Source organism: Tsukamurella asaccharolytica, from assembly GCF_007858435.1.
Taxonomy (GTDB): Bacteria; Actinomycetota; Actinomycetes; order Mycobacteriales; family Mycobacteriaceae; genus Tsukamurella; species Tsukamurella asaccharolytica.
Genome location: NZ_VIGW01000001.1, coordinates 339254 through 396222, shown reverse-complemented (window position 1 = coordinate 396222; position 56969 = coordinate 339254). Strand labels below are relative to the sequence as shown.

Sequence of the window (56969 nt, the reverse complement as noted above, 5' to 3'; positions counted from 1 at the left end):
CGCCGCCATCGACGCCGTGGAGGCCTCGGTGAAGGCCAAGCGGATCACGCTGCGCCGGCTCGACGATTCGGTGCTCCGCGTGGCCCGGGCGAAGCACGCCGTGCGCTGCTGATCCCGAGCGGGTTCGGCCGTAACTTACTTGTGAGTAACCTCGTGGGCTAGGATCTGACTCGAGAGTAAGGAGCACGCCGATGGCCGGTGGTACGAAGCGTTTGCCGCGCGCGGTGCGCGAGCAGCAGATGCTGGACGCCGCCATCAAGGTGTTCTCCCGCAAGGGCTTCTACGAGACGTCGATGGATGCTGTGGCCCGCGAAGCGCAGATCAGCAAGCCGATGCTGTACCTGTACTACGGCTCCAAGGATGAACTCTTCGCCGCCTGCGTCACGCGGGAGGCCGGACGGTTCATGCGCAGTATCGAATTCGACGCCAGCCCCGCGCTGCCTCCGCTGCAGCGCCTGCGCTCGGTGATCGCCGGCTTCCTCAAGTACGTCGACGAGAACCGCGACGCGTGGCGGGTCCTCTACCGCGAGGCCACCGGACAGGCGGCGTTCGCGGCGCTGACCGAAGTGAACCGGGAGCGCGTGGTCGAGATGACCGCGGTGCTGCTCCGCGAGGCCGCCAAGTACGCGCCGGCGGACACCGACTTCGAGCTCTACTCCGTCGCCCTCGTCGGCTCCGGCGAGGCGATCGCCGACCGCGTGGCCACCGGCAAGGTCGAGCTCGATCGCGCCGTCGAGATCATGACCTCGTTCCTCTGGGGCGGCATCCGCGGCGAGCGCCCGGACTGACTGCCCGACGGCCGTCTGCGGCTGTTCCCGCGCCCAGCGCGGACTGCGGGCACAGCGTGCGCTGCGAGCCCGGACTCGCCCTGCTGTGCGCACCTGCACAGTGCCTATCCGGATTTCGTCATTGCCCTCGGGTGTGATGTGGGCCATCGTGAGTAGCAGATGAGTTTCCCATCACAGCTCGTGGTTGGAGTGTCGGCATCGGTCGGTCACGGCTCTCCGATCGGCGGAACGGCGGGCGCGAGGGCGCAGCGCATCGCGCCGGGCAGCGCTCGCACACCAGATCGGAGGCACCAGAATGACCGCAGAATCTGTCGATGCACCTCTCGCCGAGGCGGACCGCACGTCTGCGACGGCCAATGTCTATGTGACGGGGGCGGATCAGGACTCGGACGTCTCCGCGGTCGCGCTCGGCATCGTCGCCATGCTGTCGAATCAGGCCGCCCGGGTGGGCGTCTTCCAACCGATCGCATCCGAGCGAGGCGGAAGCCTGATGGATCTTCTGCGCGAGTACTCGACCGTCAAGGTTCCCCCCGAACGGTCGATCGGGGTCACCAGCGCACGCGCCGCGCTCGACCCGAAGGCCGCGCTCGCCGAGATCGTGCAGCGGTACGGCGAGCTGGCGCAGGACTGCGACGCGATACTGATCCTCGGCACCGACGAAGGCGAATCCACACCGGTCGTCGATCTCCGGCTCCACGGTGCGGTCGCCGCGAACCTCGGCGCACCGGTCGTCCTGGTCGTCAGTGCCAACGCGCGCGCGGCGCAGGACGTCGGCGTGCTCGCCGAACGGTCCCTGAACGAGCTGCGCGCGGTCCACGCGCACCCGGTCGCGGTGATCGCCACGCGAGTCGTGCCGAACGATCTGACCGACGTCGGCTCCGCGCTGTCCGCCTCGCTGGACACCCTGAGCTGGGCGATCCCCGAAAGTCCCGCGATGCGGGCGCCGACGGTCAACGAACTGGTCGCGGCGGTGAACGGGACGGTGATCGCGGGCGATCCGGCCCTGCTCAGCCGGGAGGCGATGGGGGTCCTCGTCGGCGGCGGCGCCGTGGAACGCGCACTCGAAAACCTCTCCGAGGGTGCGGTGGTGATCGTTCCCGCCGATCGCACCGACTACCTGCTGGCGCTCACCGCCGCGCACGGCGCCGATCGATTCCCGACCCTGGCGGGATTGATCCTCAACGGCGGCGTCACACCGCATCCTGCCGTCGCCGACCTGCTCGAAGCCATGAACTCCACGCTGCCGGTCATTGCGACCGACCTACTGACATTCGACACCGCGCAGGCGGTCACGTACGCCCGCGGACGACTGGACCGCAACGCCGAACGGAAGATCGATCTCGCCCTGGCCGAGATGGACCGCCACGTGGACGGCGACGCCCTCCTCGAGCGACTCCGGTTGCCGATCCCCGACGTCGTGACGCCGCAGCGGTTCGAGCACGGACTGCTCCAACGCGCCAAACAGGAACGCAAGCACGTCGTACTCCCCGAGGGGAGTGACGACCGGATTCTCCGGGCGGCGGGGCGGCTGCTGCAGCGGGACATCGCCAGCCTGACGGTCCTCGGCAGCCCCGAGCAGATGACGCGGCGCGCGGCCGAGCTCGGGGTGGACCTGTCGGAGGCGCGGCTGATCGACCCGGAGCGCTCGGAACTGCGCGAGCTCTTCGGTCAGGAATTCGCCCGGCTGCGCGCGCACAAGGGCATGACCGAGGATCGCGCCTACGAGATGATGGGCGAGGTCACGTATTTCGGCACCATGATGGTGCACCTCGACTACGCCGACGCGATGGTCTCCGGCGCGGCACACACCACCGCAGCAACGATGAAGCCCGTCTTCGAGATCATCAAAACCGAACCCGGCATCAGCACGGCGTCGAGTGTCATCTTCATGTGCCTCGCCGATCAGGTCCTCGCGTTCAGCGATTGCGTCGTCGTCCGCAATCCGACCGCCGAGGAGTTGGCCGACATCGCCATTGCCTCGGCGGGCACCGCTGCCCAGTTCGGCCTCGATCCGCGCTTGGCGATGCTGTCCTACTCGACCGGGACCTCCGGGATCGGCGCCGACGTCGACAAGGTTCGCGCAGCGACGGAGCTGGTCCGCGAACGTCGTCCGGATATCGCGATCGAGGGTCCCATCCAGTACGACGCCGCTCTGTACCCGGAGGTCGCCGCGACGAAGATGCCGGACTCCCCTGTCGCCGGCCGGGCCACGGTACTGATCTTCCCGGACCTCAACACCGGCAACAACACGGTGAAAGCGGTGCAGCGCACCGCCGGTGGCCTGATGATCGGTCCGGCGTTCCAGGGGCTGCGCAAGCCGATCAACGACCTTTCGCGCGGCGCACGGGTCGAGGAGATCGTGAACACGGTCGCCATCACGGCGATCCAGGCGCAGTCGCGCAAGCCCGCTCAGGACGGAGTGCCCAGACCATGAACTCCCACCCCGGTAGCCGCGTACTCGTGATCAACTGCGGGTCCTCCTCGTTGAAATACCAGTTGCTCGAACCTGATTCGGGATCCGTCCTCGCTTCGGGGCTGGTCGAGCAGATCGGCGAGGCCAGCGGAAGGGCCCTTCACCGGCAGAACGGGGAGGCGTCCGAGTTCGTCGGCGAGATCGTCGATCATGCGCAGGGGATGCGTTTGATGACCGAGGGTTTCGCCGCGGCGAACTTCCCGCTGGACGAGGCCGGTATCGCGGCGTTCGCGCACCGGTTCGCACACGGCGGAACCACCTTCTCCCATCCGGCCATCGTCACGGACGAGGTCGAGGCCCAGCTGGAGGCACTGGAGCCTCTGGCGCCGCTGCACAATCACGTGATGCTCCGGGGGATCCGCATCGCCCGCGCCATGTTTCCGGACATCCCGCACGTGGCGGTGTTCGATACCGAGTACTGGAGCCACCTTCCGGCCGCGGTGAGCACGATTCCGATCGATGCGGACGTCGCCCGCGAGCACGGCATCAGGAAGTACGGATTCCACGGATTCTCCCATCAGTTCGTCTCCGCCGAGGCTGCGGCGTTCCTCGGGCGTCCGCCGGACGAGGTCAACCTGATCAACCTCCACCTCGGAAGCGGATCCTCGGTGGCAGCGATCCGGGGTGGGGAGCCGGCCGACGTCTCACTCGGCATGTCGACGAACTCCGGAGTGGTGATGGGCACGCGCACGGGTGAACTCGATCCGGGTGTGATCTTCGCGCTGCACCAGCTCGCCGGCCTCGATCTGGACGCGATCGAGGAACTGCTGTTCCGCCGCTCCGGACTCAAAGGCCTCTGCGGCGACAATGACTTTCGCGCGATCTCCGAACGGATGGCGGCCGGCGACGAGGCGGCCCGGTTGGCGTACGACGTCTTCGTCTTGTCCCTGCGCCGGTACCTCGGCGCCTACCTGGTCATGTTGCCCTCGATCGACGCCATCGTCTTCACCGGGGGGATCGGCGAGAACGCCTCCACCATCCGCGCCGATACCGTCGCTGGGCTCGAGCGCTTCGGAATCCGTCTCGACCCGGCGCGCAACGGCTCGTCGTCCCGCGAGTCCCGGCGCATCTCGAGCGCCGACTCCGATGTGGAGATCGTGGTCATCCCGACCAACGAGGAACTCGGCATGGCCCGCGCGGCATGGGAGTTCGTGTGACGCTCACGAGGAATACAGGTCGGATCGGCGCTCGCCGACGGGGAGCCGTGCACCACGGCGGAGAGGGATGATTGCGATGCAGGACCGATTTCTGGTCGAAGAGCAGTTCGCCAACGACTTCAGCGGACTCGATCCGCTGACGATCGGGGAGGTGGTCAAGCTCTTGGCCCAGCCCGGGGTGATACTCGACGCGCCGAAACTGGCCGGAGAGTGGTCCAAGGTCCTGCTCGGCCTGTCCGAGGTCGAAGTGCCGGAGCGAGATCCGCAGTACGGCGACGTCGCGTGGCGGGAGAACGCGGTGTTCCGCCGTCTCGCCCAGGCCCATCTGGCGTGGGCTCAGTGGCTGGACGGGGTCGGCGACGAGGCGGGGGGAACCTGGGAGTCGAAGGAGCGGGAACGGTACGTCAAGAACATCGTGACGAGCACCCTCTCGCCGGCGAACATCGCGGCGACGAATCCCGCCGCGATCCGCAAGGCCATCGACACCGGCGGCAAGTCGCTGCTGCGCGGCGGGCGCACCTTCCTCACCGACGTCCTCAAGAACGGTGGCCTGCCGCGGATGACGGACACGGCGCCGTACGAGGTGGGCGAGAACGTCGGCGTCTCCGCGGGGACCGTCGTGTACCGCGAGGACATGTTCGAGATCATCCACTACACACCGTCGACCGAGCTGGTTCACGAACGGCCTCTGCTGTTCGTACCACCCCAGTTGGGCCGGTTCTACATCCTGGACCTGGCCCCCGAACGCTCCCTCGTGGAGCACGCCGTATCGAGCGGCATGCAGTCGTTCATGCTCGTCTGGCGCAATCCGCGCAAGGACCCCCAGACAGGCGACGGCACGTGGGGGATCGACGACTACGTCGCGGCGGTCGTCCGCGCGTTCGACGTGGTCACCGCGATCGCCGGCACCGACGATCTGAATGTGTTGGGCTTCTGCGCGGGCGGCTTCACGAGCGCGCTGGCGCAAGCCCATCTGACGGCCAAGGGGCGCAACCCGGTCCACGCCGCCACCTATCTGGTGACGATGATCGACACCCGGCGGCCGAACCTCGTGACGCCGTTGTCGACTCCGGGCACCACGCGCCAGATCGAGAAACTCGCGAAGAAGAACGCAGTGATCGACGCGCAGCGGATTTCGTCGCACTTCGCGTGGCTCCGTCCCCAGGACCTGATCTTCGGCCACGTCATCAACAACTGGCTGATGGGCGAGGCGCCACGCGCCTACGACCTGCTCGCGTGGAACGACGATCAGGTGAACCTGACGGCGCGATTCATCCGGGACGCGACGCGGTTGATGGGAGACGGCTCCCTGGTCGAGCCGGGGGCGGTCACGATTCTGGACACCGAGATCGACCTGACGGCGCTCACCGCCGACAAGTTCGTGGTCGCCGCCCAGACCGACCACATCACCACCTGGCGCCCGTGTTACATGACGGCCCGCCTCCTCGGCGGCGAAACCGAGGTCGCGGTGACGAACAAGGGGCACGTCCAGACGGTGGTGAGCCAGATCGCGAAGTCCCGCCAGAAGTTCTGGCTGGCCCCGGCCGACACCGACGACCCCGACGAGTGGATGGCAGGGGCGCAGGAGATCGCCGGATCGTGGTGGCCCGTCTGGTCGGAGTGGCTGAGCAAACGAGCCGGCGACGAGATCGCGAGCCCGGAAGCACTCGGTAGCCGCCGCTACCCGCCGCGCGATCCCGCGCCGGGCCGGTACGTCCGCGAGTAGCGATCCCCCCAGCCCAGACCGACTCACCGGAAAGAGGAGTGCCGTGACCGACACCGATGACAAGACGATCCTCGTCGAACGAAATGGACGCGTCGGCATCGTCAGACTGAACCGCCCCAAGGCCCTCAACGCCCTGAACAAGCAGGTCATGGACGAGACCGTGCAGGCCATCACCGAGTTCGACGCCGACCCGGAGATCGGTGCCGTCATTCTGACCGGTTCCGAGAAGGCTTTCGCCGCGGGCGCCGACATCAAGCAGATGGCGACGAAGTCGTACATGGACGTCTACCTGACCGACTGGTTCGCCCCGTGGGATCGGCTCGCTCTGGTTCGGACACCGATCATCGGCGCGGTCGCCGGGTACGCCTTAGGGGGCGGCTGCGAATTGGCGATGCACTCGGACATTCTCATCGCTGCGGACAACGCGAAGTTCGGTCAACCCGAGATCAAACTCGGTGTCATTCCGGGAATGGGTGGCTCGCAGCGGTTGACCCGCGCCGTCGGCAAGGCCAAAGCGATGGATCTGTGCCTGACCGGTCGCATGATGGACGCCGAGGAGGCGGAGCGGTCGGGCCTCGTGGCGCGGGTCGTTCCCGCCGCCGAACTGCAGGCCACCGCACTCGAGATCGCCCAGACGGTCGCCGGTATGTCGCTCCCCATCGCGATGACGGCGAAGGAAGCGGTCAACCGGTCCTTCGAGACCACGTTGCGGGAGGGCGTTCTCTTCGAGCGCAGGGTCTTCCACGCGACCTTCGCCACGCGCGACCAGAAAGAGGGGATGAGCGCATTCGCCGAGAAGCGCCCTCCGAATTTCGTCAACGGCTAGATGCCGCGACGCCCGCACGCTGATCACCACCGAGGCACTCACCGCCGACCGTGGCGACGGCACGAACCCGCCGCGCCCGCGCGCGTCGGGGATCCTGCCGATCCTCCTCTCGCCGCCACGATCGTCCGACAGAAAGGCATAGCACATGCGTTCCATCCCACACTGGATCAACGGAGCGAAGGTCTCCGGCAGTGGCGATTCGATCGATGTACTCGACCCCGCGACCGATCGGCCCGTCGCCACGGTCGACGCCGCCGATCCGGCGACGGTCGATGCGGCACTCGCCGCCGCCGCAGCAGCGTTCGACGGCTGGGCACTGACTCCGCTGTCGAAGCGCGCCGCGGTGTTGTACCGGTTCCGCGACCTGATGATCGAACACCGGACCGAGCTCGCCGCGCTCATCACGGCCGAGCACGGTAAGACCCTCGACGACGCCGCCGGCGAGGTCGGCCGAGCGGTGGACTCCATCGAATTGGCCTGTGGGGGGCCCGCCCTGGTCCACGGTCGGACATCGCTGCAGACCGGGCCGAACATCGACACGAAGTCGGTGCTGCACCCGGTCGGTGTCTGCCTGGGGATCACGCCCTTCAACTTCCCAGCGATGATGGGGCTGATGATGGCGTCGGTCGCCCTTGCGGCCGGCAACTGTTTCATCTGGAAACCCAGCGAGCAGGACCCCGGCGTGTGCATCCGGATCGCCGAGTTGCTCACGGAAGCCGGCCTGCCCGACGGCGTGATGAACGTGGTGAACGGACGCCAGGAGACCGTCGAACAGCTCATCGACGACCCGCGTACGCAGGCCGTGTCGTTCGTCGGCTCGAGCCGGGTGGCGCAGCAGGTCTACGCGCGCGCAGCGGCTGCGGGCAAGCGGGTCCAGACCTTCGGCGGGGCGAAGAATCACATGGTCGTCATGCCCGATGCGGATACCGAGGTGGTGGCCGATCAACTGGCATCGTCCGCGTTCGGCGCGGCGGGTCAGCGCTGTATGGCGATCTCGGTCGCCGTGATCGTCGGCCCCACCGCGGAGCCGATCCTCGAGAAGGTGGCCGAACGGGCCAACAGGATCCGCGTCGGCGCCGGCATCACCGACGGCACCGAGGTCGGACCCGTGGTCAGCCGCGCTGCGCAGGAGCGAATCCGATCCTCGGTGAAGGCCGCGATCGCCGACGGCGCCAGGGCCGTGGTCGATCGCAGCACGGTGCAGGTTCCGGACTTCGAGGACGGGTACTTCGTCGGTCCGACGGTGCTGACCGACGTGGCCCTCACGTCCCCGGCCTACCAGGAGGAATTGTTCGGACCGGTGCTGGTGGTGCACCGCGTGGACACCCTCGACGAGGCGCTCGAGCTCATCAAGAACCATCAATACGGCAACGGCGCATCGATCTTCACCCAGGACGGGGCCGCCGTCGCGGCGTTCGAGCACCGCGTGTCCGCCGGCATGGTCGGCGTCAACGTCGCCATTCCGGTGCCCGTCGCGGCGTACGCGGTGCAGGGCTGGAAGAGCTCGGCGTTCGGTGACACCGGCCTGAACAACGCGTCCTGGTCGTTCTACACCCGGCCGAAGTACATCACGTCGCGGTGGGACAGCGTCAGCGGCACCGACTTCGGCTTCCGCCCCAATTGATCGGTGGGCGTTCGGCGCGATCGCCGGCAAACGTTACACGGCAAAGGAAGTCACCCGGAGACCCGAGGTTGAGGAGTCGGAGATGGTAGGACCACTGGAAGGGCTGCGAGTCGTCGAACTCGGGTCGATCGGCCCGGGACCGCACGCAGCGATGATTCTCGGCGACCTGGGCGCGGACGTCGTCCGAGTCGAACGTCCGGCGAGCACCGCGGTGGACGTCGCGGGTGGTAAGCCCGACGCGATGCTGCGGAATCGTCGCTCGGTCGCGGCGAACCTCAAGACCGACGAGGGTCGTGACCTCGTGCTGCGGCTGGTGAAGAAGGCCGACGTCCTGATCGAGGGATACCGGCCCGGAGTGACCGAACGGCTCGGCCTCGGCCCGGACGACTGCGCGGCCGTCAACCCCGCGCTGGTCTACGGTCGGATCACCGGCTGGGGGCAGACCGGGCCGCGGGCGCTGCAGGCCGGCCACGACATCAACTACATCTCGGTGGGCGGTCTCCTGCACGCCATCGGTCGCGCCGGTGAACGCCCCGTACCGCCGCTCAACCTCGCCGGGGACTTCGGCGGCGGTTCGATGTTCCTGCTGGTCGGAATCCTTGCCGCACTGTGGGAGCGGGGACGCTCGGGCACGGGGCAGGTCGTCGACGCAGCGATGATCGACGGCTCCAGCGTCCTGACCCAGATGACGTGGGCGATGCGAGCGGCCGGCACGTGGTCGGATGAGCGAGGAAGCAACATGCTCGACGGCGGCGCCCCGTACTACGACACCTACGAGTGCGCGGACGGCCGCTATGTGGCCGTAGGAGCCATCGAACCGCAGTTTTACGCTGCGCTGCTCGACGGCCTCGGACTCGACCCCGTCGAGCTGCCGGGGCAGAACGACCGCAGCCGGTGGCCCGAGCTGCGGGCCGTGTTGACGCAGGCCTTCGCATCCCGCGATCGCGATGCGTGGAGCGCCGTGTTCGCGGGCACCGATGCCTGTGTCTCACCGGTTCTCACGTTCGGCGAAGTGCAGTCCGAACCGCAGATCGCCGAACGCGGTGCCTTCTACGAGGAGGGCGGCTCGCTGTTCCCGTCCCCCGCGCCCCGCTTCTCTCGGACCGCGCCGGGCCGCCCGCGTCCACCGGGCCGGGCGGGCGCGGACACCGATGAGGTGCTCCGCGACTGGGGCTGACCGGGAGGGGTACCGTGCGGCGCCGGTGCGGCTCGCCCTGCGGGGATGCCCGGACAGCTGCGCCGACCGTGGTGTTGACAGTCGAGGGAAGACATATGACTCATGCTGACGGTGTTGCCGGTGATGACGGACCGTTCCACGTCGATCACGTAGACCTCATGTGCTATCGGGTGCGCTATGCGATCAAGCGCGGCGATCCGGACCGGACACCGATGGTGATGTGCAACGGTCTGGGTGCCCGGATGGAACTGTTGATGCCGCTGGCGGAACGCCTCGACGGAATCGAGACGATCCTGTTCGACGTCCCGGGGGCGGGTCTCTCGCCGTCGCCGCGCCATCCCTACACCATGGCGATGGCAGCGGGACTCACCGCGTGCATGCTCGCAGAGCTCGGCTACTCGAAGTACGACGTCTTCGGATTCTCGTGGGGCGGGATGCTCGCTCAGCAGTTGGCGTTTCAGGAGCCGAACCGGTGTCGTCGGCTGGTCCTGGCGGCGACGATGCCCGGCACCCCGATGGTGCCCGCCCGCCTGTCCACCCTCTTACGAGTGGCCACGCCGCGGCGACTGTACGACGCCGAGTACGCGCGCCGGATCCAGGGCGACCTGTATGGGGGCGGCGCCCGCGTCGCCAAGGACGACCCACTCGAGACCGTGCGCTCGGACGTCAGCCACATCGGCTACCTGTTTCAGCAGCTCGCGCTCCTGGGATGGAGCAGCCTGCCGCTGATGCCCCTGCTGCGGCAGCCGACGCTCATCCTCGCCGGAGACGACGATCCGATCGTGCCGCTGGTCAACGCCCGGATCATGGCCGCACTGATCCCCCGCGGCCGACTCCACGTGATGCACGACGGCCACTATTTCCTGCGGTCGAGCGCCGACGAGACCGTGTCGGTGATCACGGACTTCCTCGATGAGGGCGCCCGCCCGGCGCCGCACCGCAGGACCGGGCGGCGCGGATAGCTGGGGCACGGCGGGATCGGTTCACCAGCTGACGGGCATCAGCTCGGCATGGCGGTCGCGGACCGACTCCCGAATCGCCTGGAGCACAGCGGATGCGGCCGGCCGTCGTAGCTGGCGCGGTGCGAGCGCCGCCCAGATGTCGAGCGTCGGCGCGACGAGGTCCGGCAGTACCCGGACGAGACTGGATTCGACCTCGCCCACGAACGACGGCAGGAGTCCGATGCCCGCACCCACGACCGTGGCGATGCGCTGGTCCTCGACATTGGTCGATGCGAACGCGACCTTGTGCGTGCCCAGACTCTTGGCCAGGCGATCCAGGTCGCCTACGCGCAGCAGCGATTCGACGTAGAAAATGAGCGGGTAGTCCTGGAGCTCCTCGAAGGTTCGAGGCAGACCGAATTCGGAGGCGAAACCCTCGGAGGCGTATAGGCCCAGGCGGTAATCGGTCAGCTTCTCCGCTCCCGGCCGCGCGGCGACCGGCTCCCCTACTCCGATCTCGATGTCCGCGCCCACCCCGTGGGCGGCCAGTCGGGTTCGCGAGACGATCTCGACCGTCAACTCGGGGGAGAGCCGCTTGAGGTCCGCCATCAGCGGGGCGACGAAATGGGTGCCGAACGAGGGGGTCGTCGCGACGCGGACCAATCCGGCCAGATCGCGCTCGCGGGGCCGGGAGCCGGCGACGTCGCGGGCGTCGGACAGTGCGCGCTCGACCTGTTCGCACGACGTGAGGAGTCGGCTGCCCAGTTCGGTGAGTTCGCAGCCCTGCACTCGGCGGACCAGGACCGGCGCGTGCAGGTCCGCCTCCAGCGCGGAGACCCGCCGCGAGACGGTGGTGTGATTGAGACCGAGCGCGGAGGCTGCGCCGACCATCGAGCCACAGCGAGCGATCTCCAACAGAATGACCAGGTCGTCTGCGCGCATACTGCCTCCAGAACTTCAGTTCCGCGTCCGACGGATCAGGTTCGCGTCGACGAAGCCCCGATAGATTTCGGACATCGCTCGCCGCTGCGCCGCCGTGAGCTCGCTCGCCGCCTGTATCGCATCTTCCAGCGTGAGATCGGGAGGGTCGTCGTCCGGACGTTCGACGAAGCCGGCGCGTCGGATCAGCTCGTCGGTCGAGGTGTCCAGTGAGGTGGCGATCGCATCCAGAACGGTCTCGGAGGGGAATCGCAACCCGCGCTCGATCTGGGACAGATAGGGATTGGAGATCCCGGCGGCCTCGGACAACTGGCGCATCGACAATCGCGCAACTTCGCGTTGCTGACGAATCAGAGCGCCGAGGACACTCTGCGGCTGGTCGTTGCCCACCTCGCTGAGCGTACCCGCACCCGGCCCCCGCCACGGCAAGACGGCGTTGACATGTGGAGGTCTGCACGGCACCCCGCGCCGTGGGTCGCCTGTCGCGGTCAGGAGTCGCCCGCCGAGCGAGCTCTGATATCGGTCACGATCGCGGAGAAGTCGTCGCCGCCACCGAATTCGTCCCGGTACCGGCGGTAGATCTCCTCGGCGAGAAGTCCTACCGGGCCGTCGACATCGTTGGCACGCACAGCTTCGGCTGCGAGCGAGAGATCCTTCGCCATCAGCGCCGTGGCGAATCCCGGCCGGTAGTCGTGGTTCGCGGGGCTGGTCGGAACGGGTCCGGGAACCGGACAGTACGACGTGAGCGACCAGCAGGCCCCCGAGGAACTCGCGACGACGTCGAACATCGCCTGATGCGCCAGCCCGAGCTTCTCCGCCAGGACGAACGCCTCGCTGACGGCGAGCATACTGACGCCCAGGATCATGTTGTTGCAGATCTTCGCGGCCTGTCCCGATCCTGGCGGTCCGCAATGGAAGATCTTCGCGCCCATCTCCGACAGGAGCGGAGACACCGCAGCGTGGTCGGCGGGGTCTCCGCCGACCATGAACGACAGCGTGCCGGCCTCGGCACCGCCCACTCCGCCCGACACCGGCGCGTCCACGGACCGGTGGCCGGCGGCGACGGCCAGGTCGTGCGCGCGTGCGGCGTCGGCGACCGAGATCGTCGAGCAGTCGAGGAACATCGTGCCGGGTCGCGCGGCGTCCAGGAGTCCGCTCGCGTACGCATCGTGGACGTGCGCACCACTGGGCAGCATGGTGATCACGGTGGATGCATCGGCGGCGTCCGTCACGGCGTCGACGACCCGGATCCCCGCTTCCGCCGCGCGCACCCGCGCTGCGGGCACGAGGTCGAAGCCGAGGACGTGGCGGCCCGCCCGCACGAGATTCGCCGCCATGGGCAGTCCCATATGTCCCATACCGATGAAACCGATCGTTTCCTCTGGTCGCTGATCGCCTGCCACTACATTTCCTTCCGTCGGATTGATGGTCGCCATTGGTGTACGCCCGGGTGTGCGCACGGAATTAGAGGGAAATCAGCTCTTGCAAGTTAGCTGGAGGCGTGATAACGTTGCTAACGTACGAACCAATAACCGGACTGGAGCCGTTTTCATGACATCATCGCAGATCCCCAACATCCCCGTCGTCGAAAGCAAGGCCGTTGACGAAGCCGTCGCCCGTATTCGCGAACTGAACGAGAAGATCATCGACGCCGCCAAGGCCGCCGGTAACACTTCGCTCGACACGTACGAGGACGCGCTGCGCAACCTGGTCGAGTTCGAACAGAACGCCGCTAAGCGCAGCCAGCTCGATTGGGTCGCCGCCATCGCCGAGACGCACGCCAAGTTCGTTCAGTCGGTGAGCGAGTCCTACGTCGCCGCCGCTCGCGAGGTGCTCAAGTAGATCTCCGTTTGCCGCCATTGCGTGACTCGAACGTCGGGTCACGCAATGGTCGTGTGTGGGAGGGTGCTGTTCGACGCGACGGTGATGCGTTGCGGCTCAGGCGAATGCGGACATGCCCGTGACCGCACGGCCGACGATGAGCGACTGCACCGTATCGGTCCCCTCGAAGGTGTACAAGCCCTCCACATCGCAGTGGTGTCGGGCGACGTGATAGTCCAACAGAACGCCATTACCGCCGAGCATGTCGCGAGCCATGGCAGTCACTCGCCGCGCGCCGGCCGCGGTGTTCAGCTTTGCCAGCGCCGCCTGCTCCATCTTCACTTTGCCCTGGGCCTCGAGCTGCGCCAGGCGCACGCACACCGTTTGCATGCCGGTGATATCGGCGACCATATTGGCGAGTTTGTCCTGGATCAATTGAAACTTCGCCAGGGGCTTTCCGAATTGCTCGCGTTGCATGACGTAGGCCAAAGCGCATTCGTAGGCGGCGATGGCGTGCCCGAGCCCGTCCCATGCGATCGACTGACGACTCTTCGTCAATGCCCGGCTGGCGTCGGAGAACTGGTGTGCACCCGCGATCCGGTTCTCGACCGGAACCTTCACGTTCTCGAGAGTGATATCGGCGTTGATCATCGCGCGCATCGCGGTCTTGCGCACCATCGGCGTGGCCGTGTATCCGGGAACCTCTTCGTCGCGCTCGCGCTCGATGACGAAGCACCCGACGCCACCGTTGTCCTCGTCGCGCGCCCACACCAGCACGAGGTCGGCGAAGGTTCCCAGCCCGATCCACCGCTTGGCTCCGTTGAGCACCCAGTAGTCACCTTCGCGATGCGCTCGCGTATCCATTCGGACCACGTCCGAACCGTGTGCCGGCTCGGTCAGCGCGAAGGCGCTGAGCTTCTCGCAGCGCGCCATGGAGGGTAACCAGCGCTGCTTCTGCTCGTCCGAGCCCAGCAGGTCGATCAGGTGCATGTTCATTCCGCTGTGCACCGAGTTGATCAGGGCCATGCTTCCGTCACCGCGGGCGAGCTGCATGGAGATCAATCCCTCGGCCAGGGGTGTCAGGCCGGGGGAGCCGTACCCCTTCACGCTGCCCCCGACGAGGCCGAGCTCCGCCCAGCGCGCGACGAGATCGAACGGGAACTCCGCGTTCTCCCAGTAGTAGTTGATCTCCGGCAGGATGTTGTCGTCGACGAAGGTGCTGACCTTGTCGCGGACCGCACGCTCCTCGGCGGTGAGAATGTCGCTGACGTCGAAGAAGTCCGTGTGTCGGTACCGACCGATCTCGGCGGAGATCTCCGGGGTGGGCGGGACGACGGTCTCGTTCTGTCCGTCCTCGCGAGGCTGCGCGATAGTAGTCATCCGACTTCCTCTTTCCGTAGCGCGATTCGGAGAAACAGACCCTGTTCCACCCGTGTGCTCGTGTAGAAGAAACCTAACCTGCGCTCAGCAGATGTGACAGATCTAACGTTGCACATCGAATGTGCGTCACCGCACACCAAAATTCCTGAGTCATTTCGGCATCCCGCCGGATCGGTGCGCGGCACCTGGTAGACCCATGGGAATGACCACCGTGGAACTACCCGCGCACGCCGCCGTCCACGGAACTACGTCGTGAGCGTCGTCGTGAGCCGGCGGGGACCGGTCACCGTCGTCGAGATCGACCGGCCGAGCGTGCGCAATGCCGTCGACCGTGCCACCGCCGAGGCGCTCGCCGACGCCTTCCGGGCGTTCGACGCCGACCCGGAAGCCGCGGTCGCCGTGCTGCACGGCCGCGGTGGGACCTTCTGCGCAGGAGCCGATCTCAAAGCCGTCGCGGCCGGCGATCCGAACCGGGTGGAGCCCGACGGGGACGGGCCGATGGGCGTCTCGCGGCTGCGGCTGGGCAAGCCGGTCATCGCGGCCATCGAGGGGCACGCGGTGGCAGGCGGCCTCGAGCTCGCGATCTGGTCGGACCTGCGGGTCGCGGCCACCGACGCGGTCCTCGGCGTCTTCTGCCGCCGCTGGGGCGTGCCGCTCATCGACGGCGGCACCGTGCGCTTGCCCCGCCTCATCGGGGCGAGCCGCGCGATGGACCTGATCCTCACGGGACGGCCCGTCGACGCGGCGGAAGCATTGGCGATCGGCCTGGTCAACCGCACCGTCGAACCCGGAACCGCCCTGGAAGCCGCGGTGGCACTGGGTCGGCAGCTCGCCGGCTTCCCGCAGACCTGCCTGCGCAACGACCGGCTCTCGATGCTCGAGGCGGAGACCGCACCGGAGGCTGAGGCACTCGGGATCGAGTACCGGTACGGCCTGCAGTCGCTGCTCGACGGTGCCGTCGACGGCGCTACCCGCTTCTCCGACGGGGCCGGCCGGCACGGCGCCTTCCACGATGAATGACCGGTTCCCGAGAGCGACGAATCGTCGGGTAACGGACACGCAACAGTCACCTGCAATTCGGCGCAGCGGTCGCAGACGACACCTACTGTGCAGGTGAACGGCCCGCCTAGCGGAAAGTAGGAAACATCATGGGGCTCGCCGGCGTCCGCAACGAACTCGACGATCTCACCGCTCAGCTCACGCTCATCGCAGACTCCATCGGCCGCACCGGCGACGACCTCCAGATCGACGCGCGCAGCCTGCACGAGACCGGCTCGTGCGACGCGGTCAACTCCATCGCTCGCCGCCTCGACGACCAGGGCGCGCAGCTGCGTCGCCTGCAGGCGCGGATCGTCCGCGTCGTCGGCTCGCTCTCCTGATCAGCCCCGCCCGATCCGCATCTCCGCCAACCAGCCGCGAAAATCCGCGTACCGGGCGGTGAGTTCGCCCGCCGGCCAATCCGGCGGCCGGAGCTCGTCCGGCAGCAGCGGATCGCAGTACAGGTGGCGGACCACCGACACCATCGTCAGGAACCGTGCCCGTCCGTCGTCGCCGGCGTCGGCGAGCGCGTCCAGCAGCGCGTGCCCGCGCCGGGCCCATTCCGGCAGGTCCCACAGTGCGCGCGCGAGGTCGGAGGGGTCGTCGTCCGGCCGCGCAGTGAAGCGCGTGGTCACCTCCCGGATCGAGGCAGGGAGGGTTCTGTCGAGGTTCGCGGGCCGCATCCACACGCCCTCGCGCAGCTCCGCGAGCCGCAGACGGGTCATCTCGGCGCGCAGCTCGGCGCGGTCGCCCGCGCTGCGCCCACTCGTCGTGACGATCGCCGTCTCCCACGTCCCGTCCCAGCGCACCAACGCGGGAGAGTCCGTGCGCGCCTGGCGGCGGGCGAGGCGATCCGACAGCGCGTAGCGCCCGCCGTCGCGTACCAGGTCGCCAGCGGACACCATGCGCGACATCGCCGCCCGCGTCGTGGATTCGGAAATCCCGAACAGTCGCATCGCCGCCACGATCTCGCGCCCCTCCAGCTCCGGCGGGTGCGCGCCCAGGAGCAGACTCAGCACGGCCGAGCGTGCGGTGACCGTCGTGGTGAGGGGCGTGGACATCGGCTCGACGCTACACGGCGGCTGCGTGGTCGCCGGGGCGAGCGGCGGGGGACGGGCTCGCGGATCTGCGGGGGATTGGGGGCTGACGGTACTGCGTCGTCGTGACCCTCGGATTCTGTCCGGTTCGGACAGGGTGCCGCGCCGGGGCTCTGCGCCCAGGTCTCGCGTGCGGCGGCGCCCCGGCCGCCCGATGAGCCGGCGTCGTCCCCCGCGCGGCGCCGATTCCCCCACGAGACGCCAGGTCGACCGAATGCGCCAAGCGCGAGGACGGCGCGGTGTCCGAGTCGGACAGAATCGGAGAGTCGTGCGCTCGTCGGAACGATCGCTCGGGGCCGGTGCTAGGTCGAGTGGATGCACGCACATCGCATTGCAGATCTGGTGCGACTGTCGCAGATGTGCAACACTGTGGAGGGCGGCCCGAGCGGCCGCGCACCGTCGAACGAAGGAGCGGGCGTGCCGACCCACGAAGTGACCAACCAGGTGCCGCCGCTGCTCGGCTTCAACACCGCCGAGACCCCGATGATCGACGATGCGTTGCGGCGCGCTCGCGTCGACGCGGCGCAACTGGACGCGATCCACGCGCTCGGCGCCCTCGGCGGCACGGCCGAGGCGCTGGAGTGGGGCGATCTCGCCGAGGCGCACCCGCCGGTCCTCAAGACCCACGACCGGTACGGCAACCGCATCGACGAGGTGGTCTACGACCCCGCCTACCACCGCCTGATGACGGTCGCCGTCGAACACGGCCTGCACGCCGCGCCGTGGGCGGAGACCGACCCGAACGCACACCTGGTGCGCGCCGCGAAGTTCAGCGTGTGGGGCCACGTCGACGCCGGCCACGGCTGCCCGATCTCCATGACCTACGCCGTGGTGCCCGCCTTGCGGGCCAACGCCGAGCTCGCCGCCCAGTACGAGCCGCTGCTCACGGCGAAGGAGTACGACTTCGGGCTGCGGGCTCCTCTGGGCAAGCGTGGCCTCATCGCCGGCATGTCGATGACCGAGAAGCAGGGCGGCTCGGACGTGCGTGCCAACACGACCCGCGCGATCCCGCAATCCGATGGGACGTACCGGATCACGGGCCACAAGTGGTTCACCTCCGCCCCGATGTCGGACCTGTTCCTCACGCTGGCGCAGACCGAGTCGGGCGTCTCGTGCTTCTTCATTCCGCGAGTGCTGCCCGACGGGACGCGCAACGTCTTCGCCCTGCAGCGCCTCAAGGACAAGCTGGGCAATCACTCCAACGCCAGCAGCGAGCTCGAGTACGACGACACCGTCGGGTGGCTCGTGGGCGAGGAGGGGCGCGGCGTCCGCACCATCGTCGAGATGGTGAACATGACCCGCCTGGACTGCGTGCTCGGCACCGCCACCGGCATGCGCGCCGGTCTCGCGCAGGCCGCGCACCACGCCGCGCACCGCGCGGCCTTCGGTGCGGACCTCATCGACCAGCCGCTCATGCGCAACGTGCTCGCCGACCTCGCCGTCGAGGCGGAGGGCGCCACCACCGCCGGACTCTGGCTCGCGGGCCTCACCGACCGCTCCGCCGGCGGCGACGAGCACGCGTCGCTGCTGCGCAGGATCGCCCTGGCCGTCACGAAGTACCACGTGTGCAAGCGCGGCCCGATCCACGCCGCCGAGGCGCTGGAGTGCCTGGGCGGTAACGGCTACGTCGAGGACTCTCGGCTGCCGCGCCTGTACCGCGAGGCGCCGCTGCTCTCCGTGTGGGAGGGGTCCGGCAACGTGGCCGCCCTCGACGTGCTGCGCGCGATGGCCCGCGAGCCGCTGGCCGTCGCCGCCTTCTTCGCTGAGCTCGACGCGGCCACCGGCGCGGACCCGGTCTACGACGAGGCCGTCGCCAAGCTCAAGGGTTCCTTCGGCGCGATCGATCCCACCGACCGGACGGCGATGCAGTTCGGCGCCCGTCGCCTCGTCGGCGACATGGCGGCCGCGCTGCAGGGCTCACTGCTCGTACGGTTCGGCCATCCCGCAGTCGCGGACGCCTACACCCGCACCCGCCTCGCGGGCGACCGCGGCGACGTCTTCGGCACCCTCCCGCAGGGCGTCGACACCGCCGCGATCCTCGACCGAGCGACGCCGAAGCTCGGCTGATCGGGCGAACGGGAGTCAGTTACCAGGAGGCTCCGGCGCCGGTGGCTCGACCGGGCCGCCGCCCTGGCCGCCCGCGCCGGGAATGGTGAACTGGCCGAAGCCGGGGATGGTGATGGTGGTGCCGCCCGGCCCCGTCTGCACGCCCGGAGTCGACGGGGTCGACGGTGCCGGCGCGATCCCGTTCGACAGGTTCAGCGTGATGGTCGAACCCGGCTGGCTGAAGCCCGACGGCGAGGTGGAGATGACGGTGCCGTTGGCCGCCGAGTTGTTGACCCACGCCACGGTGGTCTTGAAGCCGGCGGCCTCGACGCGCGCCCTGGCTGCCGCCTGAGTGAGTCCGACGACGTTCGGGATCTTGCCCGGACCGAAGCCGTCCCGGTACTTCGGGTCGACGGGCGGTATCGCGATCGGCCCGTAGATCGTGGACACCGGCTTGATGGCGTTGTACCAGGCCAGAGCGGGCTCGTTACCGCCGTAGACGTTGCCCTCGCCGCACGGCCGGAGCGGGCTGGTGCAGATCGGGCCGGGGGAGTTGCCGTCGTTGTAGACGTAGCTGGCACCGGCGTACTGGTTCGTGTAGGCGAGGAATGCCGAGGAGCGGAAGGTCTCCGTGGTGCCTGTTTTGCCGGACAAGGGCAGGGTCCATCCCGAGCGCGAGGCGGCCGCGGCGGAGGTGCCCGCGCCGCGGTCGTCCGCGCTCAGCGCGTTCGCGAGCGTGTTCGCCAAGCCCCTGTCGATGACCTGCTCGCACTTCTCCGACTTGTAGGGCACCGGCGTGGTCTCGGGCTTACCGTCGGCCCCGATGGTCTGGATGCCGTCGCTGTTGCGTTTGGGCTGGGTGATCGACTGCACCGGGTTCGCCGGGCACCAGACGCCGCCGGATGCCAGCGTCGCGGCCACGTTCGTCAGCTCCAGCGCGCTCACTGCGGTCGGGCCGAGGGTGAACGAGGCGAGGTTCTGCTTCTTGAACATGTCCGCGAGGCTGTCGGCGCCGAAGCCCGAGCTCCCCGGCAGGGTGTACGAGCGCAGGCCCAGCTTGACCGCCATGTCGACGACGGGTGCCACGCCCACCTGCTCGATGAGCTTGATGAACGGCGTGTTCGGCGACGTCGCGAGCGCCTGGGTCAGCGACATCGACGAGGGGTACGGGCCGGCGTTCTTCACGCAGTAGGAGTCCGACGGGCAACCGGCGTAGCCGCCGTGGCCCATTCCCTTGACCTGCACCGTCGACGGGACCGTCACGTTGGTGTCAAGGCCCATGCCCTTCTCCATCGCCGCGGCGACGGTGAAGATCTTGAAGGTCGAGCCCGCGCCGTCGCCGACCTGGGCGAAGGGCTCGGGCTGCACCGTCTGCCGTTTCGCGACGTCCAGGCCGTAGACGCGCGAGGAATTCATCGCCACGATGTCGTGCGAGTTCTCGCCCGGCTTGATCACGTTCATGACCTGCGCGACGTTCGACAACGTGGGGCTGGCGGTGGCGTTCAGGGAGGCCTGCACGGAATCTTGCACCCGCGGGTCCAGAGTGGTGCGGATGGTGTAGCCGCCGCGCATCACCGTCTCCTTCGGAATGCCCGCTTCGGCGAGGTACTGCAGCACGTAGTCGCAGAAGTAGCCGCGGTTCGCGACCGCGGAGATGCAGCCGCCGGGGAGCGTGTTGGGGCGCGGCAGCACGCCGAGTGGCGTCCGCTTGGCGGCCTCGTACTCGGCCGCCTTGTCCGGGAAGTTCGTGACGAGGGTGTCGAGCACCGTGTTGCGGCGATCGAGCACACCCCGCGGATTGGTGTAGGGATTGAGCGACGAGCTCGACTGCACCATCCCGGCGAGCATCGCCGACTCCTGGATGTTCAGCTGGGCGGCGCGCTTGCCGAAGTAGGTCTGCGCGGCAACCTCGATGCCGTAGGCGCCGTTGCCGAAGGGGACCAGATTGAGGTAGCGCGCCAGGATCTGCTCCTTGGCGATCACCTTGGCGCGCGCGTCGTCGACCCCGTGCTCCTCCTTCGCCCGCTCGGTCAATGTGCGCTCGAGCGTGAGCGCCATCCGCACCTCGCGGAGCTTGCGCGCCGGGGTGGTGGCGACGGCTGCGCGACGGTCGGCGTCGGACTTCGCGAGAACAAGCAGCTGGTAGTTCTTGATGTACTGCTGATCCAGCGTGGACGCGCCCTGCTGCACCTCGCCGGCGGACTGGTTCTTGAGGAAGGCACGCACGGTGCCCTGGTAGTCGACGCCGTCGTGCTCCATGAACCGCTTGTCCTCGATGGAGATGATCGAACGCACCATGTCGGGCGAGATCTGATCGAAGGGGACCTGCACGCGGCGCTGGTCGTAGAGGTAGGCCATCGGCGCGCCGGTCGAGTCGGAGACCGTGGTGACCTCCGGAACCTGGCCCTCCAGCAGTTCGGAGCTGATGTTGTCGACGGTGTCCGCGGCGCGATTGGAGATCAGCCCCAGGCCGCCGACGTACGGGAACAGGACGCCGGCGACCAGCAGTCCGGCCAGCAGGACGCAGCCGACCAGCTTCGCGATCACTCCGGGTTTCGACACGGTCACCAGGATACGTGCCGCCCCGTCCTCGGCGTCGATCCCGACGCGCCGACCAGATGATCGGTACGGGTGTACTGGATTTCTTGGACCACTGTTCGATTTACCCCGGCCCTCGACTTGTGTCCGTCGTGTGATTCAGATAACACTATTGCAGACGATGTGGCGAGCATCCCGAACGACCCCCTGACACCGGAAGGGACGGGGCGTCACCAGGGCCGGGCCGCACCATGCGAAAGGGAGTCAGATGACAAGTGCACACGTTTCGGTCGACGACGAGGATCGCCTGGTGTGGGTGTCGAAGGCCAGGTGTCGTGACGTCGATCCTGACGAGTTGTTCGTCCGCGGCGCGGCCCAGCGCAAAGTCGCCACCATCTGCCGGCACTGCCCCGTCCAGCTCGAGTGCGGCGCCGATGCGCTCGACAGCCGCGTCGAGTTCGGTGTCTGGGGCGGTATGACCGAGCGCCAGCGCCGTGCGCTTCTGCGTCAGCACCCCGAGGTCACCAGCTGGCGTTCCTTCTTCGAGGCCCAGCGCGACCGCAAGCGCGTCGTCGCGGGCTGATCCCCTCGGCCCGGTCGGGCGCGCGGCTAGGAGCCGACGATCTGCTCGGCCACGGCCTGCAGCGCCTCGAGGTTCGCCACCTCGAACGGAAGTGAGGGCACCCCGACCACCGGCACCGTCGGGCACCGGCCGACGAACGTGCCGAGCACCTCTACCTCGCGCGCCGCGATCTCCGCACGCCACGCGTGCACGCGCAGCACCCCCTCCGCGGTGCCGGCGGCGCCGCTGGAGCCGAGGCGGCTCGCGGCCTCCCGGGCCCGATCCACGCCGATCGTGGCGAGCCCGGGGTGCGTACGGTTGACGATGAGTCCGGCCAGCGGCATCGACTCGCCGGCGAGCCGCTCCACGAAGTACGTCGCCTCGCGGAGCGTGTCCTCCTCGGGCGAGGCGACCACCACGAAGCGGGTGCTGGGCCGCGCCAGCAGCGCGTAGGTGCCCTCGGCCCGCTCCTGGAAGCCGCCGATCAAGGTGTCCATCTGCGCGACGAAACCAGAAGCATCGGAAAGCATCTGGCTGCCCACGATGGTGGAGACCAGCTTCAGGGCCAGGCCCATGCCGCCGGAGACCATGCGGCCGAGGCCTCGGGTCGGGCCGGCGATGAGGCGCATCAGTCGCGAGTCCAGCATGGAGCCGAACCGCTTCGGCGCGTCGAGGAAGTCCAGGGCGTTGCGCGACGGCGGCGTGTCCACCACCACGAGATCCCAGCGGCCGTCGGCGGTGAGTTGGCCGAGCTTCTCCATCGCCATGTACTCCTGCGTGCCGGAGAACGACGATGCCACCGTCTGATAGAAGGGGTTCGCCAGGATCTCCTGCGCCCGAGCGGGATCCGCGTTGGAGGTGACCATCTCGTCGAAGGTCCGCTTCATGTCGAGCATCATCGCGTGCAGGGTCCCGTCGCCGGGGATCGAGACCTCCTGCGGCTCGTTGGTCAGGTCCGCGACGCCGAGCGCCTGCGCCAGCCGGCGCGCGGGATCGATCGTCAGCACCACGACGCGCCGCCCGTGCTCCGCCGCCCACAGCGCCATCGCCGCGGCGGTCGTGGTCTTGCCGACGCCGCCGCTGCCGCAGCAGACGACCACGCGCGTGCCCGGGTCCACCAGCTGCGGTCCGAGCTTCAGGTCGATCATCGGACTCCCGCCTCGATCAGGACGCCGGACAGCTCGTACACGCCGCGCAGGTCGACACCGCCCGTGAGCAGCGGCAGTTCCAGCCGGCCCGCGGCGTCGATCGCACGTAGGTCCGCGCGCGCGCCGTCCTGAGCGCGGACCGTCCGTGCGAACTGGATGGTTTCGGTGAGCAGGCCGGCGAGGTCCGCGTCGGACAGCGGCAGCCCGGCACCGTCGAGCGCGGCCCGCACGGCGGGGCCGTCCACCGTCCCGGCGGCGGCGGCGGCGAGATCGGCCTCGGAGAGCAACTGCGGCAGAGTGCGGTTCACGATGACGGTGCCGACCTTCAGGTCCAGCGCCCGCAACTCCGTCGCCGCCTCGGCGGTCTCCTGGATGGGCAGCGACTCGAGCAGGGTCACCAGATGCACGACGGTGTCGGGGGAGTGCAGCAGGCGGACCACGCGGTCCGCCTGGCCGGCGATCGGCCCGGCCTTCGCGATCTCCCGCATCGCCCGGGTGACGTCGAGGAACATCCCGATCCGGCCGGTGGGCGGTGCGTCCACGACGATCGCGTCGTAGGCGTAGCGACCGTCGCCCGTGCGGCGCTGGGTGCACTCCATGATCTTGCCGGTGATCAGGATGTCCTTGAGCCCGGGCGCCAGCGTCGTCGCGAACTCGATCGCGCCGATCGACTTGAGTGCCCGCGCCGCCAGGCCCATGCCGTAGTTGGTCTTGAGGTAGTCGAGGAAGGTCGCCTCCACATCCATCGGCAGCGCGTGCACCTCGCCGCCGCCGTCGGTCGCCGCGATCCGCGTCTCCGTCGGGGGTAGTTCCCCCACCTCGAAGGTCGGGGCGATACCGCTGCGGCCCTCCACCTCGATGAGCAGCACCTTCTTGCCACCGGAGGCGAGCGCCAGCGCGAGCGCCGCGGCCACCGTCGACTTGCCGGTGCCGCCCTTGCCGGACACGAAGTGCAACCGCGACTCCCGGAGCCCCTCGGGCCACGCCGTCGCCGCGTCCTGCGCGACCCCGCCGGGGTCCGCCTCACTCACCACCACGATCGGAGCATATCCATACCTCGTTACCCGGCCGGGCCGTTAAGGTGAACCTCCTCCGGCAATGCGACCGAGAACACGTTCCGCGCCGAGTGAGGGATCGCGCCTGTCGCCGCGCGCCCGCGGTGGATAGGGTGATGCCATGAGCGACAAGACCACCTGGGAGTACGCCACCATTCCGCTGCTGACGCACGCCACCAAGCAGATCCTCGACACCTGGGGTTCCGACGGCTGGGAGCTCGTCACCGTGCTGCCCGGCCCGACCGGTGAGCAGCACGTCGCATACATGAAGCGGGCGACGTCGTGACCGCCTCCGAGCGCCTGGCGGAGTTGGGCATCGTCCTGCCCGAGGTCGTGCCGCCGCTGGCCGCGTACGTCCCGGCCACGCAGGTGGGCGACCTCGTTCACACCTCCGGCCAGCTGCCGATGCGCGACGGCGAGCTCGTCGCGCAGGGCAAGGTCAGCGAGACCCGCGAGGGCATCGTCCATCTCGACGACGCGCAGTTCGCGGCGCGGCAGTGCGCGCTGAACGCGCTCGCCGCGATCCACGCCCTCGTCGGGATCGACGCGGTCAAGCGCGTCGTCAAGGTCACCGGCTACGTGGCCTCCGCGCCCGGCTTCTCCAACCAGGCACAGGTGCTCAACGGCGCGTCGTTGCTGCTCGGAGAGGTCTTCGGCGACGCGGGCGTGCACGTCCGGTCGGCCGTCGGCGTCGCGGAGCTCCCGCTCGGCGCGCCCGTCGAGGTCGAGCTCACGGTCCAGGTATGACCGAGCAGCCGGCGGATTCCCACCCGGGCCACCCGGCTGATTCCCGCCCGGCCCACCCGCTGCCAGGGAAGCTGCGGCGGGTCACGCCGTACGCGGCGGTGCTGCTCTGCGACAACCCGTCGGTGATGACGCTCGAGGGCACCAACACGTGGATCCTGCGCGCGCCCGGCCGCGAGGAGGCCGTGGTCATCGACCCCGGCCCCAAGGGCGAGAAGAAGCATCTCAAGCGCGTCGCGAAGGCCGCGGGCACCGTCGCCCTGACCCTGGTGACGCACCGGCACGCGGACCACACCGGCGGCCTCAAGCGCTGGCAGGAGCTCACCCGCAGCCCCATCCGTGCCTTCTCCCCGACGTACTGCATCAACACCGCGACGCCGCTCGCCGGCGGCGAGGTGATCGAGGTCGCGGGTCTGCGGATCGAGGTGCTGCACACCCCCGGTCACACCGCCGATTCGCTGAGCTTCCTGGTCGACGGCGCCGAGGGCGAGCCCGGGGCGCTCGTCTCGGGCGACACGATCCTCGGCCGCGGCACCACCGTGCTCGACGCCGAGGACGGGACCCTCGCCGACTACCTCGGCTCGCTCGACGCCCTGGCGAAGGTGGCCGCGGGCCGCGTCCTCCTGCCAGGGCACGGCCCCGACCTGCCCGACGCGGCGCCCGTCGTCGCGGCCTACGCGGCGCACCGTCGGGACCGGCTGCAGCAGGTCCGGGACGCCCTCGACCACCTCGGCGTGAGCGCCGCGAAGGCCAAGCCGATGAAGGTCGTCAAGCACGTCTACCGCGACGTCGACAAGAAGGCCTGGCCCGCGGCGCGCCAGTCCGTCAAAGTCCAACTCGCCTACCTCGCCGAGCACGGCTGAGCGGACCGCGTCCTGAGCGGAACCTCAGGCGTCAGCGGGCGCGGCGGGCCAGGCGCTCGGAGTCGGTGATCACCACGGACTTGCCTTCGAGGCGCAGCCAGCCGCGGTGCGCGAAGTCGGCCAGGGCCTTGTTCACGGTCTCGCGCGAGGCGCCCACGAGCTGCGCGATCTCCTCCTGCGTGAGGTCGTGCGTGACCCGCAGTGCGCCGTTCTCGTGCGTACCGAAGCGCTGCGCGAGCTGCAGCAGCTGCTTGGCGACCCGGCCGGGGACGTCGGTGAAGATGAGGTCGGCCAGGTTGTTGTTGGTGCGCCGCAGGCGGCGGGCCAGCACCCGCAGCAGCTGCTCCGCGATCTCCGGCCGATCCCGGATCCACGCCCGCAGGGCCTCGCGGTCCATCGTCATCGCGCGGACCTCGGTGATGCAGGTGGCGCTCGACGTGCGGGGGCCGGGATCGAAGATCGACATCTCGCCGAACATGTCCGACGGGCCCATCACCGACAGCAGGTTCTCGCGGCCGTCCGGGGAGCGGCGGCCGAGCTTCACCTTGCCGGACAGGATGATGTACAGCCGGTCGCCGGGCTCGCCCTCGTTGAAGATGACATGGCCCCGGGGGTAGTCGACCTCGTGCAGATCCTTGGTGAGCGCATCGACCGCGCCCGGCTCGACACCCTGAAAAATGCCGGCCCGCGCCAGGACCTCGTCCACGGGGTACCTCGTTCCTTGATCGACGATCGGTCGCAGGCGGCGATCGCCGCGACCTGAAGTGTGAGTTTATGCAGCGTTCCGCGCGGATGTGGGAAATCGCACAGACGTCTCCTGAAAGGCTACCCGTTCACATGCCGATGGGCACGGGGGCGTTCCTCATTCGGCGGCTCGGGACCGCGGGTAGCTGGTCGGGACCGCTGCGGATCAGCTGGCGCGGCGCTCGGCGCCGCCGTCGAGATCGAGGCGGTCGACGGCCTTGGGGAGGCCGATCCGCGCCAGCGTCTCGACGTCGGGCACCTCGTCGTCGCCGGTCGCGGGGGACGCGACGGGCTCGGCCGTCACGCGGGTCTCGATACGCTCCATGGCCAACGCGAAGAGCATCAGCACCACCGGGAACAGCAATCCGAGCAATCCTTGCATGCCGGACAGTAAACACAGCCAAGGTCTCGATCCGGCAACGAAGAGGCGACGGCACCGTCGTTAGAATTGATTCTCATGCCCCCGGAGCCGGAGACCCACCTCGGACTGGTGCGCCGTGCCCGGCGGATGAATCGGACACTCGCCACCGCTTTCCCCCACGTGTACTGCGAACTCGACTTCACCGATCCGCTCGAGCTGTCGGTCGCCACGATCCTCTCCGCGCAGTGCACCGACGTGCGCGTGAATCAAGTCACACCCGCGTTGTTCGCGCGCTACCGGACGGCCGCCGACTACGCCGGGGCCAACCGGACGGAGCTGGAGGAGTACATCCGTTCGACGGGCTTCTACCGCAACAAGGCCACGTCGATCATGGGGCTGGGCCAGGCCCTCGTGGACCGCTTCGACGGCGAGGTGCCGCGCACGATGAAGGAGCTGGTGACGCTGCCCGGCTTCGGACGAAAGACCGCGAACGTGATCCTCGGGAACGCCTTCGACGTCCCCGGCATCACCGTCGACACGCACTTCTCGCGCCTCGTGCACCGCTGGGAGTGGACCGAGGAGAGCGACCCGGTGAAGATCGAGCACGCCGTGGGCGAGCTGATCCCGCGCAAGGAATGGACCCTGCTGAGCCACCGCGTGATCTTCCACGGGCGCCGTGTCTGCCACGCCCGCAAGCCCGCCTGCGGCGTCTGTGTGCTCGCCAAGGATTGCCCCGCGTTCGGGACCGGCCCGGTCGACCCCGCCGAGGCCGCGGACCTGGTCAAAGGCCCCGAGCGCGACCACCTGCTCGAGATCGCGCCGCCCCCGCCGCGGCGGCGCCGCGTGAGGGCCGGGGGTGGCCGGTGACCGAGCCCACGAAGCCCGACGCCGACCGCGAGCCCGCGCCCCTGCTGCCCGGCGAGCGCAGCCGTGTCCCCGCCGGCGTGCGCTGGCTCGTCGTCTGCGCGATCGTCGCCGTCGCCCTGGCCGTGGCCATCTGGCCCCGCGGGGACGACCGCGCCGAGTCCCCGGCGCCGGCCGCGGCACCGTCGACCAGTGCGAGCCCCGGCCAGCTGGCGGCCGCGCGCACCCGGGCGGCGCTGCCGCCCTGCCCCGCCGGCATCGGCGCGGGCGCTCTCGCCGGCACACCCCTGACCTGCCTCGGCGACGGCGCACCCGTCGACCTGGCCGCCGCGGGCGGCAGGCCCGTCCTGCTCAACGTCTGGGCGTGGTGGTGTGGGCCGTGCCGCGTCGAACTGCCGGTGCTCGCCGAGGTGGCGGCCCGCGCCGGTGACCGTCTCACCGTGCTCGGCGTGCACGCCGATCCCAACGCCGTCGCCGGTCTGGATCTGCTGGCCGAGCTCAAGGTCGCGCTGCCGACCGTGCAGGACCCGCAGAGCCGGGTGGCCACCGCCCTCGGCGCGCCGAGGGCCTATCCCGTGACCGTTCTGTTGCGTTCCAATGGCACTGTTGCCGGTGTGCACGCGCAACCATTCACCTCTGTCGACGAGGTGGCCGCCCTCCTGCGGACCGAACTCGGGGTCTCCCTGTGACCGCGCCGCGGTGGCTGGACCCGCTGCTCGGCAACCTCGGTGACGTGGCGGGCGAGCTCGAGCAGCGCGGCGGCGCGGTCGCGGCACTGCAGCGCGTGCGCAATCCGCGCCGCGCATCGGTTCTCATCCTGTTCGACGGTGACCCGTCCGCCTCCGGCCCGACGCCGCCCGAGGACGCGACCGTGCTGCTCATCCAGCGCGCCTCCGCCCTGAGGCAGCACGCCGGCCAGGTCGCCTTCCCCGGCGGCGCCCGCGATCCCGAGGACGCCGACGACGTGGCCGTCGCGCTGCGCGAGGCCTGGGAGGAGACCGGCCTCGACCCCGAGTCCGTCGAGGTGGTCGCCGAGCTGGACCCCATCGAGGTGCCGGTCTCCGGCTTCCGCGTGATCCCGGTGATCGGCTTCGCGGCCCGCCCGTCCGAGGTCCACGTCGTGGATCCCGGCGAGACCGCGCTGGTCCGGCGCGTGCCGTTGGCCGAGCTGATCGATCCCGCGCACCGGTTCATGGTGCGCAAGTCCTTCTACCGCGGGCCGGCCTTCGCCGTCGGCCCGATGCTGGTGTGGGGCTTCACGGGCGGCCTGATGAATGCGCTGATCGGGGCCGCGGGCTGGGAACGGCCGTGGAACACCGACGACGTGCGCCCGCTCACCGACGAGGTGCGAGCCGCGGCCGCGCGCGCCCAGACCTGGCAGGAGACACTTCGATGACCGGTTCGACCTGGGTCGACGTCATAGTCGTCGTCCTGATGATCCTGGCCGCCCTCTCCGGCTACCGGCAGGGCGCCGCCGCCTCCGTGCTCGCGTTCATCGGCGTGGTGCTCGGCGCCGCCGCGGGGGTGCTGCTCGCCCCGCACGTCCTCGGCTCGGTCGACGACCCCAAGGGCCGGCTCCTTCTCGGCGTCGGCCTGCTGGCCGGGCTGGTGATCATCGGCGAGCTCTCCGGGATGGTGCTCGGGCGCGCGGTGCGCAGCTCGATCCGCAGTACCGGCGTGCGCACCGTCGACTCCGGCGTCGGCGCTGTGGTCCAGGTCGGAGCGCTGCTCGTCGCGGCCTGGCTGGTGGCGATCCCGCTCACCTCGGCGGCCGCGCCGCAGATCTCCCGGTCCGTCAACGGCTCGGCGGTGCTCGGTGCCGTCAACGAGTTCGCGAAGGTCGTCGGCGCCGACGAGCTGCCGCAGAAGTTCTCCGCGATCATCGACGACTCGGGGCTGCCGCAGGCGCTGGGCCCGTTCGTGAACACCCCGGTCGTCAGCGTCGAGGCGCCCGACCGCGTCGACTTCTCCGATCCCGCGGTGCAGCGCGTCCGCTCCTCGGTCGTCCGCATCGACGGCCAGGCCCCGTCGTGCAGCCGCGCGCTCGAGGGCTCCGGCTTCGTCGCGACGCCGGGCCGCGTGGTGACCAACGCGCACGTCGTCGCCGGAACCCGCAGCGTGCAGGTCACCGTCGACGGGACCAGGAAGTATTCTGCGCAGGTCGTCTACTTCGACGCGCAGACCGACGTCGCCGTGCTCAACGTGCCCGGCCTGCAGGCCAAGCCGCTGCCGATCGTCTTCAACGGCGCCAAGCCCGGCGACGCGGGCTTCGTGCTCGGCTACCCCGGGGGCGGCCCACTCACTCTGTCCTCGTCGCGGGTGCGCAGCCAGCAGACCCTCGAGGGTCGCAACATCTACCGCGACGCGCAGGTCCGGCGCGACGTCTACCTGCTCCGCGGGCAGGTCCGCCCCGGCAATTCGGGCGGCCCGGTCCTCGACCGCGAGGGGAACGTCGTCGGTGTGATCTTCGGCGTCGCGGTCGACGACGCCGACACCGCCTTCGCTCTCACCGCCAAGCAGGTGGAACCCGCCCTGCAGGCCGGTGCGACGGCCACGGCGGGCGTCTCGACGGGGGCCTGCGTCAACCGCTGACGTGGGGCGGGACGCTCAGGGCAGCAGGCGCGGCCCGGGCAGGCCGGCGAGGAAGTCCACGAGCTGCGGCCCGACGGCGCCGGGCGCCTCCTCGTGCGCGTAGTGCCCGGCGTTCTCGACGTCGCGCACGCGGTAGTCCGTGGCCCAATCGTGGCTGGAGTAGACGGGCTGCGGCAGCACGTAAGGGTCGTCCTCGCCGCGGAAGGCGAGCACCGGGATGTGCAGCCGCTGGTTCATGCTGCTGAGGAACCGGGCGCCGTCGGGGCGGAACTGGCTGCGCCAGGCCCAGCGGGCGTATTCGAGGGCGCTGTGGGCGGTGCCGGGGATCCGGATGGCGCTGCGGTACTGCGCGAGGGCGTCGGCGTAGTCCGCGGTGCCGCGCCACCCCGCGCCGCTGCGGGCGGCGTACACCGCCGCGATCGCGGCACCGTCGTCGCGCGTGAGGCGGTCCTCCGCGACGCGCGGGAGCTGGGCGAAGGTGATGGGGCCGAGCATCGCCGAGCGCTGGTCCTTGTTGCGCAACGCGGAACGCTTCAGCGCGATCGGGTGCGGGGAGGAGATCACTGCGATCGCGGCGACCACCCTCGGGTGCAGCGTGGCAGTGGCCCAGCAGCCGAGGCCGCCCTCGCCGTGCCCGACGAGCGCCGCCGACGTGTGGCCGAGCGCGCGGACCAGACCCGCGACGTCGCCGGAGAGGGTCCAGCCGTCGTAGCCGCGCGGCGGCTTGTCGCTGTCGCCGTAGCCGCGCAGGTCGACTGCGACAGCGCGGTAGCCGGCCTCGTGCAGGTGCGGCAGCTGGTGCCGCCAGCTCCACCAGAATCCGCCGAAGCCGTGCAGGAACACCACGAGCGGCCGGTCCGGATCGGATTCGCCGCCCTCGGGCCGGTATTCGACGGCGTGCAGTCGAATACCGTTGGCGCGGACGTCGAGGTGCTCCCAGGGACCGGGGAACCGGACACTCGACGGATCGGGACTGCTCACCGGTGGTGTCTCAGGGTCGGGCCGTCAGCGGCGCGCGGCGGTCGACGGGGCGCCCGGTGGGAGGGCGGACGTCGGGTCGACCTCGTTCTTGAGCAGCGACTGCGACTCCTTGAGCGAGGCGATCGTCTTCTGCGGGCCCTTGATGCGCTTGACCTTGAGGTAGCCGAGGAGTGCGGCGACGCCCGCCACGACCAGCATGAGGACGAAGACGATGAGCGAGGCCGCCCACATCGGCAGCCACACGTTGAGCAGCCACGTGAGGAAGAAGAAGAAGAAGAACGACGAGTACAGGGCCACGACGCCCGCGACCGCGAAGAAGGCCGAGCCGGTGGCCGCCTTCTTCACGTCCCGCATGGTCTCGGCCTTGGCGAGCTCGACCTCGGCGCGGACCAGCGAGGAGACCTGCGTCGTCGCGTCCCGTACCAGGCTGCCGATCGTGGGGTCGCCCGAGGCGGTCACGTTGGGATCGGTCAGCGGAATCGCCGAGAGCGTCCGCGGGGTCCCGCTGGTGGGCGTGCTGTCCAAGCTCACTGTCGTCCTCCTCTAGTTATCAGTCATCGTGCCAGAGGTCACCCCGGTGTGTCCGCGCGACCACGACGTGTCGACCTGTTCGTCGGCGTGCGGCCCGTCAGGCGACCGCGTGCGCCCGCCCGCGCCGCAGTAGCAACAGGGCGCCGATCACCGACGCCGCCACGGAGGTGAGCAGGACCGCGGCCTTGGCGAGATCGGCCTCTCCCTCCGGCAGTGCGAGCTCCGCGACCAGCAGGCTCACGGTGAAGCCGATGGCGCCGAGCACGCTGAGCGCCAGGATGTCCCGGTTGTCGAGACCCTCGGGGCGTTCCGCCAGACGCAGCTTCACCGCGACCACGCTGGCCCCCGTGATGCCGATGATCTTGCCGAAGAACAGGCCGACCATGATGCCGAGCGCCAGGTCGTCGGTGAACAGTTCCCGGAAGACCTCGCCGTTCACGGCGACACCGGAGGCGAAGAACGCGAAGACCGGCACACAGATCAGGGCCGAGATCGGCTGGATCTTGTGCTCGAGCCGTTCGGCGGGCGATTCCTCCTCGCCCGGGTCGGGCTTGACGCGCGTCAACAGGCCCAGCGCGACGCCCGCGATGGTGGCGTGCACCCCGGACTGCAGCATGGCGACCCAGACCACGATCGCGATCGGGATGTAATAGAGGGGCGTCGTGATCCGACGGTGCTGTCCGAACCAGTAGAGCGCGCAGCCCACCGCCGCGACGGCCAGCCAGCCGATCTTGAGGTCGCCCGCGAACAGCACGGCGATGACCGCGATCGCGATGAGATCGTCGACCACCGCGAGTCCGAGCAGGAAGACCCGCGCCCCCGACGGCAGCCGCGAGCCGATCAGCGAGAGGATGCCCAGCGCGAAGGCGATGTCGGTGGCGATGGGGATGGCCCACGCGCTCCCGATGTACGGGTTGTCACGGGCGATGCCGAAGGCGATGATCGCCGGGATCACGACGCCGCCGACGGCGCACAGCACGGGCAGGGCGGCGCCCCGCGCCGTCGACAGCTCGCCGACGACCAGCTCGCGCTTGAGCTCCAGGCCGGCGACGAAGAAGAAGATCGCCAGCAGGCCGTCCTTGGCCCAGTCGGCGAGCGAGAGCTGCAGGTGCAGCGGGTAGCCGAAGACCGTCCAGTCGTCGCTGCCGACCTTGATTTCGGCGAGGTGGGCGTAGCTCTCGGCCCAGGGGGAGTTGGCCCACAGGAGCGCGATCGCCGCTGCGATGAGAAGGGCTGTGCCGCCGACGGTCTCGGTCCGCAGAAAGCGGATCAACGCCCGTGAGGCCCGAAACCGGGGCGGTGCGTCATCCATTTGTCGACCGTACCGCAGGCTCCGACGGTGACCGGGGTCACCTCCTCGGTCCGGTGGTCCCGGGCGTAATCTCCTGCCAATGAATCGCAGGCGAATCGTCGTCGCCTCCATGGTGGGCACCACCATCGAGTTCTTCGACTTCTACATCTACGCGACCGCAGCAGTGCTGGTCTTCCCCGTCCTGTTCTTTCCGAAGGGGGACGACACCGCGGCGCTCCTCGCCTCCTTCGCGACCTTCGGACTGGCCTTCGTCGCGCGACCGCTCGGGTCGATCCTGTTCGGTCACTTCGGCGACCGAGTGGGCCGCAAGGCCACCCTGGTGGGCTCGCTGCTCACCATGGGCATCGCGACCTTCCTCATCGGTGTGCTCCCGACCTTCGATCAGGTCGGCTACTGGGCGCCGGCCCTGCTCGCCGTGATGCGCTTCGCGCAGGGCCTCGGCCTGGGCGGCGAGTGGTCGGGCGCGGCGCTGCTGGCGACGGAGACCGCGGCACCGGGCAAGCGCGCGTGGGCGGCGATGTGTCCGCAGCTGGGCGCGCCCTTCGGCTTCTTCCTGGCCAACGGCACCTTCCTGGTGATCATGCAGCTGATGGACTTCGACTCGACGACGTCGGCGTCGAACCACGCCTTCCTGACGTGGGGCTGGCGCATCCCGTTCCTCGCGTCGGCGGTGATGGTGATCGTCGGCCTGTACGTCCGTCTCAAGCTGACCGAGACCCCGGTCTTCGCCAAGGCCGTCAAGGACGGCAAGAAGGTCAAGGCGCCGCTGGGCGAGGTAGTGCGCACCGCGTGGCGGCCGCTCATCATCGGCACCTTCGTGATGGTCGCGACCTACACGCTGTTCTACCTGGTCACCACCTGGATCGTCTCCTACGGCACCGGCAAGGTCGTCGACGAGTCGGGCGTCAAGCTCGGCATCTCCTACATCGACTTCCTCGAGATGCAGCTCATCGCGGTGCTGTTCTTCGCCGCCTTCGTCGCCGTGTCCGGGTACTTCGCCGATCGCATCGGCCGGCGCAAGCTGCTCATCGGCGTGACGCTCGCGATCATCGCCTACGGGCTCTCCTTCCAGTGGATTCTCGACCCCGCGACCACGACGCAGGGCACGATGCTCGCCGTCCTCATCGCGGGCCTCACGCTCATGGGCCTCACCTTCGGTCCGATGAGCGCGGTGCTCCCGGAGCTGTTCGCGACCAACGTCCGGTACACGGGCAGCGGCATCTCGTACAACTTCGCGTCGATCCTCGGCGCCGCCATCGCGCCGTTCATCGCCACGTGGCTGGTCAGCTCCTACGGCGTCGGCTGGGTCGGCGTCTACCTCGCGCTCGCCGGCGGCGCGACGCTGATCGCCCTCCTCCTGATGCACGAGACCCGCGATGTGGAACTCGACACGGTCTAGCCCGCGCTACGGGGCGCCCGTGCTCACCCCTGCGGCCTCGGCGGCCCGACGGTACGCCGCCGCGAGCGTGTCGACCGTCTCGTGGGCGTTGAGCCCGCTCGGGTTGGGCAGCACCCACACCCGGGTCGCGCCGATGGTGCGGTCCTGGGGGCCGGGCACGGCCTTCGGCTCGCGGAAGGCCGTGCGGTAGGCGGTGATCCCGAGTACCGCGAGGATCCGCGGCGCCACCTGGAGCACTCGCTCGACCAGTGCCTCACCGCCCTCGCGGAGTTCCTTCGCGGTCAGCTCGCTCGCCTTCGCCGTGGCCCGCGGCGCAACGTTGGTGATGCCGACCCCCGCGTCCACCAGGGCGTTCCGGTCGGCGAAGCTCATCCCGTCGGCGGCGTCGATGACGTGGTCCACGATGCCCGCCCCGTACAGCGCCGGGTAGAAGCGGTTGCCGGGTCGCGCGAAATGCGCGCCCGTCGCCGCGGTCCACAGGCCGGGGTTGATGCCGGAGAACAGCAGCCGACAGCCGGGACCCAGGAGGTCGGGCACCGTCGTATCCGAGTAAGCGAGCAGCTGCTCGCGGGTGAAACCCATGGATACTGCCTACCGGTCCGTGCCCGCGCGGTCCACTGGCGCCATGAGGCCGCGTGGCGTGCGGTTCGACCGCAGGGGTGCTCAGGTTCTGCGCCGCGATCGCTCGTAGAGCCGCCGCACCACGTCCTCGATGTCGGGCTCCTCGACGGTGAGGTCGCGCACCGTCGCCCGGTCGGCGACGGCCGCGAGCACCTGCGGTAGGGGCGCGTTCAAGTCCAGCCGCTGCCGCAGGCCCCCGGCCTCGCTGGCGAGGTGCCGCGCACCGTCGACCTCGAGGTCGGGCGTGGGCCGGTCCAGGTCGAGGACCAGCACGCGCGCGGCCCCGACGGTCCCCACGAGGCCCTCGAGCGTGCCGTCGAAGGCGGTGCGCCCGCGGTCGACGACGAGGATCCGGTCGCACAGCCGTTCCACGTCGCCCATGTCGTGCGTGGTGAGCAGCAGGGTGAGGCCGCGTTCTGCGCGCTCGGCGATGAGGAACTCGCGCAGCCGCTGCTTGCTGAGCACGTCGAGGCCGATGGTGGGCTCGTCGAGGATCAGCAGGTCGGGCGAATGCATCAGCGAGGCGGCGACTTCGGCGCGCATCCGCTCGCCGAGGCTGAGCTGGCGCACCGGCCGATCGAGGTAGTCGCCCAGTTCCAGCTGTTCGACGAGGCGGTCGGCCCGCTCCCTCGCCACGGCGTCGGGGAGCCGGTGCACGGCCGCGAGGATCTCCAGCGACCGCCCGGTCGGCAGGTCCCACCACAGCTGCGACCGCTGCCCGAAGACCACGCCCACGCGCCGGGCCACGTCGCGCCGCCGGGCGAGCGGATCGAGCCCGACGGTGCGCACCGTCCCCGACGTGGGCACGAGGATGCCCATGAGCATCTTGATCGTGGTCGATTTGCCGGCGCCGTTCGCACCGATGTACCCGACGGATTCACCCGGCGCGATCGTCAGGTCCAGGTGGTCGACGGCCGTCGTGACCGTCCTGGTCCGCCCGTTCCAGCCCCGCTTGGCGAAGGTGCGCGTCAGGCCCCTCGTCTCGATGATGTGCTCGGTCATCCGCCCGCTCCCCGGTAGTGCCGCAGTCCCCACCGCCACGTGGCGCCCGCCACGAGCACCACCCACGCGGTGGCCAGCGGTAGCGCCCACGCCAGCTCCGGCCGGAAGGCCCCCTCGCCGGGCAGGCCCAGAATGTACAGGGCCGGAAGATAGCCCGTGAAGGCGAGCGGGAGGACGAAGCCGAACGTCACCTTGATCGCGCCCGGCCACACCGAGGCCGGCTGCGAGGCGGCGTACCGGCCGCCGTAGACGAAGGAGTTGGTGAACTCCGCGCCGTTGACGAGCACGAACTGCAGGCCCGCGGAGATCACGAAGACCGAGGAGTAGATCACCGGCCCGCACACCAGTGCCAGCACGAGCATGCCGACGGTGCCGGGACCCCAGTCGATCGCGTTGTGGGTGACGGCGTAGCCGAGCGCGAACAGGCTGACCGCGGGCCGGGTGAGGCGGTGGATGCGGATGTCGCTCGTCATGAGCTGCAGGAGGATCGGCTGGGGACGCAGGTAGAAGACGTCGATGGTGCCGGCGCGCACGTACTGGGGCAACTTGTCGAGGTGCCCGAGCAGGATGTCGGCCACGCAGAAGGAGAGGTCGGCGAGCGCGAAGACCAGCAGTACCGCGGAGAAGGTGAGGCCGCCGATGATCTTCGCGTTGTGGAACAGGAGCCACACCTCGGCGAGCTCGACGAGGCCGAGGAGGAACGCGGCGGACAGGTCCATCGTCAGGGAGGCGCGGTAGCTCAGCTGCGCCTGGACGCGCGAGGCCAGTACCCTGCGGTACGGCGCGAGCGGTCCCGGCCGCGCGGCGGGCGCGGTGTCAGCCACCCTGCACCTCCAGGCGCCGTCGGCCCGCGGCCGTGAGCAGGGCGCCCACCGCGAGCACGACCACCGTCCACCCCGCCTGCACCGCGACGGCGGCCAGGCCGGCGGCCGCGTCGATACGACCGGAAAGGATGTCGCACGGCGGCATGAGGATCCATGCGAAGGGCGTGCATTCCGCGATCCGGGCGAGCCAGTCGGGGAACAGGCCGACGGGCACGAACATGCCCATGAGGAAGGTGCCCGCGACCACGTAGAACATCTGGATGCCGCGGGTGTCGACGACCCAGAAACCGAGGATCTGCACGCAGTACAGCAGCGCCTGCGCGAGCACGATCGACAGCAGGACGCTCAGGGCGCCCAACGGGTAGGCGGTCGGCTCGCCCGCCCAGGCCATCATCGACGTCGCGGCGCCGATCGCCACGAGCGGCAGGGCCCGCGGAATGAGCGAGTAGACCGCGCCGCCGAGCACCGTCGCAAGCGTCGCGAACTGGACGTTCACCGGGCGCAGGAAGTCGACGGCGATGTCGCCGGTGCGGATCCGCTCGGCCAGGGCACCGTCGCCCCCGAAGGCGCCGATCGCCGTCAGCATCCCCTGGGAGATGAAGATGTAGCTGACCATGAGCTCCGGCGTGTACCCGCCCGCCGCGCCGCCCGCCCCGCGGAGCGTGGCCAGCAGGATCGCCATCTTGACGAAGCCGAAGACGGCGTTGGTGAAGACGCCCGCGGCCGCCGCGCCCAGGTAGGTGGACTGCTGGCGGAATCCGGCGACCGTCAGGCGGGCGTAGGGCAGTACGGCGGAGCGGACAGCACGGAGGGGGGCGGCACGCCCGGGAACGGCGGCCGCGCTGCGCGAGGACACAGTTACCGAACGCTACCGCTCGTGGTCGCCCGATGCGAGCGGGATTTCAGGTCCGCTGCCGGCGGATCTCCTCGAAGACCGTCGGGTCGACCAGCGTCGACGTGTCGCCCAGCTCGCGTCCCTCGGCCACGTCGCGGAGCAGACGGCGCATGATCTTGCCGGAGCGGGTCTTCGGCAGCTCGGGCACGATGTTGATCTCGCGGGGCTTGGCGATCGGCGAGATGTCCTTGGAGACGTGCGCCTTCATCTCGTCGATGAGCCGGTCCGGGTCGGAGTCGTCGACGCCCTGCCGGAGGATGACGAACGCCGCGATGGCCTGGCCCGTGGTCGCGTCGGACGCCCCGACGACGGCGGCCTCGGCCACGGCCGGATGCCCGACGAGCGCCGACTCGACTTCGGCGGTGGAGATGCGGTGGCCCGAGATGTTCATGACGTCGTCGACGCGGCCCAGCACCCAGAGGGCGCCGTTCTCGTCGTACCGCGCACCGTCGCCCGCGAAGTACCAGCCCTGGTCGGCGTAGCGCGACCAGTAGGTGTCCACGAACCGCTCCGGGTCGCCCCAGATGCCGCGCAGCATGGCCGGCCACGGCTGGTCGAGGACGAGCAGGCCGGATTCGCCGCGGGGCAGGGTGTTCCCGTCGTCGTCGACGATGGTGGCGCTGATGCCGGGCAGCGGCTCCATGGCCGATCCGGGCGTGAGCGTGGTGGTACCGGGGAGCGGGGCGATCATGGCGGCGCCCGTTTCCGTCTGCCACCAGGTGTCGACGATCGGGGCGGAGCCGGCGCCGATGACGTCGCGGTACCACCGCCAGGCCTCCGGGTTGATCGGCTCGCCGACGGAGCCGAGTACGCGGATCGAGCTGAGGTCGTGGGCGTCGGGGATCTCGCGCCCCCACTTCATGAACGTGCGCACCAGAGTGGGCGCGATGTAGTAGATCGAGACGCCGTACTTCTCGATGATCTCGAAGTGACGGTGCTCGTTCGGCGAGTTCGGTGTGCCCTCGTAGACGATCTGCGTGACGCCGTTGGCGAGCGGTCCGTACACGATGTACGTGTGGCCGGTGACCCAGCCGATGTCGGCGGTGCACCAGTACACGTCCTTCTCCGGCTTGAGGTCGAAGAGGTAGTAGTGCGTGTACGCGGCCTGCGTCAGGTAGCCGCCCGAGCTGTGCACGATGCCCTTGGGCTTGCCCGTGGTGCCGGAGGTGTAGAGCAGGAACAGGGGGTGCTCGGCGTCGAAGGGCTGGGGGGTGTGCTCCGACGAGGCCGCGCCCACCGACTCGTGCCACCAGACGTCCCGGTCGTGCCACGCGATGTCGTTCTTGCAGCGCTGCACGACGATGACCTTCCGCACCGACTGCGCCTTCTGGCCGTCGATCTCCAGGTCCAGGGCCTCGTCGACGTTGGCCTTGAGCGGCGCGGGCTTGCCGCGGCGGAACTGCCCGTCGGAGGTGATGACGACCTTCGCCTCCGCGTCGTCGACGCGCGAGCGCAGCGCCGCGGCGGAGAAGCCCCCGAAGACGACGGAGTGGGTCAGGCCCAGGCGGGCGCACGCGAGCATGGCGACGATGGCCTCGGGCACCATCGGCATGTAGATGGCGACCCGGTCGCCCGGCTCCAGGCCCAGGGAGCTCAGGTAGTTGGCGGCGCGGCTGACCTCCTCCTGGAGATCGTTGTACGTGAGGTCGCGGCTGTCGCCGGGCTCGCCGACCCAGTGGATCGCGACGCGGTCGCCGTTGCCGGCCTCCACGTGCCGGTCGACGCAGTTGTACGCGACGTTGAGCTTGCCGCCCACGAACCACTGCGCGAACGGAGCGCCGCTCCAGTCCAGGACCTCGCCGAAGGGCGTGTCCCAGTGCAGCCGATTCGCCTGCTCGGCCCAGAACCCCAGCCGATCCGCTTCGGCACGGTCGTACAGGTCGCGGCCCTGCGTGTTGGCCTGAGCTGCGAATTCTGCGGAGGGCGGGTAGGCGGCTGTCGCGGAATCAGTCATGAGGCAATCGTAGGGACCCTGTGAAGGGCCGGGCAGGGCTTTCTCGGAATCCGGGGTACGCGCCGAGGTGGGGTGCACGGGGATCGCCCCCTCTTATACCCCGAGCCGACGGTGCGCGGTGCGAACACGCCGCGACTGGGGTCAGCAGGGGGGAATGCCGGGACAGAGTTGTGAGGTGGGCTTAGAGTGCTGAGCACTGAACTGGCCAATTCCGGCGGAGGTAGTTGTGAGAATACGAAGTATGCGGTGGTCGACGACGCGGGCGATCCTCGCCGTCGTCGTCGCCGCGAGCCTGGCAGTGTCCGGGTGCAGCATGGAGGGTGCGCGGTCGCAGAACACCGTCGGCCCCGATGCGATCGTGCGCGTGAACGGCGGCGAGCCGCAGAGCGGGCTCGTCCCGTCGGACACGAACGAGAACATGGGAGGCCGTGTCCTGGACATGATGTTCACTGGCCTGTACTCGTACCAGGCGGACGGGACGCCGGTGCTGGCGAACGCGGAGTCGGTCGAGACCACCGACAACAAGCACTTCACGGTCAAACTCAAGCGGGACTGGACCTTCCACGACGGCACGCCCGTCAAGGCGTCGAACTACGTGCGCGCCTGGAACTTCGGCGCCGCCATCGGCAACCTGCAGAAGCAGCAGAGCTTCTACGCCCCGATCGCCGGCTTCGACGAGGTGTCCGAGAAGGGCGCCACGAAGACCGAGATGAGCGGACTGAAGGTGATCGACGACTACACCTTCACGATCGACCTCGCCGCACCCAACATCGACTTCAAGCTGGCGCTGGGGTACGTCCCGTTCGTCCCGCTGCCCGACGTCTTCTTCACCGAGGGCAAGGAGAAGTTCGGCCAGAACCCGGTGGGCAACGGCCCGTACAGGCTCAAGCAGTGGCGGCACAACGTCCAGCTTGAGACCGTGCGCTTCGAGGACTACAAGGGGCCCAAGCCGAAGAACGGCGGGCTCACCTTCGTCATGTACGAGTCCTTCGACCCCGCCTACGTGGATCTGACCTCGGGGAACCTGGACGCGCTCGACACCATCCCCAACAGTGCGCTGCGCTCGTTTCAGAAGACGCTCGGCAAGAAGGCCATCGTGCGCCCGACCGCGCAGACGCAGTCCTTCGTGATCCCGGAGTTCCTCGAGCACTTCGGTCCCGACGAGGAGGGGCGCCTGCGGCGGCAGGCCATCTCGATGGCGATAGACCGGCAGCAGATCATCGACGTGGTCTTCCAGGGGTTCCGCAACCCGTCGCTGGAGTTCACCGCCCGCTCAATCCCCGGATGGAGCGGGGACCTGCCCGGCAACGAGACCGTCAAGCACAACCCGGAGCTGGCCAAGCAGCGGTGGGAGCAGGCGAACGCGATCAAGCCGTGGAGCGGCGAGTTCACCATCGCCTACAACTCGGACGGCGACCACAAGCAGTGGATCGACGCGGTGACCAACCAGATCCGGAACACCCTGGGGATCGAGGCCGCGGGCAAGCCCTACGCCACGTTCAAACAGATCCGCGACGAGCTGACCAAGAAGACGCTCAAGTCCGCGGGCCGCAACGGCTGGCAGGGCGACTACCCGACGCAGCTGAACTTCCTGGAATCGAACTACCTCACGGGCGGCGGCTCGAACGACGGCGACTACAGCAACCCGGCGTTCGACGCGAAGATCGCGCAGGCCCAGCAGGCGCTGGATCCCGCGCAGTCGACGCGGCTCATCAACGAGGCCCAGTCCTTCCTGCTGGCCGATCTGCCTGTCGTCCCGCTGTGGGACTACAAGGCGGCGGGCGGCGTCGGCGACGGCGTGAAGGGTGAGATCACCTGGAACGGCCGTTTCGACTTCACGAACATCACGAAGGAGTGATGGCATGACCAGATATCTCCTGAGCAGGCTCGGGCAGTTGGTGATCGTGTTCTTCGGCGCCACGCTGCTCATCTACGCGCTCGTGTTCCTCGTCCCCGCTGACCCGATCGCCGCCCTCGGTGGCGACCGGACACTCCCGCCCGAGGTGGTCGAGGGCCTGCGTGCCCAGTACCACCTCGACCAGCCCTTCCTGGTGCAATACTGGTACTACATCAAGGGCGTCTTCTCGCTCGACTTCGGCACCTCGTTCTCGGGCCAACCGGTGTGGGACGTGATGAAGCGCGCCTTTCCGGTCACCGTGAACCTGGCGCTCATCGCGCTCGCCGTCGAGACGATCCTCGGCATTTTCTTCGGCGTGATCGCCGGCCTGAAGAAGGGCAAGCTCTTCGACACGTCGATCCTGTTCGTCTCCCTGATCATCATCGCGGTGCCGATCTTCGTGCTCGGCTTCGTCGCCCAGTTCGTCTTCGGCGTGAAGTTGCAGTGGTTCCCCGTCACCGTGGGCGGCAATCTGGACTTCTACCACTTGCTGCTGCCCGGCATCGTGCTCGGCCTGGTGTCCTTCGCGTACGTCGTGCGGCTCACCCGCTCGCAGGTCTCGCAGAACCTCACGGCCGACTACGTCCGCACCGCGACGGCCAAGGGCCTGCCACGCTCGCGCGTCGTGCTGGTGCACGTGCTGCGGAACTCGCTGATTCCGGTGGTCACGTTCCTCGGCGCCGACATCGGCGCGCTCATGGGCGGTGCGCTCGTCACCGAGGGCATCTTCAACATCCCCGGCGTGGGCGGCACCATCTACCAGGCGATCATCCGCGGCGAGGCCACTACCGTGGTCTCCTTCGTGACCGTGCTCATCGTCATCTACCTCATCTGCAACGTGGTGGTCGACCTGCTCTACGCCGCCCTCGACCCGAGGATTCGCTATGCCTGACAATCACACCTATCCCGGACAGGAACGTTTCGTCGCGGCCGCGGACGACGTCGTGGTCGGCGCAGTCGACGCCGTCGCCAAGGACGTCGAGCCCGCGGGCTTCTGGAAGACGGCCTGGTTACAACTCAGGGCGAAGCCCTTGTTCTGGGTCTGCGTGGCGCTGCTCACGCTGATCCTGCTGGTGGTTCTGTTCCCGGGCGTCTTCGCCCTCGGGAAGGACCCGCATGAGGCCTCGCTGGACCGGTCCCTGCTCCCGCCGAGCGGCGAACACTGGTTCGGCACCGATCTCCAGGGATACGACATCTACGCCCGCACCATCTACGGCGCCCGCGCCTCGGTACTCGTCGGCGTACTCACCACGATCGCCGTCGTGGTGATCGGCGGCCTCCTCGGCGCCACCGCCGGGTTCTACGGCGGCTGGCTCGATTCCGTGATCGCCCGCCTCTCCGACGTTTTCTTCGGCGTCCCGCTGATGCTGGCCGCCGTGGTGGTGATGCAGATGGTCACCACCCGCACCGTGTATTCCGTGGTGTTGGTGCTCACCATCTTCAGCTGGCCGCAGATCGCCCGCATCGCGCGATCGGCGGCGATCTCGATCCGCAACGAGGAGTTCATCGACGCCTCGAAGTCGTTGGGAGCCTCGAAGGTCCGGACGCTGTTCACGCACGTGATCCCGAACTGCCTCGGGCCGGTCATCGTGGTCGCGACGGTGGCGCTCGGCATCTTCATCGTCACGGAGGCGACGCTCTCCTACCTCGGCATCGGCCTGCCCGCCAGTGAGGTCTCCTGGGGGATGGACATCGCGGACGGGCAGACCCTGCTCCGCGAGGGCACCCCGATCCTGTTCTATCCCGCCACCGCCCTGGCGATCACCGTGCTCACGTTCATGATGCTCGGTGATGTCCTGAGCGACGCACTCGATCCGAAGGCGAGGAAGCGCTGATGTCCGACGAGCACAATCACGGCCCGAGCAGGGCCACGGCCGCCACGACGGAGCTCGGCACGTCGCCGCTGCTCGAGATCCGCGACCTGGTCGTGGAATTCGAGGTGCAGGGCAAGCCGGTCCCCGCGGTGCGGGGCGCCAACCTCACGGTCTACCCGGGCCAGACGGTGGCGATCGTCGGCGAGTCGGGCTCGGGCAAGTCCACCACGGCCGCGGCCGTGATGGGCCTGCTGCCGGGCACCGGCACGGTGGCGAGCGGGCAGATCATCTTCGATGGGCAGGACCTGTCGAAGGCCTCGGAGAAGGAATTCCAGACGATCCGCGGCAGCGGCATCGGCCTGGTTCCTCAGGATCCGAACACGAACCTGAACCCGCTGTGGCGCGTGGGCTTCCAGATCCGGGAGACCCTCAAGGCCAACAACGCAGAGGAGGGCGACGCCAAGAAGCGGGCGGTCGCGCTGCTCGCGGAGGCCGGGATGAAGGATCCCGACAAGCGGATCAATCAGTACCCGCACGAGTTCTCGGGCGGCATGAAGCAGCGCGCTCTCATCGCGATCGGCCTGGCCTGCCGGCCGAAGCTGCTCATCGCCGACGAGCCGACATCCGCGCTCGACGTCACGGTGCAGCGCCAGATCCTGGACCACTTGGACACCCTGACCGCGGACCTCGGCACGGCCGTGCTGCTCATCACGCACGACTTGGGCCTCGCGGCGGAGCGCGCCAGCCACCTCGTCGTGATGTACAAGGGCCGCGTCGTCGAATCCGGTCCCGCGCTGGAGATCCTGCAGGATCCGCAGCACGAGTACACGAAACGTCTCGTGTCCGCAGCGCCGTCGCTCTCGGCGCGTCGCGCGGAGGTCCCGCCGGTCGCGGCCGCGGTGACGGACGTCGAGGAGTCGGTGGTCGAGGCCGAGACCGTGCGGGACGGGCTCCGTGACGCCGCCTCGACGGGGCCGGCCGAGGTCGTCGTGGCCTCGAACCTGGTGAAGGATTTCCCGATCCGTGGTTCGCTGCCCTTCCAGAGCAGCGATTTCCGCGCGGTCGACGACGTCAGTTTCACCATGGTGCGCGGCACCACCACCGCGGTGGTGGGCGAGTCCGGTTCCGGCAAGTCGACGGTGGCGCGCATGGTGCTCGGTCTGCTCGAGCCGACCAGCGGCACCGTCGAATTCGACGGCAAGGACGTCACCACCCTCCGTGGGTCGGAGGCGAAGGCGTTCCGCCGGCGGGTGCAGCCCGTCTTCCAGAACCCGTACGGCTCGCTGGATCCGATGTACTCGATCTACCGGGCGATCACGGAACCACTGGTGGTGCACGGGATCGGCGACAAGGCCTCGCGGGTGGACCGGGCGAAGGAACTGCTCGAGATGGTGGCGCTCCCGGCGGACACCATGCACCGCTATCCGAACGAGCTGTCGGGCGGCCAGCGTCAGCGCGTCGCCATCGCGCGGGCGCTCGCGCTCAACCCCGAGGTGATCGTGCTCGACGAGGCGGTCTCCGCGCTGGACGTGCTGGTGCAGGCCCAGATCCTCACCCTGCTCGAGGGCCTGCAGCAGGAACTGGGGCTGACCTACCTGTTCATCACGCACGATCTGGCGGTGGTCAAGCAGATCGCGCACCAGACCCTGGTGATGGCGGGCGGCAAGGTGATGGAGTCGGGTCCGACCGATCAGGTCTACGACAACCCGTCGTCGGACTACACGCGCAAGCTGATCGACGCCATCCCCGGCGGCTCGATCGAGCTGGCGGGCTGACCCGCAGGGACTCGCGGCGAGCGGGCTAGGGTGGGGCGTGTGAACGACCCGCTGAGCCCGCTCGTCGCCGTCCCCGCCGTCGCGGAGGCGGCGTCCGCCGCGCGGGAGGCGCTCGCCAGGGTGCACCGTCATCCCGCGAACCGGCGGGAGTGGCGCGCGACCGCGACGGAATCGTCGTTGCGCGGGGCCCGCGCCTCGGCCGCCCTCGACGGGGGCGCCGTCGCGCTGAGCCGTGACGAGCTGATCAACGATCCGGTGCTGGCGGGGTCGATGCGCGCCTACCAGGCGATCGACGGTGACCTGCTCGACGCGGCGGTGGGTGTCTGGCGGCGGGCGCCGCTGCAGGTGCTCGCGCGATTGCACACTCTGGCGGCGGCGGATCTCGTGGACGGTGACGACTCCCGGCTCGGCCGGCCGCGCCCGGGAACGGGGGAGCGGCTCGGGCTGCTCGCGCAGCTCGTGACGGGTGGCACGCAGGCGCCCGCGCCGGTGGTCGCGGCGATCGTGCACGGGGAACTGCTCTCGCTCCGCCCGTTCGAGGTTGCCGACGGTGTCGTCGCGCGCGCGGCGTCGCGGCTGGTCACCGTCGCCTCCGGTCTCGATCCGCATGCGCTCGGCATTCCGGAGACGACCTGGCTGAAGTTCGCGCCGAGTTACGCCGACGCCGCGGACGCGTTCGGCATGGGAGAAACCGACGGGGTGGTCGCCTGGGTGGTGTTGTGCTGCCAGGCTTTGGAGGCCGGCGGGCTGGAGGCCTTGGCGCTCGCGGAGCGCTGACGGCGGATCTGGCCCGGTGCGGTTCGGGTTCGGTCGAACGCCTCCGGACATGCGCAACGGCGACCCGGCCTGAGCTGAGGAAGGGGCACTCGAAGTGCTTTCCTCAGAACGGGTCCGAATCGCCGTTCGCTAGCACGGATCCCGGTTACCAAGCGTGCGTGGGGGTGGGCTGTATTACGGCCTCGGCGTGCACCGGTGGAGAGATCCACTATCCGCAGATCTTGTGCTGACCACTGAAATTTCCCCGGTGACGCAGGCTCACAGCGCTTTCCGCCATAGGTGGCGAGCTCCGCGTGGGTGCCTGGTGTCCGTGCTGGGAGCCTTGACGCTCAGGAACCCTCGACCTTCTCTTCCGGTGGGGGTTTGGCTTTGCGCCGCTCCGTGACTCCTTTCTACCTTGTGATCGCCGTCACATCAAGGGGGAGGCGGAAAATTCTCGGATCTTTTGCTACTGGCGAGTATCAGCGCTTTTTACGGTGCAGCACAAGGTAAGTCGCGACCCCCGCGCCCGCCGCGACCACGCCGAGACTTGCGCTGGCGAGAACGGAGTTCCGAGACGGTGTGGGTATCCGGTCGCGCAACGGGGTGGGGTTCGAGAACGAGACCACGGGCCAGCCGCGCTCCGCAGCCTCCTTGCGCAGGCCGCGGTCGGGATTGACCGCGGTCGGGTGGCCGACGGCGGCGAGCATCGGCACGTCGGTGATCGAGTCCGAGTAGGCGAAGCACTGCTCGAGGTCGTAGCCGTGCTCGGCGGCGAGCGCCTCCATGGCGACGACCTTGTTCTCGCCGTAACAGTAGAACTCGACCTCGCCGGCGTACTTGCCGTCCTCGACCTTCATCTTCGATGCCACGGAGTAGTCGGCGCCGAGCATCTCCGCGATCGGGCGGACCATCTCCTCGCCGGAGGCGGAGACGATCACCACGTCGTGCCCGCGCGCGTGGTGGCCGGTGATCAGCTCCGCGGCCTCCGCGAACACCAGCGGGTTCACCACGTCGTGCAGGGCCTCGCGGACGATGGTCGACACCTGCTCGACGTTCCAGCCCTCACACATCTGCGTGAGGTGATCGCGCATGCGCTCCATCTGGTCGTGGTCCGCGGCCGTCAGCATCATGAGGAACTGCGCGTAACTCGACTTGAGTACGGCGCGTCGGTTGAGCAGGCCCTCGTCGAAGAAGGGACGCGAGAAGGCGAGCGCGGACGATTTCGCGATGATCGTCTTGTCGAGGTCGAAGAAGGCGGCGACCCGGCGCACCGGGGCCTCGTCGGGCGCGGTAGGGCTCACGTGGATCAGCCTACCGGTGCCACACGAGTCCGCACCCCGCAAGACCCCACACCGGATTCCTCCACAGCTTTCTCGAATCGGACACGTTCCTCCACAGGACCGGTCCGCACCGGGCGAACCGGACGCGGCGCGGGTCGATGCTGGTGCCATGCGGGGGATCGAGATCGGGATGGCAGTGGCCGACGGGGCCCTGGCCGACGACGTGCGGCGGGCCGCGGCCGCGGCCGCGCGGTCGGTCATCGACATCGACCGGGGACGGCCGCGCGCGTGCTGGGCCTCGGCCGCGGGCCTCGTGCTGGACCTCGGTGCCGCGACGGCGATGGCGGAGGCGGCGCGGGCGGGTGGCCTTCCGCGCCGCGACGGCGTCGCGATCGTCGCCGCGGAGGCCGGGATGGCGGAACTCGCCGCTGCCGTCGAGGTGGGGGCGGCGCAGGTCTTCGTCCTGCCCGCACAGGTCCGTGACCTGGCCCGTTTCCTCGCCGCCCGGGAACAGGACGACGGTGCGCGCTCCCGGGTGGTCGCCGTTCTCGGCGGGCACGGCGGCGCGGGTGCGTCCGTTCTCGCGGCCGCGGTCGCGGTGACGGCGCCGAGCCGGGGGATCACGGCGCTCGCCGTCGACGCGGACCCGTGGGGCGGCGGCCTGGACCTCCTTCTCGGCTGCGCCGACGCTCCGGGACTGCGCTGGGGCGACCTGGCGCTGCGCGGCGGGCACGTGCCCTCGGACGCACTGGTCGCGGCGCTCCCGGGCCGCGCCGGGGCGGTCGCGGTCCTGTCATCGGGTGGCTCCGGCGGAGGCGGACCGCGGGACGCCGCGCGCGGGACGCCGTCGCCGGAGATCCCGGTCGAGGGCCTCCTCGCCGTGATCGATGCGGGCCGCCGCAGCGTGGGGGTCACCGTCGTCGACCTGCCCCGACGTGACGATCCGGCCACGTCCGCGTGCCTCGAGGTCGCGGATACGGTGGTCGTCGTCGCCGGGGCCACGGTGCGGGGGTGCGCCGCCGCGCGCACCGTGGTCGACGGCGTGGCTGCGCGTGCCCGCCGGGTCGGGCTGGTGGTGCGCGGCCCGGCGCCGGGCGGTCTCTCGGCCCGCGACGTCGAGCGGGCCGTCGGGGCGCCCCTCCTGGCGTCGATGCGCCCGCAGCCCGGTCTGGCCGCGCAGCTCGACGACGGCGGGCTGCGGCTACGCCGGGGCACGCCGCTCGCCGTGGCGGCGGGCCGCGTGCTCGAAAGCCTGCGTCGGGGTGCGGCGTGACCAGCCCCGACGGTGACCTGCTGGCTCGGGTGCGGGAGCGGCTCGCGCACACCGCCGCGGTGCTGACGCCCGATGTCATGGCGGCGGCGCTCCGCGCCGAATGCGGCGGTGTGCTGGGCGATACCGATCTGCTGGACGGTCTCGCCTATCTCGAGACCGAGCTCGTCGGCGCGGGCCGGCTCGAGCCGCTCCTCGCCGATCCCGACGTGGCGGACGTGCTGGTCTGCGGCCCGCGAAGGGTGTGGGTCGACCGCGGGAAGGGGCTCGAGGCCGTCGACGTCGTCTTCGAGGACGACGACGCCGTGCGGCGCCTCGCCGCACGGCTCGCGCTGGCGGCCGGGCGGCGGCTGGACGACGCGCAGCCGTGGGTCGACGGGCACCTGCCGGCCGGCCCGGGCGGCCGCGCGGGGAGCGGCATCCGCCTGCACGCCGTGCTTCCGCCCCTCGCGCACGGCGGCACCTGCATCTCGTTGCGCGTGCTGCGGCCGGCGACGCAGACACTCGATACGCTCGTCGACGGCGGGGCCGTACCCGCCGAGGTGGCGGGCCTCGTGCGCCGGGTGGTCGCGGCGCGGCTCGCCTTCCTCGTGGTCGGCGGAACGGGCAGCGGCAAGACGACGCTGCTCAACGGGCTGCTCGGCGCGGTGGATCCGGCGGAACGCGTGCTGTGCGTCGAGGACGCGCACGAGCTCGACCCGGTGCACCCGCACGTGGTCTCGCTGCTGGCCCGGGGCGCGAACGTCGAGGGCGTCGGCGAGGTGACGGTGCGCGACCTGGTGCGGCTGGCGCTGCGGATGCGGCCCGATCGGATCGTCGTCGGCGAGGTCCGCGGCGCGGAGGTGGTCGACCTGCTCACTGCCCTGAACACGGGCCACGACGGCGGGGCCGGCACCGTCCACGCCAATTCCCCGCGCGAGGTGCCGGCGCGGTTGGAGGCGCTGGCCGCGCTCGGCGGCCTGGGGCGCGAGGCGTTGCACGCACAGCTCGCTGCCGCCTTCCAGGTGGTGTTCGCGGTGCACCGTTGGCCGTCAGGGCGGCGCGGGCTGCGCAGTATCGGCGTCGTCGATCGCGGCGCCGACGGCTCCGTGCGGGTGCTTCCCGTGTGGAACCGCGACGGCGGCTTCACAGTCGACGAGGGGCGCTTGAGTGCCCTGCTCGCAGAGCGGGACGGCTCGTGACCGCGGCGATGGTCCTGCTCGCCGCCGCGGCGCTGGCCTGGCCCGGCGGCCCCGCCGCGGCACGCCTCCGGGCGGGGTCTGCGCCCGGAGGCGCACCGATCGCGCTCTGCTGGGGCTGGCTCGCCGTCGCAGTACCGATCGGCGCGCTGCTCATCGGTCCCGGTCAGGCCTTGGCTGCCGCGCTCGCTGCGGGGACCGTCCGTGACCTCCGTTCGCGGAATCGCGCTGCACGGGAGCGGATCTCCCGGCTGTCGGCGATTCTCGCCGGTGTCGACGCGATGGTTGCAGAGTTGTCCGTCGGCGCTCACCCCGCCGCCGCGTGCGCCACTGCGGGCCGCGACGTCGAGGACCCGCACGTGCGCGCGGTCTTCGTGGAGATGGCGGGCCGGGCGGAGCTCGGCGGGGACGTGGCCGCGGGCCTGCGGACGCACGCAAGCGCCAGCGCCGCCTGGCCGCGGATCGCCGCGGCCTGGGAGACGGGAACGCGGCACGGCATCGGGATGGGTGAATTGCTCGCGTCCGTCCGCGACGACCTCCGTGCGCGCGAGCGGTACGAGCGGCGGGCGCATTCCTCGCTCGCCGGTGCGCGCGCCACCGCGCAGGTCCTGGCCGCGCTGCCCGTGCTCGGGGTCGCGATGGGCCAGCTCATCGGTGCCGACCCGCTTGGAACGCTGCTCGGTACCGGCGCGGGCGGCGTTCTGCTGGTGACCGGGACGTGCCTGACGTGCGCCGGGCTGCTGTGGTCGCGCGCCATCGCCGACGGCGCCGGATCGGGCGCCGGATCGGGGGGCGGCTCGTGAGCGGGCACGGGCCGCTCGCCGCCGCGCTCGCCCTGCTGGTGGCGGCGCTGTTGGTCCTGCCCGTGGCCGCGCGCTCGGCGGTGGCGGCGACCGTCTCCGGGGAGGCGGCGCGCGGGCGCGGGCTGCGCCTGCCGCGCCGGGCCGCGGCGCCGGATCCGTTCGAGGCGGCTGCGGCGTACGACCTGTTCGCCGTCTGCCTCCGCGCGGGGATGCCGACCGTCGATGCTGCCCGGGCGGTCGCTGCGGGTGCGCCGCCCGCGCTCGCGGCGATGCTGATGCGCGCGGCGGAGCTGCTTGCGCTGGGTTCCGACGCTGAGACCGCCTGGCGGACGGATTCGGTGGACCCGCAGGTCGTCGGGCTCACCCGCATGCTGCGGCGGTCCGCCCGCGCGGGCTCGTCGCCGGCCGCCGGTCTGGCGGACCTCGCCCGCACGGAACGTGCGCAGGCGGAGGACCGCGCCGTCGCGGCGGGGGAGCGCGCCGGTGTCGCGGTCGCGGGACCGCTCGGGCTGTGCTTCCTGCCGGCGTTCGTGTGCCTGGGCATCGTGCCGGTGGTGATGGGACTCGCGGGCAAGGTGCTCGGGGAGGGGCTGCTGTAGCGGCCAAAGGGAAGGGGTTGGGAATGTGGATTCGACTGCGATGCAGGATGACCGAGCTGATGCTGGAGGACGAAGGCATGTCGACTGTCGAATATGCGATCGGCACCATAGCCGCAGCGGCCTTCGGCGCCGTGCTCTACGGGGTCGTCACCGGCGACAACATCGTGAGCGGCCTGACGGACATCATCGGGAAGGCGCTGGGCACCTCCACCGGCTAGCCGGCGAGGCGGGCGCGGTCACGGTGGAGGCCGCGTTCGCCGTCGCCAGCCTCATCGCGGTGCTGGTGCTCAGTGTGGGCGCCGTCGTGGGCGTCACCGCGCACGTGCGGTGCGTGGACGCCGCCCGCGAGGCCGCGCGGCTCAGCGCCCGGGGCGACGACGCGCGGGCCGCGAAGGCGGTCGCCGAGGTGGGGCCGCCGGGCGCGACCTCGTCGGTGAGCAAGGACGGCGACACGGTGACGGTGCAGGTCCGGGCCCCGGTGGCCCTGCTGCCGGGGCTGACGCTCGCCGCGACGGCGGTCGCCGCCGTCGAGCCGGCCGCCGCGCCATGACCACCTACGCGGCCGGCGGCGGTGTCCGCGCGCGTTCCCGCAGGGGGTGCCATCACCGCGGCGGCCGGGAGGACGGGGTGGCGACCGTGCTCGCCGCCGTGATGGTCGCCGCGATCGTCACGGTGGCGGTCATGGTGGTCGACGTCGGCGCGGCCGTCTCCGCCCGCCACCGGGCGCAGGCGGCGGCCGATCTCGCGGCGCTCGCCGGTGCCGCGAACGCGATCGACGCGCAGGAGGCGTGCGCGGCGGCCGACCGCCTGGCCCGGGCCAACGCCGCACTGCTGCACGCCTGCCGAGTGGACGGCTTCGACGTGACGGTGCGGGTGAGCGTCCCGGTCTCGCTGTCGGTCTTCGGTGCCGACGAGGCCGTCGCCGCCGCGCGCGCGGGCCCGCAGTGAGCCCCGTCAGCCGGCCAGGAAACCCCAGTCCTGCGCCAGATCCGTCCACGGACCGACCGCGACGACCCGTCCGTCCACGAGCACCACCACCCGGTCCGCCTGGGCGAGCGCGGCTCGCTTGGACGTCGACCCGATCACGGTCGCGCGGCGCTCGCGGAGCGCCTGCCACAGTTCGATCTCGGTGGTGGCGTCCAGCGCACTGGAGACGTCGTCGGCGAGCAGCAGTTCCGCATCGGTGGCCAGGGCCCGCGCGAGGGCGAGTCGCTGGACCTGGCCGCCGGACAGCCGCACGCCGCGATGGCCGACCAGGGCGTCGCGGCCGCCCGCCGCCGCGATGTCCGCGCCGAGCCGGGCATCGGTGACGGGCCCGTCGAAGGCGCGCTGGTGTCCCAGCCGGACGTTGTCGGCGAAGGTCCCGGACAGCACGCGCGGCACCTGGGCGATGTGCGCGACCTGCCCCGGCCGGAGGAACAGCTCCGCGTCGGTCACCGCCCGGCCGTTCCACAGGATGTCGCCGCGGTGGGAGACGAGGCCGGCGAGGGCGTTCAGCAGGCTGGACTTGCCGGAGCCGACCTGGCCCACCAGCAGCACCAGCTCACCCGCCGAGACGCGCAGGTCGACGTGCTCGACACCGATCGTCCCGTCGTCATGGACGGCGGTGAGGTCTCGCAGCACCAACTCGTCCAGCGGGACCCGCGGCGTCTCGGGCGGCTCCGGTGCGGTACCGGCGACCAGGTCGACGTCGGGTGCGACCGTCATCAGGTCCACGCCGCCGGCGAAGCGGCTGGTCTCCGCCTGCCAGGCCCGGGTGCCGGGGGCTTCGGTGACCACACTGCCGGCGACCCGGCCGAACCAGCCGAAGCCGCTGACCGCGTTCGCGACGAGCAGCGCCGTCGACAGCGGCCAGATCCCGTTCGAGTACGCGGCCCAGGCCGCGACCACGCCGGCGCTGACCATCACCACGGGGACGCCCTCGAGGACGGCCTGCACCCGGTGCTCGGTCACCGCGGCGTCGACACGACCCGCGTCGACCCGGCGCAGGTGCGCGAGCACGGACGGCGTCGTCGCCGAGAGCTTCACCGTCCGGGCCGACTCCAGGGCCGACACCAGTGCTCGTCCGAACCGCGCCCGCGCGCCGGACGCGGCGGCGGCGGACCGTCCGGCGATCGGCCGGCCGACGCTGGATGCCACCGCCGAGGCGACCAGGACGACGATCAGCACCGCACCAGCGAGCCAGGTGCCGCCGAGCAGTGCGGTGACACCGGCGATCACGATGCCGTTGCCGAAATCGACCCAGCGGTCCGCGTACCGGGCGAAGCGGTCAGCGTCCATCGTGCGGGCGACGACCTCGCCCGCCGGAGTCTTGGCCAGCCGGTGCGGCTGCGTCTGGCCGCGCAGGACCGCCATGCGGACGCGCAGCATGACCTCGATCCACCACCGCGGATACAGCCGGAAGGCCTCGGCGATCGCCAGGGGCGCGAGCATGAGCGAGACCACCACACCGACCAACAGCCATCCGGGACGCTCGCCGGTGCTCACGGCCTCGACGGTCTCGCCCCACAGCAGTCCGGTCACCGCCCCCTGCGCGCCGGTCAGCGCCGCGAGCAGGAAGAGGCCCCCGCCGAGCACGCCCCAGGCCGGCCGTACCAGCAGCGCGTGCACGATGCCGCGGGTCAACGACGGACCGTCGCCCACCTCGCGGACCTCCGGCGGCGGTCCCGTACGGCGTCGTCCGCCGACGGCGGTGTGTGCCGTGGGCGGAAGTCCCTTCGGCGGCGCCGTCGCCGGGATCGGCGGTGCCGTGGCGCCCGTTCGGCTGGCCGTCAGGAGGGTCGCGAACGGTCCGGCCGTCGCCGCCAGGTCGTCGCGCGGCCCCTGCTGCACGATCCGCCCGCCGTCGAGGACCGCCACCAGTGATGCCCGCTCGATGGTCGTCAGCCGGTGCGCGATCAGGATTCCCGTACGACCGGTCAGCAAGCGCTCGGACGCGGCGATGACCAGTCTTTCGGTGAGCGGGTCCATCCGCGCGGTCGCCTCGTCGAGGATCACCACGTCGACCGCGCGGACCATGAGGCGGCAGAAGGCGACCAACTGCTCCTCGCCCGCCGACAGCGTGGTGCCGCCCGGCCCGAGCGGACTGTCCAGGCCCGCAGGCAGTCCGTCGACCCAGGAGCGCAGTCCCAGCCGGTCGACTGCGGCGCCGATCGCCTCCCGGGAGATCGCGGGATCGAACAGGGCGATGTTGTCCGCGAGGGAACCGATCAGGATCTCGGTGCGCTGCGTGACCACGCCGACCCGCGAACGCAGCCGCTGCAGGTCGATGGTCGTGATGTCTCGGCCGCCGATGAAGACGGTGCCTGCCGGGGGATCGATCGCGCGCGAGAGCAGCGATGCCAGGGTCGACTTGCCGGAGCCGGTGCGCCCGACGAGGGCGATGGTGCGCCCCGCGGGAACCGTCAGGTCGATGTCACGGAGGGCGAATGCGCCCTCCGCGTACGAGTAGTCGAGGCCGCGGATGTCGATCTCGAGGCCGGGCGCTGCGCCCGTGGACGACGGGACGTCATCGCCTCCCTCGGGTTCGGGCGGCGCGGCCAGCATGTCCCGGATGCGGATGATCGCGCCCATCCCGGCCTGCAGTTCGGGGAGCTGCTCGGCCAACTGGGCGACCTGGCCGACGAACATCGAGGTCACCAGGAACAGCGTCACCAGACGGGCGATCGACATCGAACCGTCGATCGTGAGGGCGACGCCGGCGACCGCGATCGCGGCCAGGAGGGCGTGCAGCAGCACGCCCGCCCGGCGCGCCAGCCGCGACTCCACCTGGATGACGGCGTTGAACCGCGTGTGGATGACCGCAGAGAGCCGAGCCAGCCGCGCGACCAGGTGGGACTGCCCGAGACTGGTCCGCAGGTCGTCGCGGCCGGCGATCCCCTCCTCCAGCGCGGCGGCGTGGTCCGTCCACGCGATCTCCTCGACCACCTTGCGGCGGGCGATCTCCCCCAGGAGCCGGCGGATCGCGAACCACGTAACGGCCGCCAGGATCGGGAACAGGAAGGCCGCGGGCCACCACGCGACGGCGGCCACGATCCACATCGGAAGGCTGGACGAGACGGTGCGGAACAGGCCCCACAGCTGCCAGCGGGCCAGGTTGCCGATCTCGTGCGTGTCGTCGTCGACCCGATCCAGGATCTCGCCGACGGCCTGTTCGTTCAGGGCGGTGAGCGGCTGGTGCATCGCGGCCTGCAGAACGTCGTCCCGGAGCCGGCCCTCGGCCCGGTCGACGACCGCGACCCAGGCGACCTTGCCCGCCGACTCGATCACGGCCGAGCCGATCAAGCAGAGCGCGAGCGCCGCGATCAGACCGCCCGCCGGATCCTCCGCCACCCGACCCGCGACCACGGTCCCGGCGGTGGCGCCGATCGAGGCGAGGCAGACAGCGACGATCGCCCCGAGTGCCGCAGGGCTGCGAAGTCGCCGCCAGGTCACGTCGCGCGCCGGGCGGACGGGCGGATCCGGCGGAACCGAGGCCGGTGCGGGGGAAAGGGTTGTACTGGACATCGTGCTTCACGGTAGAGCGCGACGACGACCTCTGTCGCGTCCATTTCCGCCCGATCGCCGGCGACGTGCTGCGCGCCGCCGAGGACCGGCGCACACTGGGCCCCATGGCGTACGACGAGGGGCTGGCGGACAGGATCCGGGACGCGATCGCCGGGCAGCCCGGGGTGGTCGAGAAGCGCATGTTCGGCGGGCTGGCGTTCCTCGTCGACGGGCACATGGCGATCGCCGCGAACAGCAAGGGCGAGTCCATGGTGCACCTGGACCCGGACGTCGCGGAGGAACTGCTCGGACCGCACGTCACGCGGACCGTCATGCGCGGTCGGGCGATGCGGGGCTGGCTGGATCTGGACCAGGAGGCCACGGCCTCGGACACCGAGCTCGCGGAGTGGGTGCGGCGCACCGTCGACTACGCGCGGTCCCTGCCGCCCAAGTGACCGGGCCCGCGGCTCAGCCCGCCGCCACCGCGGCGAGCACCAGGTCCAGAACCATCACAGCGCCCGCCTTGTCGAGCGGATCGTTCCCGTTGCCGCACTTCGGCGATTGCACGCAGGACGGGCAGCCCGACGGGCACTCGCACGCGGCGACGGCGTCCCGGGTCGCCACGAGCCACGTCGCGACGGACTCGTAGCCCCGCTCGGCGAAACCCGCGCCGCCGGGGTAGCCGTCGTAGACGAAGATCGACGGCAGGCCCGTGTCGTCGTGCAGCGCCGTCGACAGCCCGCCGATGTCCCAGCGGTCGCACGACGCCACCAGGGGCAGCAGGCCGATCGCGGCGTGCTCGGCGGCGTGCAGCGCGCCCGGCCAGCGCTCCGGGACCAAGCCGGCGTCCTCGAGCACCTCGGGGGTCAGGGTGAGGAGTGCGGCGCGGGTCGCGAGCGTGGTCTCCGGCAGGTCCAGCGCGACGGCATCCATCACCTCGCCGCTGCGCAGGGTCCGCAGATAGCCGACCACGCGGCTGGTCACCTCGACCGAGACGAACTGCGCCGTGACCTCGCCCAGCATCTCGGTCGTATGTACCGCGGTGACGTGCACGTCCAGGTCCTCACGGGCCGAGGTCGTCCACTC

Annotated in this window: 56 protein-coding genes (2 of these 56 running past the window's edge); 35 read left to right on the top strand and 21 right to left on the bottom strand. The window is 70.2% G+C overall.

Annotated elements, in window-relative coordinates; translation table 11 throughout:
• The 9 genes from FK529_RS01870 to FK529_RS01830 all read left to right on the top strand — a co-directional run.
• Positions 1-112, top strand: the final stretch of a protein-coding gene (locus tag FK529_RS01870) for a glycoside hydrolase family 3 N-terminal domain-containing protein (RefSeq protein ID WP_146559031.1). 1052 nt of this gene lie to the left of the window's left edge; 112 of the gene's 1164 nt are visible here — the last part of the coding sequence; its start codon lies beyond the left edge, outside the window; the stop codon is at positions 110-112.
• 79 nt (positions 113-191) lie between these two features.
• Positions 192-788, top strand: a complete 597-nt coding sequence (locus FK529_RS01865) for a TetR/AcrR family transcriptional regulator (RefSeq protein WP_146559029.1) — start codon at positions 192-194, stop codon at positions 786-788.
• 295 nt (positions 789-1083) lie between these two features.
• A complete protein-coding gene (gene pta, locus FK529_RS01860) occupies positions 1084-3222 on the top strand; it encodes a phosphate acetyltransferase (RefSeq protein WP_146559027.1) in 2139 nt (712 codons plus the stop codon).
• Entirely contained in the window at positions 3219-4418 is a 1200-nt protein-coding gene (locus tag FK529_RS01855) for an acetate/propionate family kinase (protein ID WP_146559025.1), read from the top strand. Before pta ends, FK529_RS01855 begins: the two co-directional genes overlap by 4 nt.
• Positions 4419-4494: 76 nt before the next feature.
• Entirely contained in the window at positions 4495-6144 is a 1650-nt protein-coding gene (locus tag FK529_RS01850) for a PHA/PHB synthase family protein (protein ID WP_158635018.1), read from the top strand.
• A 43-nt stretch (positions 6145-6187) separates the two neighbouring features.
• Positions 6188-6970: an enoyl-CoA hydratase gene (locus FK529_RS01845; RefSeq protein ID WP_146559021.1), complete on the top strand. Its 783-nt coding sequence runs from the start codon at positions 6188-6190 to the stop codon at positions 6968-6970.
• A gap of 145 nt (positions 6971-7115) precedes the next feature.
• Positions 7116-8594 carry a CoA-acylating methylmalonate-semialdehyde dehydrogenase gene (gene mmsA, locus FK529_RS01840; RefSeq protein ID WP_146559019.1) on the top strand — a complete coding sequence of 493 codons (1479 nt, stop codon included), beginning with the start codon at positions 7116-7118 and terminating at the stop codon, positions 8592-8594.
• A gap of 82 nt (positions 8595-8676) precedes the next feature.
• Complete coding sequence (locus FK529_RS01835) at positions 8677-9771, top strand: CaiB/BaiF CoA transferase family protein (RefSeq protein ID WP_146559017.1); 1095 nt, start codon at positions 8677-8679, stop codon at positions 9769-9771.
• Between the two features lie 95 nt (positions 9772-9866).
• Positions 9867-10733 (top strand): alpha/beta fold hydrolase, encoded by an 867-nt coding sequence (locus FK529_RS01830; RefSeq protein ID WP_146559015.1) that lies wholly within the window; start codon positions 9867-9869, stop codon positions 10731-10733.
• A 21-nt stretch (positions 10734-10754) separates the two neighbouring features.
• Here FK529_RS01830 and FK529_RS01825 read toward each other — a convergent pair whose 3' ends face one another.
• From FK529_RS01825 to mmsB, 3 genes are all read right to left on the bottom strand, one after another.
• Complete coding sequence (locus tag FK529_RS01825) at positions 10755-11654, bottom strand: LysR family transcriptional regulator (RefSeq protein ID WP_146559013.1); 900 nt, start codon at positions 11652-11654, stop codon at positions 10755-10757.
• A gap of 15 nt (positions 11655-11669) precedes the next feature.
• Complete coding sequence (locus tag FK529_RS01820; RefSeq protein WP_146559011.1) at positions 11670-12041, bottom strand: helix-turn-helix domain-containing protein; 372 nt, start codon at positions 12039-12041, stop codon at positions 11670-11672.
• A gap of 98 nt (positions 12042-12139) precedes the next feature.
• Positions 12140-13087: a 3-hydroxyisobutyrate dehydrogenase gene (gene mmsB, locus FK529_RS01815; RefSeq protein ID WP_146559008.1), complete on the bottom strand. Its 948-nt coding sequence runs from the start codon at positions 13085-13087 to the stop codon at positions 12140-12142.
• A gap of 115 nt (positions 13088-13202) precedes the next feature.
• Between mmsB and FK529_RS01810 the strand changes: the two genes are divergently transcribed.
• Complete coding sequence (locus FK529_RS01810) at positions 13203-13493, top strand: hypothetical protein (protein WP_146559006.1); 291 nt, start codon at positions 13203-13205, stop codon at positions 13491-13493.
• 96 nt (positions 13494-13589) lie between these two features.
• Here FK529_RS01810 and FK529_RS01805 read toward each other — a convergent pair whose 3' ends face one another.
• Positions 13590-14852 (bottom strand): acyl-CoA dehydrogenase family protein, encoded by a 1263-nt coding sequence (locus FK529_RS01805; protein ID WP_146559004.1) that lies wholly within the window; start codon positions 14850-14852, stop codon positions 13590-13592.
• 252 nt (positions 14853-15104) lie between these two features.
• On the opposite strand from FK529_RS01805, the gene FK529_RS01800 reads away from it, so the two are divergent.
• Both FK529_RS01800 and FK529_RS01795 read left to right on the top strand, forming a co-directional pair.
• Positions 15105-15872, top strand: a complete 768-nt coding sequence (locus FK529_RS01800) for a crotonase/enoyl-CoA hydratase family protein (RefSeq protein WP_146559002.1) — start codon at positions 15105-15107, stop codon at positions 15870-15872.
• Between the two features lie 128 nt (positions 15873-16000).
• Positions 16001-16231, top strand: coding sequence for a hypothetical protein (locus tag FK529_RS01795; RefSeq protein ID WP_146559000.1), 231 nt, complete (start codon positions 16001-16003; stop codon positions 16229-16231).
• Here the strand turns inward: FK529_RS01795 and FK529_RS01790 are convergent, their stop codons facing one another.
• Positions 16232-16951, bottom strand: a complete 720-nt coding sequence (locus FK529_RS01790) for a PaaX family transcriptional regulator (RefSeq protein ID WP_146558998.1) — start codon at positions 16949-16951, stop codon at positions 16232-16234.
• 453 nt (positions 16952-17404) lie between these two features.
• Between FK529_RS01790 and FK529_RS01785 the strand changes: the two genes are divergently transcribed.
• Positions 17405-19054, top strand: coding sequence for an acyl-CoA dehydrogenase family protein (locus FK529_RS01785; protein ID WP_231702870.1), 1650 nt, complete (start codon positions 17405-17407; stop codon positions 19052-19054).
• Between the two features lie 15 nt (positions 19055-19069).
• Here FK529_RS01785 and FK529_RS01780 read toward each other — a convergent pair whose 3' ends face one another.
• Complete coding sequence (locus FK529_RS01780; protein ID WP_146558996.1) at positions 19070-21595, bottom strand: transglycosylase domain-containing protein; 2526 nt, start codon at positions 21593-21595, stop codon at positions 19070-19072.
• Between the two features lie 244 nt (positions 21596-21839).
• Here FK529_RS01780 and FK529_RS01775 point away from each other — a divergent pair, with 244 nt between their 5' ends.
• Positions 21840-22154 (top strand): WhiB family transcriptional regulator, encoded by a 315-nt coding sequence (locus FK529_RS01775; RefSeq protein ID WP_146558994.1) that lies wholly within the window; start codon positions 21840-21842, stop codon positions 22152-22154.
• A 26-nt stretch (positions 22155-22180) separates the two neighbouring features.
• Here FK529_RS01775 and bagB read toward each other — a convergent pair whose 3' ends face one another.
• Together bagB and bagA are read right to left on the bottom strand one after the other, a co-directional pair.
• Positions 22181-23281: an ArsA family ATPase gene (gene bagB, locus FK529_RS01770; protein ID WP_146558992.1), complete on the bottom strand. Its 1101-nt coding sequence runs from the start codon at positions 23279-23281 to the stop codon at positions 22181-22183.
• Positions 23278-24318, bottom strand: a complete 1041-nt coding sequence (bagA, locus tag FK529_RS01765; protein ID WP_193559649.1) for an ATPase BagA — start codon at positions 24316-24318, stop codon at positions 23278-23280. Before bagA ends, bagB begins: the two co-directional genes overlap by 4 nt.
• A gap of 139 nt (positions 24319-24457) precedes the next feature.
• On the opposite strand from bagA, the gene sp36 reads away from it, so the two are divergent.
• Genes sp36 through FK529_RS01750 form a run of 3 tightly spaced genes read left to right on the top strand, consistent with a single transcriptional unit; the run spans position 24458 to position 25943 of the window.
• Positions 24458-24622 carry a Sp36 family protein gene (gene sp36 / locus FK529_RS01760; RefSeq protein ID WP_126196015.1) on the top strand — a complete coding sequence of 55 codons (165 nt, stop codon included), beginning with the start codon at positions 24458-24460 and terminating at the stop codon, positions 24620-24622.
• Positions 24619-25083, top strand: coding sequence for a RidA family protein (locus FK529_RS01755; RefSeq protein WP_146558990.1), 465 nt, complete (start codon positions 24619-24621; stop codon positions 25081-25083). The genes sp36 and FK529_RS01755 overlap by 4 nt, the downstream gene beginning before the upstream one ends.
• Positions 25080-25943, top strand: a complete 864-nt coding sequence (locus FK529_RS01750; protein ID WP_146558988.1) for an MBL fold metallo-hydrolase — start codon at positions 25080-25082, stop codon at positions 25941-25943. The genes FK529_RS01755 and FK529_RS01750 overlap by 4 nt, the downstream gene beginning before the upstream one ends.
• A gap of 31 nt (positions 25944-25974) precedes the next feature.
• On the opposite strand, the gene FK529_RS01745 is transcribed toward FK529_RS01750, so the two are convergent.
• Both FK529_RS01745 and FK529_RS01740 read right to left on the bottom strand, forming a co-directional pair.
• Entirely contained in the window at positions 25975-26649 is a 675-nt protein-coding gene (locus FK529_RS01745) for a Crp/Fnr family transcriptional regulator (protein WP_068523121.1), read from the bottom strand.
• A gap of 204 nt (positions 26650-26853) precedes the next feature.
• On the bottom strand, positions 26854-27069 hold the full coding sequence (locus FK529_RS01740; RefSeq protein ID WP_231702869.1) for a hypothetical protein: 216 nt from the start codon (positions 27067-27069) through the stop codon (positions 26854-26856).
• Positions 27070-27144: 75 nt separating this feature from the next.
• Here FK529_RS01740 and nth point away from each other — a divergent pair, with 75 nt between their 5' ends.
• The 4 genes from nth to FK529_RS01720 are packed head-to-tail and all read left to right on the top strand — an operon-like array spanning position 27145 to position 30504.
• Positions 27145-27915, top strand: coding sequence for an endonuclease III (gene nth, locus FK529_RS01735; protein ID WP_146558984.1), 771 nt, complete (start codon positions 27145-27147; stop codon positions 27913-27915).
• Positions 27912-28601 carry a TlpA family protein disulfide reductase gene (locus FK529_RS01730; RefSeq protein ID WP_166436355.1) on the top strand — a complete coding sequence of 230 codons (690 nt, stop codon included), beginning with the start codon at positions 27912-27914 and terminating at the stop codon, positions 28599-28601. Before nth ends, FK529_RS01730 begins: the two co-directional genes overlap by 4 nt.
• Positions 28598-29308 carry an NUDIX hydrolase gene (locus FK529_RS01725; RefSeq protein ID WP_146558982.1) on the top strand — a complete coding sequence of 237 codons (711 nt, stop codon included), beginning with the start codon at positions 28598-28600 and terminating at the stop codon, positions 29306-29308. Before FK529_RS01730 ends, FK529_RS01725 begins: the two co-directional genes overlap by 4 nt.
• A complete protein-coding gene (locus tag FK529_RS01720; RefSeq protein WP_146558980.1) occupies positions 29305-30504 on the top strand; it encodes a MarP family serine protease in 1200 nt (399 codons plus the stop codon). The genes FK529_RS01725 and FK529_RS01720 overlap by 4 nt, the downstream gene beginning before the upstream one ends.
• Before the next feature lie 15 nt (positions 30505-30519).
• Here FK529_RS01720 and FK529_RS01715 read toward each other — a convergent pair whose 3' ends face one another.
• The 3 genes from FK529_RS01715 to nhaA form a co-directional block, all read right to left on the bottom strand.
• Positions 30520-31485, bottom strand: coding sequence for an alpha/beta fold hydrolase (locus tag FK529_RS01715; RefSeq protein ID WP_146558978.1), 966 nt, complete (start codon positions 31483-31485; stop codon positions 30520-30522).
• Positions 31486-31509: 24 nt separating this feature from the next.
• Complete coding sequence (locus FK529_RS01710; protein WP_146558976.1) at positions 31510-32016, bottom strand: phage holin family protein; 507 nt, start codon at positions 32014-32016, stop codon at positions 31510-31512.
• Between the two features lie 97 nt (positions 32017-32113).
• A complete protein-coding gene (nhaA, locus tag FK529_RS01705) occupies positions 32114-33328 on the bottom strand; it encodes a Na+/H+ antiporter NhaA (protein WP_146558974.1) in 1215 nt (404 codons plus the stop codon).
• A 79-nt stretch (positions 33329-33407) separates the two neighbouring features.
• Between nhaA and FK529_RS01700 the strand changes: the two genes are divergently transcribed.
• Positions 33408-34727: an MFS transporter gene (locus tag FK529_RS01700; protein ID WP_146558972.1), complete on the top strand. Its 1320-nt coding sequence runs from the start codon at positions 33408-33410 to the stop codon at positions 34725-34727.
• Between the two features lie 6 nt (positions 34728-34733).
• Here FK529_RS01700 and mug read toward each other — a convergent pair whose 3' ends face one another.
• The 5 genes from mug to acs form a co-directional block, all read right to left on the bottom strand.
• Complete coding sequence (gene mug, locus FK529_RS01695) at positions 34734-35309, bottom strand: G/U mismatch-specific DNA glycosylase (protein WP_146558970.1); 576 nt, start codon at positions 35307-35309, stop codon at positions 34734-34736.
• Positions 35310-35390: 81 nt separating this feature from the next.
• Positions 35391-36350: an ABC transporter ATP-binding protein gene (locus tag FK529_RS01690; protein WP_146558968.1), complete on the bottom strand. Its 960-nt coding sequence runs from the start codon at positions 36348-36350 to the stop codon at positions 35391-35393.
• On the bottom strand, positions 36347-37174 hold the full coding sequence (locus FK529_RS01685) for an ABC transporter permease (RefSeq protein ID WP_231702868.1): 828 nt from the start codon (positions 37172-37174) through the stop codon (positions 36347-36349). Before FK529_RS01685 ends, FK529_RS01690 begins: the two co-directional genes overlap by 4 nt.
• The gene (locus FK529_RS01680; protein WP_146558966.1) at positions 37167-38030 is read right to left on the bottom strand and encodes an ABC transporter permease; all 864 of its coding nucleotides are present in this window, start codon (positions 38028-38030) and stop codon (positions 37167-37169) included. The genes FK529_RS01685 and FK529_RS01680 overlap by 8 nt, the downstream gene beginning before the upstream one ends.
• A gap of 46 nt (positions 38031-38076) precedes the next feature.
• Complete coding sequence (gene acs / locus FK529_RS01675; RefSeq protein WP_146558964.1) at positions 38077-40023, bottom strand: acetate--CoA ligase; 1947 nt, start codon at positions 40021-40023, stop codon at positions 38077-38079.
• Between the two features lie 241 nt (positions 40024-40264).
• Here acs and FK529_RS01670 point away from each other — a divergent pair, with 241 nt between their 5' ends.
• The 5 genes from FK529_RS01670 to FK529_RS01650 are packed head-to-tail and all read left to right on the top strand — an operon-like array spanning position 40265 to position 46286.
• Complete coding sequence (locus FK529_RS01670; RefSeq protein WP_193559648.1) at positions 40265-41881, top strand: peptide ABC transporter substrate-binding protein; 1617 nt, start codon at positions 40265-40267, stop codon at positions 41879-41881.
• A 4-nt stretch (positions 41882-41885) separates the two neighbouring features.
• On the top strand, positions 41886-42812 hold the full coding sequence (locus tag FK529_RS01665; protein ID WP_146558960.1) for an ABC transporter permease: 927 nt from the start codon (positions 41886-41888) through the stop codon (positions 42810-42812).
• Complete coding sequence (locus tag FK529_RS01660) at positions 42805-43755, top strand: ABC transporter permease (protein ID WP_146558958.1); 951 nt, start codon at positions 42805-42807, stop codon at positions 43753-43755. The genes FK529_RS01665 and FK529_RS01660 overlap by 8 nt, the downstream gene beginning before the upstream one ends.
• Positions 43755-45509 (top strand): dipeptide ABC transporter ATP-binding protein, encoded by a 1755-nt coding sequence (locus FK529_RS01655; RefSeq protein ID WP_146558956.1) that lies wholly within the window; start codon positions 43755-43757, stop codon positions 45507-45509. Before FK529_RS01660 ends, FK529_RS01655 begins: the two co-directional genes overlap by 1 nt.
• A 39-nt stretch (positions 45510-45548) precedes the next feature.
• Positions 45549-46286, top strand: a complete 738-nt coding sequence (locus FK529_RS01650) for a Fic family protein (RefSeq protein WP_146558954.1) — start codon at positions 45549-45551, stop codon at positions 46284-46286.
• 461 nt (positions 46287-46747) lie between these two features.
• Here FK529_RS01650 and FK529_RS01645 read toward each other — a convergent pair whose 3' ends face one another.
• Positions 46748-47578, bottom strand: coding sequence for an HAD family hydrolase (locus FK529_RS01645; protein ID WP_146559515.1), 831 nt, complete (start codon positions 47576-47578; stop codon positions 46748-46750).
• Between the two features lie 139 nt (positions 47579-47717).
• Between FK529_RS01645 and ssd the strand changes: the two genes are divergently transcribed.
• From ssd to FK529_RS01610, 7 genes are read left to right on the top strand one after another with little or no spacing between them, the layout of a single operon-like run.
• Positions 47718-48821: a septum site-determining protein Ssd gene (gene ssd, locus FK529_RS01640; protein ID WP_146558952.1), complete on the top strand. Its 1104-nt coding sequence runs from the start codon at positions 47718-47720 to the stop codon at positions 48819-48821.
• Positions 48818-49999: a TadA family conjugal transfer-associated ATPase gene (locus tag FK529_RS01635; protein ID WP_146558950.1), complete on the top strand. Its 1182-nt coding sequence runs from the start codon at positions 48818-48820 to the stop codon at positions 49997-49999. The genes ssd and FK529_RS01635 overlap by 4 nt, the downstream gene beginning before the upstream one ends.
• On the top strand, positions 49996-50799 hold the full coding sequence (locus FK529_RS01630) for a type II secretion system F family protein (RefSeq protein ID WP_146558948.1): 804 nt from the start codon (positions 49996-49998) through the stop codon (positions 50797-50799). The genes FK529_RS01635 and FK529_RS01630 overlap by 4 nt, the downstream gene beginning before the upstream one ends.
• Entirely contained in the window at positions 50796-51398 is a 603-nt protein-coding gene (locus tag FK529_RS01625) for a type II secretion system F family protein (protein WP_146558946.1), read from the top strand. The genes FK529_RS01630 and FK529_RS01625 overlap by 4 nt, the downstream gene beginning before the upstream one ends.
• Positions 51399-51421: 23 nt before the next feature.
• Positions 51422-51616, top strand: a complete 195-nt coding sequence (locus tag FK529_RS01620; RefSeq protein ID WP_146558945.1) for a DUF4244 domain-containing protein — start codon at positions 51422-51424, stop codon at positions 51614-51616.
• Positions 51617-51639: 23 nt separating this feature from the next.
• The gene (locus tag FK529_RS01615; RefSeq protein ID WP_146558942.1) at positions 51640-51948 is read left to right on the top strand and encodes a TadE family type IV pilus minor pilin; all 309 of its coding nucleotides are present in this window, start codon (positions 51640-51642) and stop codon (positions 51946-51948) included.
• Complete coding sequence (locus tag FK529_RS01610; protein ID WP_146558940.1) at positions 51945-52346, top strand: Rv3654c family TadE-like protein; 402 nt, start codon at positions 51945-51947, stop codon at positions 52344-52346. Before FK529_RS01615 ends, FK529_RS01610 begins: the two co-directional genes overlap by 4 nt.
• A 6-nt stretch (positions 52347-52352) precedes the next feature.
• On the opposite strand, the gene FK529_RS01605 is transcribed toward FK529_RS01610, so the two are convergent.
• Positions 52353-55904, bottom strand: coding sequence for an ATP-binding cassette domain-containing protein (locus FK529_RS01605; RefSeq protein ID WP_146558938.1), 3552 nt, complete (start codon positions 55902-55904; stop codon positions 52353-52355).
• 104 nt (positions 55905-56008) lie between these two features.
• Between FK529_RS01605 and FK529_RS01600 the strand changes: the two genes are divergently transcribed.
• Entirely contained in the window at positions 56009-56338 is a 330-nt protein-coding gene (locus FK529_RS01600; RefSeq protein WP_146558935.1) for a TfoX/Sxy family protein, read from the top strand.
• Between the two features lie 13 nt (positions 56339-56351).
• On the opposite strand, the gene FK529_RS01595 is transcribed toward FK529_RS01600, so the two are convergent.
• A protein-coding gene (locus FK529_RS01595) for a DEAD/DEAH box helicase (RefSeq protein WP_146558933.1) crosses the window boundary here: on the bottom strand, positions 56352-56969 show its final stretch. The gene runs 1698 nt beyond the window's last position; only the last 618 of its 2316 coding nucleotides appear in the window; its start codon lies beyond the right edge, outside the window — the gene reads right to left on this strand; it ends in the stop codon at positions 56352-56354.

Bases quoted from the DNA above. Each gene is read 5' to 3' on its own strand.
- FK529_RS01865 (WP_146559029.1), top strand. From the start codon at position 192: ATGGCCGGTGGTACGAAGCGTTTGCCGCGCGCGGTGCGCGAGCAGCAG.
- pta (WP_146559027.1), top strand. From the start codon at position 1,084: ATGACCGCAGAATCTGTCGATGCACCTCTCGCCGAGGCGGACCGCACG.
- FK529_RS01855 (WP_146559025.1), top strand. From the start codon at position 3,219: ATGAACTCCCACCCCGGTAGCCGCGTACTCGTGATCAACTGCGGGTCC.
- FK529_RS01850 (WP_158635018.1), top strand. From the start codon at position 4,495: ATGCAGGACCGATTTCTGGTCGAAGAGCAGTTCGCCAACGACTTCAGC.
- mmsA (WP_146559019.1), top strand. From the start codon at position 7,116: ATGCGTTCCATCCCACACTGGATCAACGGAGCGAAGGTCTCCGGCAGT.
- FK529_RS01835 (WP_146559017.1), top strand. From the start codon at position 8,677: ATGGTAGGACCACTGGAAGGGCTGCGAGTCGTCGAACTCGGGTCGATC.
- FK529_RS01830 (WP_146559015.1), top strand. From the start codon at position 9,867: ATGACTCATGCTGACGGTGTTGCCGGTGATGACGGACCGTTCCACGTC.
- FK529_RS01825 (WP_146559013.1), bottom strand. From the start codon at position 11,654: ATGCGCGCAGACGACCTGGTCATTCTGTTGGAGATCGCTCGCTGTGGC.
- mmsB (WP_146559008.1), bottom strand. From the start codon at position 13,087: ATGGCGACCATCAATCCGACGGAAGGAAATGTAGTGGCAGGCGATCAG.
- FK529_RS01810 (WP_146559006.1), top strand. From the start codon at position 13,203: ATGACATCATCGCAGATCCCCAACATCCCCGTCGTCGAAAGCAAGGCC.
- FK529_RS01805 (WP_146559004.1), bottom strand. From the start codon at position 14,852: ATGACTACTATCGCGCAGCCTCGCGAGGACGGACAGAACGAGACCGTC.
- FK529_RS01795 (WP_146559000.1), top strand. From the start codon at position 16,001: ATGGGGCTCGCCGGCGTCCGCAACGAACTCGACGATCTCACCGCTCAG.
- FK529_RS01790 (WP_146558998.1), bottom strand. From the start codon at position 16,951: ATGTCCACGCCCCTCACCACGACGGTCACCGCACGCTCGGCCGTGCTG.
- FK529_RS01775 (WP_146558994.1), top strand. From the start codon at position 21,840: ATGACAAGTGCACACGTTTCGGTCGACGACGAGGATCGCCTGGTGTGG.
- bagB (WP_146558992.1), bottom strand. From the start codon at position 23,281: ATGATCGACCTGAAGCTCGGACCGCAGCTGGTGGACCCGGGCACGCGC.
- sp36 (WP_126196015.1), top strand. From the start codon at position 24,458: ATGAGCGACAAGACCACCTGGGAGTACGCCACCATTCCGCTGCTGACG.
- FK529_RS01750 (WP_146558988.1), top strand. From the start codon at position 25,080: ATGACCGAGCAGCCGGCGGATTCCCACCCGGGCCACCCGGCTGATTCC.
- FK529_RS01740 (WP_231702869.1), bottom strand. From the start codon at position 27,069: ATGCAAGGATTGCTCGGATTGCTGTTCCCGGTGGTGCTGATGCTCTTC.
- nth (WP_146558984.1), top strand. From the start codon at position 27,145: ATGCCCCCGGAGCCGGAGACCCACCTCGGACTGGTGCGCCGTGCCCGG.
- FK529_RS01720 (WP_146558980.1), top strand. From the start codon at position 29,305: ATGACCGGTTCGACCTGGGTCGACGTCATAGTCGTCGTCCTGATGATC.
- nhaA (WP_146558974.1), bottom strand. From the start codon at position 33,328: ATGGATGACGCACCGCCCCGGTTTCGGGCCTCACGGGCGTTGATCCGC.
- FK529_RS01700 (WP_146558972.1), top strand. From the start codon at position 33,408: ATGAATCGCAGGCGAATCGTCGTCGCCTCCATGGTGGGCACCACCATC.
- mug (WP_146558970.1), bottom strand. From the start codon at position 35,309: ATGGGTTTCACCCGCGAGCAGCTGCTCGCTTACTCGGATACGACGGTG.
- FK529_RS01690 (WP_146558968.1), bottom strand. From the start codon at position 36,350: ATGACCGAGCACATCATCGAGACGAGGGGCCTGACGCGCACCTTCGCC.
- acs (WP_146558964.1), bottom strand. From the start codon at position 40,023: ATGACTGATTCCGCGACAGCCGCCTACCCGCCCTCCGCAGAATTCGCA.
- FK529_RS01670 (WP_193559648.1), top strand. From the start codon at position 40,265: ATGCGGTGGTCGACGACGCGGGCGATCCTCGCCGTCGTCGTCGCCGCG.
- FK529_RS01665 (WP_146558960.1), top strand. From the start codon at position 41,886: ATGACCAGATATCTCCTGAGCAGGCTCGGGCAGTTGGTGATCGTGTTC.
- FK529_RS01660 (WP_146558958.1), top strand. From the start codon at position 42,805: ATGCCTGACAATCACACCTATCCCGGACAGGAACGTTTCGTCGCGGCC.
- FK529_RS01655 (WP_146558956.1), top strand. From the start codon at position 43,755: ATGTCCGACGAGCACAATCACGGCCCGAGCAGGGCCACGGCCGCCACG.
- ssd (WP_146558952.1), top strand. From the start codon at position 47,718: ATGCGGGGGATCGAGATCGGGATGGCAGTGGCCGACGGGGCCCTGGCC.
- FK529_RS01620 (WP_146558945.1), top strand. From the start codon at position 51,422: ATGTGGATTCGACTGCGATGCAGGATGACCGAGCTGATGCTGGAGGAC.
- FK529_RS01610 (WP_146558940.1), top strand. From the start codon at position 51,945: ATGACCACCTACGCGGCCGGCGGCGGTGTCCGCGCGCGTTCCCGCAGG.
- FK529_RS01605 (WP_146558938.1), bottom strand. From the start codon at position 55,904: ATGTCCAGTACAACCCTTTCCCCCGCACCGGCCTCGGTTCCGCCGGAT.
- FK529_RS01600 (WP_146558935.1), top strand. From the start codon at position 56,009: ATGGCGTACGACGAGGGGCTGGCGGACAGGATCCGGGACGCGATCGCC.